Below are 57,671 nucleotides of genomic sequence, written 5' to 3'. Positions count from 1 at the left end.
GGAGGAAGATTCAAATGAAAAAAGCTATATCTACTTCGTTGGTTGCTATTCTACTCGCAACAAGTGTACCTGCTGCTCTGGCGGCTGACCTGGAAGGCAAAGGAAAAGGGAATGGCAAGCCCGAAGTAAAGACGGAAGCAAAAGATAAATCCAAAGAAACTTCTGTCAAAGAATCTGATACCGATACTGATAGCGACGATGAGGACTCAACCGAAGCTAGCACAGAAACCAACATCAAAGACGTAAAATTGAAAAAACAGCTGATCGAGCTTCGCCAAGAGCTCAAGCATACGGCTGAAATCACGGAAGATCAAAAAGCGAAATACGAGCAACTGGTAGCTGAACTGGAAAAAACCACTGACAAACAGGGAGCTTTGGACGTACAGCTTGAGCTTCTTCAGCGCACGTACCAAAAAGGAGATTACACACCATTCAAAAAGCTTGGAGAACTCCTTGAGGATACTGGCTCTACAGAAGTGAAAGCATTCGTAGATGGAAATCAGGTAAAAGCGGATGTGGCACCGTTTGTACAAGGTGGAAGAGCTTTGGTGCCTGTACGTGCTATCAGCTCCGCATTGAAAGCGGAAGTAAACTGGAAGCCAGAGACTCGTACCGTCGAAATTACGCGTGGCGAAAAATCTATCACGCTGTACCTCGATAAAAAAGAAGCAACTGTAGACGGGAAAACCATTTCTTTGGACACGGCGCCTGTACTGAAAAATGGACGTGTATTCCTGCCTCTGCGCTTCATCAGTGAACAACTGAACGCGGAAGTAAAATGGCAAGAAGAAGGCAAAATCGTTATCATTGACGACATTCAAGCCTCTAACGAATCCGCCCAAGATACAGACTCCGACGATACATCTGCAAAGTAATACAGGCTACAAGCCCTCACATAGCTGAGGGCTTTTTACCTTTCGTCTAACTTGGCTCATATAGCATAGAAAAAAAGATAGTGGTTCTCATTAGCTCCTTTTAGCTATGAGATCCGCTATTTTTTTGTTTTTACCATCACTTTTGCCCATGACATTGTGGGAGGATAACTGCTTTCGCCATTTTTCCGCGTCTGAAAACAAGCTTATTTCCCCTATAGTTCGTCCAGTCATGTCCAAGCGGCATTCATAAAATATTGTATGAACACTAAGGAGGTGGATGTATGTCTTGTGGTTGTAAAGATCGAGAAAAAAAACGCGAGATTGAAAAAGATTGTGACACAGACATAGAAAGGGATTTCGATAGAGACGTGGACGAAGATTTTGACAGTGACCATGATCGGTGTGGTTGTGGTCGCCGCCGCCGTCGTCGTCGTCGCTGCCGTTTTTGTTCCTTCTTCCGTCGCCGTCGTCGCCGCTGTCGTTTCTGTTTCCTCCGCTGTCGACGTCACCGCCGTTGATAGTAGTGTCCTTCTAATAATGAAGAAACGTCCGAATCATTTGACTCGGACGTTTTGCTTTTGCTACGCTCCAAACCTCTGGCGGTACCCGCATCTTCTGCATAATTCCTCGACAGCTTCTCTGCGAGAAAATCCATCTATCAGGTTATTCGCCCGCTCGCCATCCACAATATCAGTGAAAGAGGTCTGATTGATATTCCCTAGATTAATAACCCCTTCCCCATCGAGACAGCACGGCACAACTGTTCCATTTTCGAGAATCGCCGCCTGTGTGCGCAGGCCATGGCAAAAGCCTTTTCCATCATCCTCAGGTGCTGTCAGACTCGGCCATTGGAATTCGTAATCTTGGTTCAAATAGACGCGATCATTGATTTTTACCCCACTGCCCGGCACTACTTTTTCTTCAATTCGATAGTCCAGCCCAAATTCTTTCTCAATCACTTCGAGTGTCTGGCGGTTTCTACTCTTTTGAATGTTCGTGGCGTTATCCTGTGTCAAATTCCACAGACGGAAAGAAAAAATCACTTGATGCTCCTGAGCTTCCCGAACAAATGAAAGAATCTCCCGCAAATAACCTTCGCGGTTGGTTGAGCCGATATGTCCATCAAAGCTGTGAAGCGAGAAGTTCATTTGTCGGAGCGCAGGCTTGCCCAGCAATTTATGCCGATTTTTCGCGATCAGCGTACCATTTGTGGTGATATTGACCTTGAAGCCTTTCTCATGACTGATATCGAGCAGCTCATCAATTTTGGGATGGAGAAGCGGTTCCCCTTTGACGTGCAAATAAATGTAATCGGTGTGCGGTTTGATCTCATCCAGCCTTTTCGCAAAGTCTTCTACTTTAATAAAACTTTTACTACGCTCTGTTGGCGGACAAAAAGTACAGGCGAGATTGCAAACGCTGGTGATTTCTATATAGACTTTCTTAAATGTTTTCAAGATGTTTTCCCCATTCCCGATGCCTATGATTGATCATACCCATCATAGTAACATAGGAGGGCTTTTACAGGTAACGGTGTATTCTGGTGGTTTGGACGAAATCTCGCGTCTACTCGATCCTTATCTTACGCCTTGCATAGACATCAAGGTCTGATAGTCCTCTTTCAGCATTCCGTAAATCTCTAGATCCACGATTCCTTTACCCGACCATAGCGTTGCTTGTCTAAGCGTTCCTTCCTTCATGAAGCCATTCTTCAACAATACTTTTTTGGAGGTCTCATTCGGAGGCATCACTTCCGCCTGTATTCTGTTGACGTTGACATCCATGAACAAAAAGTGAAGCAGTATGTTTACCGCTTCCGTCGCAATCCCTTTTCCCCAATGCGCTTCGGACAAGAAGTAGCCAATCGTCACCATGTTTACCTTTTGATGAAAGTCGAAAGCTTCGATAATGCCAAGCAAGTGATCGGGGTTATCATTGGCGAATATCCCCCATTTGATCCTGGATTTTTTCAAATAGTCTCTCTCAAAATGCCCGATCATGTTTTTCACTGTCGCTTTATTATGCTTGGGGATAATCCCGCAGTATGCAAATACATGGTCATTGCTGTAGATTTCGAATACTTCGTCCAAATGCTGCTCTTCGATTTTCTTCAAGGTGACACGATCTGATTTTAAAATGGGAAACTGGTTAAAAAGTACGTCAACGTTCATGATTTCAACTCTCATTCATTTCAAAAATAGTAGGTAGACAGCCATAATCCCTGAATCGGCAAGGATATGACTGACAATCGATCCCATCAGTGATTGGCTCTTGTCTCGCATATATCCCCAAACCATTCCCGCCAAAAATACTGGCAAAACCATACCGATATTATACGGCCAGCTAAACAAAGGAATGATGGAGAGGAAATGATACAGGCTGTAAAACAATGACGTCAGCAAAATAATGGTTCTCTTTGTCAGCTTCCCTTCCAGCTTTTTAGACATATATCCTCTCCAGTAGATTTCCTCAAGAAACGGGTTGATCACTAGCAAAACAAGGATGAGCCAAACGACAAGATTACCTGAGAAATCCCATTGTACCAATAAATTTTGCAGATCATCCTTATCAAACAAAAGGCTGTGAAAGAAATATCCCGCAAGAATAATGGTGATAAAGAAAAGAAGTCCAGTCAAAATGCCGTGATACATATTGGGGCGGTTGATTCCCAATCCCATTTGCCTGAATGTGTCCCGCCATGTATTTCTTTTCAAAACGATCATATCCACAAACGGAACCGCAAACAGCCACCCGTAAAAAAGCAGAAACGTGACTGGCACGCTACTCATGACTTGTAACCCTAAAAAGATCATAATCGTTGGCCCTAAAAATAACAGAACTTGCTTCATCATATCCCCACCAAATCACGGCTTGTTTTTACTAACAAGATTGTAACGAGGAACACCAAAAGCGAGTAGTACTAACTTCGCGTAGTACCTAATAAAAACGAGGGCATGGATCACTCCAGCCCTCGTACTTATTTCTACTTATTCATCTAAATGAGCATCCCCGCAATCGCTGCGCTCAACAGATTTGCCAAGGTTGCCCCAACTACTGCACGCAAGCCCATCTCCGCAAGGTCTGATCTTCTTGACGGAGCAAAGCCGCCCAAGCCACCAATGACCATAGCCAGCGCAGCCAGATTGGCAAAGCCGCAAAGGGCGAAGCTGATGATCACAACGCTTTTTTGCGACAAATTGACAATCTCAGGTGCAAAAGCCGTGTACGCTACAAACTCGTTGAGGACAATCTTTTGCCCGATGAAAGAACCGGCTTTTAGCGCTTCCTCCCATGGAACCCCGATCATAAAGGCAATCGGCGCGAACAGGTAACCTAAAATGTGCTCAAGCGTCAACGCTTCTATTCCCACTAACCCGCCAAGCCAGCCAATAATCGAGTTCAGCAAGAAAATTAACGAGATAAACGCGAGCAACAGCGCACCGACACCAGCAGCCACTTTTAGCCCGTCCGAAGCTCCGCGAGCAGCCGCGTCAATGACGTTTCTGGACTCTGTATCTTTCATGACTTCCACACGTTCCACTCTGTGTGGCTGTTCTGTCTCCGGCATTATAATTTTCGCAAGCAACAAACCACCCGGCGCTCCCATGAATGCTGCCGCCAGCAAATATTCAATCGGAACACCCAGCATCGCATACCCACCGATAACCGAACCCGAAACGCACGCCAGTCCGCCTGTCATTACAGCAAACAGCTCGGACTTGGTCATTTTCTCAATATAAGGCTTTACGACAAGTGGCGCCTCAATCGGACCCAAGAAAATATTTGCAGAGGCTGACATGGATTCGGTTTCGCTCGTTTTGAGTACCCGAGACAAAAATCCACCAATAATTTTCGTAGCCCACTGCATGATTCCGAGATAATACAGGACCGAAATCAAGGAAGAGAAGAAGATAATGATCGGCAATACTTGCAGGGCAAATGTAAAGCCTGCATTCTGTGCACCCAGTATCCCGCCAAACAAGAACTGAATTCCGGCATTCGTCGAATCAATGATGCTTTGTACGATCGACGCCAAGTACTCCAGAAGCTTTTTCCCAAAATCCCATTTCAGTACGACCAAAGCAAAAATAAACTGAATCGCAAACGCACCAATGACCGTTCTCGGATTAATCGCTCTGCGATTTTTCGAAAACGCAATGGCTATTATAAAAATTCCCAGGATGCCGAGAACTCCCCAAATGTATTGCATGAACGTATCCTTTCTGTATCGCCAGCTGTGTCGATATCTCAGATGACTTGCTTTGTTCTAGATCGCTTTTTTCGCTAAATCTGTCATGTAATCAAAGAATGCATCACGATCTACGTCATAAACCACATGTACAGGGCGTCCGTCAGCCGTCTCAACAGTTCGGCCTTGGCTTGCCCCTTCTGTAATGACGATGCTGTTAACCGTTTGCACCTTTACAAGATCACTATTGCCAACAAATGCTGTGGTTAATACATCCCACAGGTAGTAAGTCGAGTTGGTCGAGAAGTGTACGAGTGGCGGCACCATTGCATAGCATTGACCCAAGAAATCTACACCGATATGCTTGCGCTCTTTTGCCCAGCGCTCACGAACATCCAGTGTCAGTGGGACTTGGTTCGTGCTTTCCAGTGCGACCAAATCAATCTCCATTCCACTTTCCCATACGCGAGCAGCTGCTTCCGGGTCCCAGAATACGTTCCACTCTGCTGTTCCATCGTGCTCAGGCTCATGCACGTTTCCTTCTTCACGGAATGTTCCGCCCATCCACACCAGGCGCTCTACTTTTTCTTCGATAGTTGGATCGATATCCAAGGCACGCGCAAGGTCAGTCAAAGGACCAGTAAACAGCAAGGTCGTTTTTCCTTCTGTTGCACGCAGCGTTTCAATAATGTGAAGATGCGCAGGCTTGTCCGCTACTGGCGTAATCACTTCTCCTGATTCATTGAGGAAGGGCAGTGCGTCTACATAAAATGCATGCATGCGCCAGTCCTTTGGAAAAGGATTTTTCCCGCGGGAATTGGACTCTGCTACATCCAAACCGCCGTTACCGAAACGATCAATGATTTTCCGGCTGGCAAACATCGCTGGTTCCAAGTAGCAATCCGCTGGAATGACAGATACCCCTGTCAGATTCACATTGTCCATTTGGAGCAGCAAGAATAAAGAAATTAAATCATCAACGCCGCCATCATGGTTAAAGTAAATGTTTTTCTTCATCATTATTATCTCCAATCTCATACATGAACTTGTAAGAAGTACAAGTAAACCACTATTATTTGGAACCCTTCAAAAAATAATACTAAAGTTTCACTAAAAAATATATAACCATTATGAACAAAACAGCTGAAGGACAAAAAAGAGAGACTATCCTCCAGTAGAAAATCTACTTTGGCGATAGCCTCTCTATCACTTTATTTGTTTAACAGATGGAAAACTTGCTCTACGTCTTTGTCACCCCGTCCTGAAAGGTTAACAATCAGGATTTGCTCCGGTGAAAGAGTAGGAGCCAACTGCAAGGCATACGCAATGGCATGTGCACTTTCCAAGGCGGGAATGATCCCTTCTGTTCTCGATAGTTCTTGAAAAGCCGCCAACACTTCTTCATTCGTCACCGTGTAATATTCCGCTCGTCCACTGACTTTTAGCTGGCTATGCTCTGGGCCAATTCCAGGATAGTCCAACCCAGCAGCAATTGAATACGTTTTTTGAGGTTCTCCATTTTCGTCCAGCAATACGAGGCATTTAAAACCATGAATGACGGCTGGAACCCCTTTGGTCAAGGTAGGTGCCTGATCAGGCTCAACACCAATCAGACGTACGGATGGCTCCTCTATATAGTGGGCAAAAGCACCAATCGCGTTACTGCCACCACCAACAGCAGCGATAACCGCATCCGGCAAGCGACCTTCTTTTTCTAAGATTTGTCGTTTGGATTCTTCACTGATAATCGATTGAAAATACTTTACCATCGTAGGGAACGGATGCGGACCAACCGCAGATCCTAATAGATAGAACGTGTTCTGATAGTTTTCAACCAAATCATTCAGCGCTTCATCGACCGCATCCTTCAATCTTCCTTGCCCTTTGGACACCGCAATCACTTTTGCCCCTAAAAGCTCCATCCGAAACACATTTAAAGCTTGCCTTTTCGTATCCTCCGCACCCATATAGATCACGCAATCCATGCCAAACATCGCGCAAACAGTCGCGGTAGCAACTCCATGCTGTCCTGCACCCGTCTCGGCAATAATACGCTGTGCACCCATTCGCTTTGCCAGAAGGATTTGACCGATGACATTATTGATCTTGTGGGCACCCGTATGGTTTAAATCTTCCCGTTTCAGATAAATTTTGGCACCGCCGAGTTTTGCAGTTAAATGACGAGCAAACGTCAACGGATTTTCCCGGCCTATATATTCTTTCAGATAATACTTGTACTCTTCGATAAATTCCTCATCATCTTTATATCTTTCAAATTGTTCGGCCAAATAATCCAATACTTCCTGTAATTGTGGAGGTACAAAGCTTCCTCCGAACTCACCGAAATATCCCTTTTTTGTCTGTTCTGTCATTGACATGCTCATCTCTCCTCAGCTATAGCTAGTCCTCAATCCTTCCTTGCATTTTATAAGATCAAAAGAGCGTGTGTCAATTTAGTTTTATGATTATTCAGAATCCATTAGTTTCTTGTTAATTTTTACAAAACCATCATTTTAGCTTCATATTTTCCCAATATAAATCGGGTAGTCTAACAAAAGCGGTTCATTACGTCGTTTTTTTATTCGGAGGGATATCATGAAGATTCACTTTCAAAAGAAAAGCTTGCTGATCGCAACAATCACGGCTCTATCCTTGATCGGAACACAAGGAGCAGGTGCAACTCAAAATGTAACGGGAGCACCCGTTGTAGCCGAAATTCATGAATGGAAAAATCCTCCTGCGCTCGCTGAAGGTATTAAAGAAGGCGGCTTCTCCGGTCTGGTGCATCTTCCTAACGATCCTCCTTCTATCTTTTATACATTGGCTGACCGTGGACCAAATGGGCAATACGGCAAGGACGAGCTACGTACGTTCCCTGACCAAAACTACACACCACGCTTGTACAAAATCAAAGTGGAGAATGGAAACATTCACGTTTTGGAAACCATCAAGCTGCGTTTGCCACAGGGCAAGATCAACGCTTTTACAAAAACGAACGATATCAGCGGATTGCCGAATCTCGCTGGCCCTGATGAAGTTCCCTACGATGTAACGGGAACAAAAAAGATTAGTTACGATCCAGACGGTTTGGATTTGGAAGGTATCGCTTACAGCCCGGTCGACGATACATTCTGGTTATCCGACGAATACCGCCCATCCATCATTCAAGTAAAGCGTGACGGCACAATCCTGGGCCGCTATGTACCAAAGGGCACTAAAGAAGCCTTGGTTGCCGCAGGCGCAAAGATGGAGATTTTTGATACGCTGCCAGCCGTCTATTCCAAGCGCATCGCAAACCGTGGCTTCGAAGGTATCACCATCTCGCCAGACGGTAAGTTCTTGTATACTTCTATTCAAAGCCCGATGGCACTCCCTGATAAAAAGACAGGCGAATCTTCCCGTAATCTCCGCATTTTAAAGATGGATCTCGCCACCAAAAAAGTCGTAGGCGAGTACATGTACATCGCAGAGAACGCGAAAGATTTCGTGAAAGTGAAACAGAAAGACGTCGTTATCAGCGACTTGGCGGCACTCAGTCAGGATGTTTTACTGATTGACGAGCGAGACAAAAATGCCGGTGCAGACGTACAGCTTAAGCGTATTTACAGAGCAGATTTTTCGAAAGCAACCAATTTACTAGGTACGTCAACAAGTGAGCATGACTTCGAAAAACTCACCGTTGCCCAAGTGAAAGAGAAGGGAATTGTGCCTGTTTCCAAGGAATTGCTGGTTGATGTAGCCAAGCTGAATTATCCGCATGAAAAGCTGGAAGGATTAGCGATTGTGGATAAAAACACGATTGCCGTTGTGAATGACAATGATTTCGGCGTAGATGGCTATGATGAGAAGGGTAAGATTAAAATCAATAGCAATCCAACGCAGATGTATGTGATTAAAGTAGGTAAGGATTTGAAATAAGAAGGAAAGCCTCGTGGGTGATACATATCCACGAGGCTTTTCCTTAGTTATTCGTCTTTCCATTCATACAGCTTTGATAAAAATTCAGTAAATGTAACGGCGACTGGAGTAATGGCTTCTCTTTGCCATTCTTCTAATGTTTTTTCTTCTAGGTCACCATCATACAGGTCTTCCTCTGTGATCATAAATTCGTGATGTACGAACACAACGATTGGTTCAGCATGCTTTCCATTGCTATAGTCGAAGCAAATGTAATTACCGCTACCATCGTATCCGATAGGAATCACTCCATCAGGTACACAATCCTTAACATTTTCATGGGCTGTTAAAATATAGTACCTTCCTACCTTACTGCTAAGACTATAGAACTTATTAAAGACTTTACCTTTTACATCCCCGTAATCAAAGACCCAAGGAATAGGAGCTCCCTCATTGTTCTCAAGCATACATTCTACGAAATCTTTGGGAAATCGTACGCCCAAGGCAGTTTCTACTTCTTCGATATCTTTGATGTCTATTTTCTCTGTACAGCTTTCAAATGTTACATGATTTGGAAATGTCATGTCATTGCTCCCTGTAAAGAATTTCGCTATCTTTGCACCACTTTACTTATATCGGTAATTCTTACATTTCGTTGAAACCAGAAAAACAAAAAGAAGGGGTATGATCCCCTTCCTTCGCCACTCATTCCATCTCTACTGCTCTTTTTATAACGCCGCCCAGGTGTTTTCGAGCCACTGATCAAAATCAGCACCTTTTTCTCCCTCGTACGTATCATAGATATCGCTTCTCATTTTTTGCAGTTTCTCTTTGAATTCCTCGAACGTATGACCTTTTGGCAAGCTTTTCTTAATTCTTACCAAGGCTTTCGTTGCTCCTTTGATCAAGTCGCCTTTTTTCTGAGAAGGTAATCGAACACCTTCCCCAAATGCTTTCAGTTTTTGGAAAGCAGCCTCTTGCACTTTGTACACCGTATCGCTTTCCATAATTCGCTTCAGTAATTGAATCGTTTGCTCATGCTTCCACTGTCCTAATTCTTCAACAGCCTCTAAGCGCTCTCTCCAATTCGATGTTCGATTAGCAGCTTTCTTTAATTCATCAAAGTTTAGGGGAAACTCGTTTTTCATTTCAGTTTTATTCAATCAAATCTATCTCCTTCTGACTATCATCCTTCTATTATGACACTACATCACACAAATAACACCACCTACTCACATATAAATTCCTCGAAAGACTAGGTCTGTTCCCGTCATCCCATGAATAAAATGAACGGTATTTTGCCAGTTAACCTGTCGTCTATACATCGAGAGGAAAATGGAGGGTTGCCTATTGTTAGCAGTCAGGAAGAAAAAAATATCCCTTTGGGTGATCAGCGTAATGATGCTCTCTGCCATACTGTTGCTCTTTGTACCATCCGTAGAAGGGGCACAGGGCAAGGGATCTGAAGCATCCACAAACACAAATGTTGTAGCCGCAGCCAAAGTCGCACCAAAAGGCTTTTATGCAAAATGGGAAATGGATGTGGGTGGAGCAAGAGGATGCTCCTCGTTGTGCTGGGAGTATTTTTACTTCATTAACGATAAGCAGGTGGCAACAACATTCCCAGAAGGCGGAATAGATGCACTCCATTGCAGTAAGGATACATGTTTGACGTATCAAATCAAAGGAAACAAACTCACGCTCAGTAACGGAAAATCGTATACGTTCAAGGTCAAATCAGCAAACGAACTGGAGATCAACGGTGGAAAATTCATCAAATACGCTCCCTCTACTGGGCTGAAGCTTCAGGGCAAGTACGAGTCTTTCAGCTATTCCTCCAACGTTCTTGGTACTGGCTATGCAAGCTCGATCACCTATGTATTCAATAAAGACGGTTCCTTTGTGGACAGCAGCTTTGTGGGCGTCACCACAGATGGTTCCAGTACAGGAGATAATTCGGGTACTTCTACTAACGTCGGATCAGAGTCTAAAGCATCCGGAACCTATCAGATCGTAAACTATACTCTCTCTCTAATCTATAAGGATGGCAAAACGAAAAAGCTCCTATTTTTCCTACCTGAACAGCCAAGTCCCAAAATGCTGCGTATCGGCGGTCGCGACTTTTTGCTCGCGGATGGTAACGCCGCTAAACCTCAGCCTCCTGAACCACCTTATACTGATTTTCTCACCACCAAAAAAATCGCCAAAAAACAAGTACTCTTTACCTTCAAGCCAAACAAGAGTGATCAGTATGACAACATTAAAATTACACTGCAAGGGTATCAATGGGCAGAGCTGACGATTGAGCCTGCTTACGTTAAGTCTTTTCAAGGGTTCAGCGATAAAGGAATTGTTGCCCTGACAGCCAAATACCGAATCGATAATACCTCGGCGCAAACGGTTAAAGTCAGCAGCTTGCAGGTGACGCTTGATTTACCCGAGTCCAAAGCCACTGTAAAAGCCGCGAACGGATTGACCCCCACAGTCAAGGACGAGTTAAAAGCAGGTGAAAGTGTGGAGAGCATGCTGGTCATTTTGGTTCCAGCGGAGCATTTTGAGAAGAACAAGGATTTCAAGCTGTGGTTCGGTCCGTTGCTCAACCTGAAAGGCCAAGATGTATTGCAAGAGGAATGGCTCAATTTCAATATTTGGAAGAAATTATAGTCAAAAAAGCTTCTTGCCGCTCATGAAGATGAGGCAAGAAGCTTTTCATTTTTAATTAGGCACGAACATCTCCATGATACGTCTTGCAGCTTCTTGGTATCCGCCAGCGTTACGCAAGGAGTCCCCTACCTGCATCGCACGCTCTTTATAGGTGGATTCGTTCAACACTTGCAACAAAGCATCCTTCAAAGCTGTCGGTGTAAGCTCCCTTCTATCTAACATAATCCCCGCCCCTAACTCCTCCACCCGCTTCGCCACAATCGGTTGATCGGAGCTTAATGGAATCATGACGAGTGGTACATGAAAATAAAGAGCCTCACTCGTACTGTTCATGCCAGCATGTGTAATAAAAGCATCGGCTTGCTGGAGTACTTCCAGTTGCGGAACGTACGGCTCAACGATGAAGTTTGGTGGAATATAATCACCCAGCGACTCCAGTTCCGTGTCTCTTCCGCAAGATAGTACGAATTGAGCCGGAATATCTTGAAAGGCTACAAAGCACAGTTTGTACAATTCCACATCTTTGGTCAAAATACTACCCATGGAAATGTATACAACCTTATCGTGTGGAGATCGAAGCTTTTCAAACGGAAACGAAGGAATATCAGGACGCGAAGTAATCGAGGGTCCTGTAAAAATGTAGCTATCGTCCAGTTTGTCAGCATCTGGTTGGAATTCACGGCTGGTAAAGACAATCTTCATGTCCCCATACTGGCGGGTAATATCTTCAATGGCAGGTACGGTTACGTTGCATATACGAGCAATACTCTGTGCAGTCTGCGTCACTCGTTCATAAAGTGCATCCACATCTACAGCATCGCTTGCATCAAACACTTCTACAATCTGGCTGAGCGGTTCAGCAAATGCCAGGTTGGTTACGGAGCAGATCGTCGGGATTCCTAACTTCTCCCCTAAAATCGCCCCTCCCCACCCAAACAAGGAGTCAAAAATCAGGTAATCAAATGATTCGTTTTCTATCTGCGTAAGAATCTCGGGAATGCGGGGTTCAATAATGCCTCGCAGCATAAAATCAGTGAAATGAAGCGGGTGTTTGAATTGTGTTGGGTAAAAACCTAAATCACGAGATACTTGTTCATCCATTTGATAAGCGCGGAATTGCGCCCCAGTCTGGGCAAGCCTATCCCGATATTCTTCTGAGCACATATAGACGACTTCTTCTCCGTTGTCGACTAGCTGCTTCACTAATCCCACTGTAGGATTGACGTGACCATCTGCTGGAATCGTAACATACAGTACGCGTGCCACTACCTCCACCTCCAAAAGAATATTCAATTAGAAAATGTTTCCATTTCATTATAGGCTAGTTAGTTGGCGAAAATGGTTAAAATCCAAATATTTCATAATTTGTTCAATATTTTATATGAAGATGTTTAGTATTGTGCATAAACCCGTATATTCTAAGGATTTCAGGAAAAGGCTCGTACACCCGCGAGCTTTTTCTTGTTTTCATTTTGAAAGAAAACAAAAAAATCCCTCCAGCCATCATTTCTCCATGTGAAGGGATTTCCATCCATTTTATTTAATTTGGAAAGCCCCGAAGACCCGATGCCTACAAGGAGTTTAACTTCTTTACTTTTTTGAGATATTGAAAATATTCCTCTCGAAGCGGGTGCTTTTTACTCAACCACGGTTTACTATCTTCCCCTGTGTAGTGAATAATGGCTGGGTCTATTCGCAGGTTGCTTTTATAAAGATGTTTGGACTGATAATTCCACTTTGTGTCAAGCTGAAGCCAATTATCATGAAGAATCGCATTCATCGGATCTTGACTGGGATAACGTATAATACTTTGGTTCTTTTTCATGTAATCCATAATCTTCTTGGTGATGTTATGCTCTCTCCATTTTTTCAAATTCATGACTAATACTCCCGCATTAAAGTAATCACAGTCATCCGGAATAGCCAGGTCGGCATGTCTTAACTTGTTAAACCCTTGCCAAGAATCCATCACCGCTGCAAGGAAATATTCATCAACTTTTGTGTTCCATAATGGAGTGATGTCCTTTTTAATAACGATATCACTATCCAAATAAATCACTTTTTCAATCTCTTTGTCCACCAGGTCTGGAATAGAAATTCGATGATAAGTTTCCTGAGTAAGATGATCACGGACGAGGAATCCATCATATAGGGTCGGATCAATCGTTACATATTTGATTTGAGCATGGAATCGTTTCACAGTTTTCGTTAAGATGGATTTATTTTCCCTAGAGACTTGACTGTCAATAACGTGAACGATGACTGGGTTTTTAGAAACCTTATTTTCAAAAAGGGAATATAACATGACTGCGAGATGTATAGCAAAACCATCATTAACGGCTGTTACAATATGAATCGTGCCCACTATTCTCCCACCCCATATCCTTATTGAGCTATATATACACACTATTCATGGACAGCGTTGGTTTGTGTGATGAAAATACCTAATTATTTCTAGATGGGAGCACAATTCACAGCTGCAGACTTCCGCTGATGCGGCTTTTTTCTGTAATCGATCAGAAAACCGTTATACGACTAGAGCATGTTCCATCCATCCCCATAAAATATATAAGCACTGTGAGAACGGCTCGAATTCGGCAATGACCTTATCCAACAAGTAGTGGTATGGGGGTAATTTGTCCAAGCTCAAGACAGGGAACAAGAAAGTACCTATTTAAAAGGGTGATGAAATATGATCTCCTTTGTGGTTGGCAGAGGTATGGGCCATCTCGGTAGATGCATTAGCATAACGGAAAAATTGCAGCAACACCATCTTCCCATTCACGTGTTTGCCTTTCGGGAAACACATGACTATTTATCGAAAAACCTGCACAATGACGTCCAATTGAAAGCCTTTAAATCAAAAAAATTCGAGGATGGTAAGCAAACCACACTATTAATAAATGATTGGCGCTCCGATGTGCCTCGATTTCGCAGTGAGGGAAAAGTCGGTGGCAACACAAAGGTCGTGACCCTTTATCACAGTGACTTTATCATCGATAAAAATGATTCAGCTCCGATGCAGGAATATAAAAATCGCATCGTAGAAATCGCCAATCAATCCGATATCTTTCTGCACATGAATCTTATTCCGCCTAAGCAGACCCATCCGCAAATGAACTGCATCTATATCCCTATTCCTTTAATCACCAGGGAAATCAACCAGTCCCCGAAAGAAGTGCGACGCATATTAGGCCTTCAGCAGAACGAGTCGTTTATTCTGGTTCACATGGGTGGCGGACTCGCTAACCGTTATGAACAGATCGTGAAGTGGTATGATCAAATAAACTCGCTTGCCGGCCGCTATCGATTTGTTGTAGCTGGGCAATTGGCAGATGAAGATTACCCATTCGATGAAAGGATCATCAAAGCCCCTCTCATCCCAAATGGCAAAAATCTTGTACAGGCGGCCAGTCTGGTCATTAGCAAACCGGGCATGGGCATTTTAGGAGATTGCATCTCTACAGGAACCCCCTTGCTTTTCCTTCCGCCAGATGATGCGGAACGCGAGCAAAAAATAGATATGCTGCGAGAAATAGCTAACAGTGATACGGTATCGATCCAGGAACCAGAAGAGATTGTATCAAAGATCGAGCATGCGTTAGCAAATAAAGAGGGCATTCAAAAAAGATTTCGTCTCGTCCCTACCAACGGCGCTGAGGTCGCAAGTAAAATTATCGAAATGGCATACCGCATCCCGCTATCGAAACTGCCAAAAAAACAGGAAGATCTCTTGCGCTTGACGCCGTATAGCTCATTTGGAAATAAGGACTGATGACTTTGAAGCAAACAAGGAGGACTGTCTTAGGTAGAAGATCAATTTCTACTTAAGACAGTCCTCTTACTTTTGCTCATTCCCCTTCTATGCGCCGAGTATATTTTCGATTAGAATATATCAGTGCTGTTCTGCTGTCGGCGGAATGTCAAATTCTTTAACAGGTATATCCTGATCTCATTGGAGGCTTTTACTACTATCATGAACAATCAACAACATACCAACGTCAAAATCGTCACAGCCGATCCTAGCGCGATCGGTTTGTTCGGACTGGCTATCGTTACGTTCGTAGCTTCTTCGCAAAAGCTTGGACTGACGGAAGGTCTTGGACTCGTGATCCCTTGGGCAATCTTCCTCGGTGCATTTGCCCAACTTTACGCATCTATCCTCGATGCGAAGCACAACAACACATTCGGGACGACCGCTTTTGGAGCGTATGCGTTCTTCTGGTTCGCGACCGCAAGCAGCTGGCTTGTGAAGCTCGGCGTATTCGGTGAGACACTCGCTGCAAATGCTGACGGCGCACAGCTCGGCTTTGCCTTCGCTGGATATCTCATCTTCTCCATTTTGATGACGATTGGATCGATGGAGACTCATAAAGTATTATTCTTTATCTTCGTACTGATCGACGTCCTGTTCGTGGGTCTGACTTTTGATGCTTTCGGGATTGCTTCTGGCGTATTCAAACCAATGGCTGCTTATGCTGAGATGGGTATCGCTCTTCTCTCCTTCTACGGTGCAGGGGCAGCAGTGCTAAATAATCACTTTGGCAGAGTATTCCTTCCTGTCGGTCGTCCGTTTGGGATTTTTAAAGATCGTTCTTAGTTTGGTAGCCGCTCTTTTCGCTGATCTGCGAGGGGGCGGCTTTTTCTATTCGTTGAAACCAAGCTTGAAGCGTAACATATCCGTTCCGTCTACAATATGATGTGCCTAGAACAATCTAAAGAGGTGAGCCGATGGCAGTCGTAAAAGCCAGGAACAGTGATATTGACATGTTGGCAAGGTTGCTTCGAGCCGAAGCTGTGGGTGAGGGCGAAATGGGGATGCTCCTTGTTGGAAATGTTGGCATTAACCGAATAAGAGCGAATTGCTCCGATTTTAAAGGAATCCGGACCATTCCTCAAATGATCAACCAGCCGCATGCGTTTGAAGCTCTGCAACATGGTATGTACTACCAAAGGTCTAGAGATAGAGAACGCCGTCTGGCACGACGGGCTGTGAATGGGGAGCGGCATTGGCCGGGCAAATTCTCCCTCTGGTATTTTCGTCCGGGAACGGCGCAAAACCCCCTGCCTTGTCCGCCGACCTGGTATAATCAGCCGCACGTAGGACGATACAAGCTTCATTGTTTTTATGAGCCAACCGCGAAAGAATGTGAAAATGTATACAATACTTTTTAATGTTCTAGACGAAAACAGCACAGGAATTACACTGCCCCAAGCGAAAAAAGGGGCAGTTTTTTTTGAAAAGCTGGTGCGGTAATGTGATAAAGCAGTATTCGCTAAGTGTAATATGATTCCAACTTCTGGTTAAATCTAAAGATTATTTCCGAAACTACCGATATAGTTAGTATTCCGGAAAATATTTACTGTGAGCATATCTAATTGAAGTTATGCTTACATCTTAAAGGAGGATACCTTATGAAGATTCGAAATCATACTAGAGTTTTAAAATTAATCGCTGGTTTATCTGTTATTTTCGCTACTGTAAATTATCCAGTTATCTCTTTTGCCGAAACAGATGATTCTAGTTTAGTCAGTGAAACTAGCAACGCTGATGACATTAATACCGGTATAGCAGACTTAGACTATGATAATGACGAAGTTTTAGCAGTTAGTGGTGATGAGATAGATAGTTTTGTTCCAAAAGAAGGAATCAATCCAAAAAGTAAGTTTATAGTCATAGAACGTAAGAAAAAGTCACTTGCAACATCTCCAGTCGATATTTCCATTATTGATTCTATGACTAATCGCACTTACCCAGGAGCATTACAACTTGCAAATCAAGCCTTTACAGAAAATAAACCTAGTGTATTACTGGTACCAAGAAAACCTTTGACTATTAGTATTGATTTACCGGGTTTGAAAAAGGAAAATTCAATTACTGTGGATAATCCAACATACGGTAATGTGTCTGGAGCAGTAGATGAGCTTGTATCTAAATGGAGCGATGAGTATTCATCAACACATACTTTACCTGCGCGATTGCAGTATGCAGAATCAATGGTTTATAGCAAATCTCAAATTGGAAGTGCTCTGAATGTTAACGCTAAATATCTTGATTCTACATTAGGAATTGACTTTAATGCGATTTCTAGTGGAGAGAAAAAAGTGATGGTGGCGGCATATAAACAAATATTTTATACGGTAAGTGCGGAACTGCCTAACGATCCATCAGATCTTTTTGATGATAGTGTTACTTTTAAGGATTTAAAACGCAAAGGGGTAAGTGATCAATCCCCACCTGTTATGGTATCAAATGTAGCTTATGGTAGAACCATTTATGTGAAATTAGAAACAACCTCTAAGAGCAAAGACGTAAAAGCAGCATTTAAAGCCCTGCTTCAGAATACTGCCAATGTAGAAACGAATGCCGAGTACAAGGATATTTATGAAGACAGTTCCTTTACAGCTGTAGTATTAGGCGGAGATTCACAAGAGCATAACAAGGTTGTTACAAAAGACTTTAGTGAAATCCGTAATATCATTAAAGATAATGCGGAATTTAGCCTAAAGAACCCAGCATATCCAATTTCATATACAAGTGTTTTCTTAAAAGATAATGCAATTGCTGCCGTTCATAACAATACAGATTATATTGAGACTACAGCTACAGAATATTCGAAAGGTAAAATATCGCTTGGTCATTATGGCTGGTATGTCGCTCAATTCGATGTATCCTGGGATGAAGTCTCCTATGATAAAAATGGTGAAGAAGTACTCACACATAAAACGTGGGAAGGAAGCAACCAAGACAGAACAGCTCCTTTCAATACAGTCATTCCTCTGCCACCTAATGCAAAAAATATAAGGATTTTTGCGAAAGAATGTACCGGCCTTGCTTGGGAGTGGTGGAGAACCGTTATTGATGAATACAATGTTCCATTATCTAGTGAAATTAAAGTTGAAATTGGAGGAACGACATTAAACCCAACAGGTGATATTACATTTAATTAGTTGTAAAAATAAACGGCTGAAATCCTTTTTATCAAGGACTTCAGCCGTTTCTCTTTTTCTTATTCCTCATTCAAATGAACAGCCGACGACCTGAATCGAATAAGGTCTTCGGTAGAAACTTCCTGACATATTTATTGTCACAATGTACTAAGCCGTAGTTCATAAAAATACTGCACAATTGGATGCTTTAGCTTCATCTTCTCGGCCATGTTTAAAATTCGCTTTTTTCCAACCCGTCTGTCCACCAAAGCTAGAATATTCAACAAGATATCATTGCTCTCTATGCTTTCTTCTATAGAAGTAGATAAAAACGTATTAGCTACAACAATAAAATTTGATTTGCTTAATGAAGCCTGTGCTGACAAAAGCTCCTTTGCATTTTCTGATATTTTTCTATTTCTTGCAATTACTTTTAGACGATCCTCCGGAATGCCCTTGGTATCCTTTCTGACCGCTTCAATTTCTTCATCGCTGATAGGAATTTGGATATCTGCATCATTCTTAATTTCCTGCTCCGTCTGATACCATTTGATTGAGCTAGTTATATCACTCATATTCAGTACGTTCTTTTTATCTACGGCAATATAACAAATTCCTGATTTATCAGGTAAATAACGGTAACCAGGTGCACGGTATTCGACCCTTCCATATAACGCAGGACAGAGAAAGCTCTCCAGTTGTTTCTTCAATTTGCTCCAGGACATGTATCCTCCTATGTTTTCAAGGCCTACTACCAGTATTTGCGGAGTTAGGCCGAAAAATAAGGGAAAACCAACTCCAAAATGTTTCCCCATCTTGTTTCCATTAAGATTACTTTCTCTATTAGAAGCAACAAGGTTTCATATATAGCCTAAGATAAAAAAGAGGGCTTTTCCACCCCTCTTTGCATTTCCGCTAATTATAGTGCGTCTTCAGGATGAATCGGACGACTAATGCATGACTCCCAAAAAGCTGGGACTAAGCTCTCAGCTTTTTTCTGTAAGTTGGAGACGTTTAACAGACAAAAAAGCAGAGGAAGTCCCTCTGCTACGCCAATACGTATCTACTATTTGTTCTTATTCTCTAACAGTGCCACACTCTCCACATGTGTCGAGTATCCAGTGAGAATAAATATGATGTATTCCCCACCCAATCTATAAGTAAGTCACATATCATCTCAATTCACTACTCCTCCTAAAAAGAACTCCCTTGTCCACAAAATAATTCATTATTTCGAAACGAACAGGGAGGGTAACAGTTGCATCATTTCATTCACATGCGCTGATTCTCCAAACATGAGATGCTTGTTCCAATCTTCCGTGCCAAGTTCCCTATCACCCATTTTGATAAAGCACAAACCTCTCCGATAGTAAATATCTTGTTCGTCTGCATCAGAAAACGCTAAAGCCTCTGTATAATCGGAAATGGATAATTGCCACTCCCCCTGTGCTTCATAGACCCATGCACGGTTGTAAAGGACGGTTGCATTTTTCTCTAGTGCAATAGCTTCAGTTAGATCAGCTATGGCCCTGTCATACTCCCCCATCTCATAGTACAGGACAGCCCTATTTGTCCAAGCGGCCATCATTTCCCTATCCTTGTTTAGGGCAGCGGTAAACGTTTTTAGTGCTTGATCATTATTGCCATCCGACATTTCAATTAAACCTAGTGTACACAGGAGCCGCGCATGATCAGGCTCTATTTCTAAACCGAATTCAGCATCTTTTCGGGCCATTTCGAATTTCTCCACTTGATACAATAATGTAGCTCTGTTAAGTAATCCATCAAGATTTTCGGGGTCTATATCAAGCAAGTAGTCATAGTCCGCCATTGCTTTCTCCACATCTCCAAGACGATTGAAGGCAGTAGCTCGATTGAAATAAACCTCTGGAAACGGAGGACTAAGCTTTATCGCTTGGTTATAATCTTCAAGGGCTTCATCCAGTCGCCCCATTCGGCTATAAAGGTTTCCACGATCAAAGTAATATTCTGGATAATTGGAATCAATCTGTATCACTTGGCTAAATGTTTCAGCTGCTTCTTCAAACCTTTTTAAAGCTACGTAAATCAGCCCTTTATTATGAAGCAACACCGAGCGATGCAACATATGTTCATCAGGAGCAAGAACCTCATTTAACCTTTGCCATCCTTCCGTAACCAATCGAAGCGCTTCTTCAGGATTATCCATATGTAACTCTACTAAAGCCAATCCATTTTGGTTAAATACTTGTTGAAATGAACGTTCTTTTTCATCTTCAATCAATTCTGCCAAATCAATGGCTTTTTGTATCCATTCTTTCGCCTTCTCGTGTTCTCGTTCTCGGTGATGCCTTGTATAGTACATCGAAAATCCATATGAAATTTGCATATGAACTCTAAAATCATCAGTGTTTGCGTACACTTCTCCTAAAAGCGTCGGTATATCATCAGTTTCACCCAATGCAGCCAGAGACGTAGCCATTTTCATTGTAAAATACCGGCTATTATCAAATTCGCTGCTCCAATTCGTCAGTTTCCGGCCACGTAGGCTCATATCGATAGTCGCATCGTAAAAACCCATGTTAATGCTATAACTAACTGCTTTAAACAACGCTTCGCTTGCTGATTTCTCAGAAGTACCGCGCTCCAGATGAAACGGAATGGCGCCTAAGTGCAGTGACCACTGCTCTTCTTTTATAAGAGATTCTGCCCTCTCTTCGTGAAGGCTCTGACGAATTTCAATAGGAGTTGCTTCATAGGCGAGCAATTCCTGCTCACAATCTGATGTGCAGTCAGAAAATATGTATCGTTTCGTTAGCTCAAGTCGCTGTTCGTCAGATAGATTTACTATCCCCATATCTTGTTCGATGTCAGAAAGAATAGGAGTAGGCTCCGTATACGTTTGTAACGCCTTTTTCAGGGCTTCATTTTCCGCTATTTCACTTGAACTTACGATCACCTGAATCAGGTCAGACTTCGCACGACGCAGAAGTGTACTTATAAATTCTGCATCAAGTTGATCACAGGCCTGCACATTTTCAAAAACCAGGGTCAATTTTCCCATTCGTTCCCGATTCGCTAATGCCAATAAAAGATCGATCAAACCATTCGACATGCGAAGTGTACGCAATTTCGAATAATAACGTGTTCTCTCTTTCGGAATAGCAAGAGAGGTAAGTGTTTCTACACTAACAGGAATGACTGCTTTCAGTTCTGGTGCTATGGATAAGATCTCGATGCAGTGTGATAAAATCAGGTCTGGCCATTTCGAATAAGCCTCTGGAATAATCTGGCGCAGAAGGTCACCAGTACCTGTATAGGGACCTCTAAGATTGCAATGACAATTGCTGACATAACATGTGGAGTATTGCTCTTCGAAGTACTTCTTTTCTCGGTCGCTGCGTCGAGATCCAATCAGCCATTGGTGTGTAATCGATTGTTTCATTTCGACTCATCCCCTCTGTTCCATTGATAAATTCCGAGTTTCCCTTTTGTTTCTACGCTCTTTTAGGTATAGATAAAATACAATTCCATACTGGACTCCCGTTATAGACAAGAAAACAACGGAATCCCAGAATTTCATGTCTTCTCCTGTAAATATGGAGAGAAAAATATTCGTTAAAAGTTGAATAGCGACCGGAATCATATAGAGTATTATTCCTGTCATCATCATCCAGCCAGTTGCGTAAAAAAAGCTGTACCATCTCGCTACCTGATGATCCCGTTCCGTATACTTGGACATATCGACCATCTTGTTCTTTTTTCCAATTAGTCCATACCATATATTTTTCAAATAGGAACGTGTAGCCTCCTGAAGATTTACACACCCCAACATCGTAATCATTAAATAATAGATATCTGTTTGAAGATGAAAATAAAATTGCCAGAAGAAACGCAAAAGTGTTGTAAATGCTAGTCCCATACAATATGCAGCTATGATTGTCTTCTCACCTGTATTTATCCAAATTGCACCAGCAACGATCACCAATAAGGAATACCACAAAATATCACCGAACATTCCAACTAAAAATGGAAGAATACGCTTTCGTTTTGGAAATCCCCAAATACCTGGCATGGAAGAAGTGAAGACCAAAAAGTACATTCTTCTGCCTATACTTAGTTCTGACGGGATACCCAGTCTTCTTCCGGCAAGCATGTGCATCCATTCATGAAACAAGATCCCTGGAATCTGACCGATCGTCATGCCAAGAAAAATCGCCATGGCGTATTCGGAAAATAAGATGCTTTGTCGACCCGGACGAATCTGTGGATATTGGTATAACAACCACAAGGCACAGGCTATGATGGCACCATAAATCAGCCAACCAAGTGGAGAAAAAGCTAGCTTACCCAACCATTGCCCCGATACTTTCTGCGCTTTCGTTTCCTTTTCCTCAACATCACAAATAAATGTCAGGTCACGTAATGTCTGCAAAAAATCATCCATGTCCACTTCATCGTGATAGGTATCTTGATACCAGGAGTGCGCTTCGGCAACACCCATGCCCTCTTGCAGTTTTCGTACAAGTGCTGCTCCATCCTCAGGAAAAACAGCAAACGTATCCGTCCCAAACCGCCCAATCAGGACTCCTTGCTTATCCTCCAGAAATGTTAACGGGTGCAATTGGATCATGCGATTTTCGTTCATGACTTTCCTCCCGGACGTTGTCATGCTATCTTCATAATTGAAAAAGAGGGGCAAATGCCCCACTTTTCCATGTTACTAAAAAATCTTTATGCTTCCATGCAAGTGCAGTCGTACATTGTGTTAGCTACTGAAGTCAATTTTACAGGCTCGGTTTTTTGCACAGTAATTTTTTTCATAATAATGCCTCCGATAAATTGTTATTTATACCATATTCGCGAATGTATGGTATATACTGGTAATGATAGCTTGATATTTTCTGATTGTCAACAATCTTTTGATTTTTTTGAAAATAAAATATTTTCTGGAAAAACGAAAGAAAACGAAGGTAGCTTTCATCTGCCACGAATTTTTCTATTTTTGCGATTCCATTTATTTTAATGCTTTTCCAATCTCCCACATTACTCCACCCTTTATATCTTAAGAGTCTTATCGCTTCCATTATGAATCAAATTTATTACGAAATAACCCTTCCACATTTAGGAAGGGTCTAGACACCAATGCATCTTGCTTTAATTTTTCCGTACTAACAGTGTACAGCACTCCACATGTGACGAGTAGACAGTAGGGGTGGTAGCCCCGCAGCGTGAATACAGTGTTATGCGCCGTTACTGTCTTCGAAGCATCACCTAAAAACCTTTGATCAAGATTCCAACTCTATTTTTTACTTTGGTATAAAAACTCAACTTCACCATCTAGCAAATATCGATATTCAAATAATTGCATTGTTCTTTCCCTAATTCTCTCCCGTATAACCGTGCCTAGGCTTACCGATCCTTGTGATCCAAGGTAACCATTATTAATAAATGTCTTCTCTACAAATTTTGTTTCCCTTAAGTGATACTGTAACCATTCTTTCTGCGATTCAATTAGTGCTTCTCTTGGTTCTCTATCCAACTTAGAAAGAAGCTTTTTATATATTTGATTCAACTCTTTATCCCAAATCTCTGTATATTTGCTTTCCAAAGCCCCCCATCCCAATGTTGTAACAATCTCTTTGGAATTTTGAAATTCATTAAATTCCACTTCATAATCATGATCTATAGGATTTCGAAGCATTTCATCATAAAATTCTCCAGTCAAATCATAGTTCCCAATGTTCATGGATAACACTTCATTGTTAGAAGGAGCTGATCGACCTTCAGTTATTTCTTTCGATTCTGTTCCATTACCTGTACTCTCTACATCAGGAGGCAGTTCAGAATTCATTATTGATTTAGTTTCGCTGTTCAAAGTAGTCGATTGACTAATATTTTGACAAGATGAAAACATTATCGTAATAAAAAGTAATAAGAGTATCTTACCTTTCATAAATTATCTCCTTAACTATTATCTTTACTATTTACCGGTAATGGCGCATAACGTCTTATTCACGAACTTCGTAAATAATCCCATATGTAGGGTATTCTCGAAAACTTTTGAACTCTCCTGCCCGTAACTTTAAGAAAGGCACCATTGTAGTTGGACTCACAAAATGTCAAAATAAAAAGCACCCTGATTCTTATTTTCATCAAGGTACAAAAGGAACTCATTTCTCTGTAAAAGGATTATGTCATCTACTCAATTTCCGGGGTCAGCCACGTTCTGTTTTACTTCAAATATATGCGGCTTATTACCGTAGGTCACATCCGTAGGCATCAAATTAACACACACAACCAATGACAACGATAATACCATCAAAGCCATTACTTTTTTCATCTGGGGCACACACTCCCTATTTACCAAAATTTCACAATAACCCGAGGAGGGCTTTTTTACGTTATCAGTCAATTTTAGAGTCGCCTGTTCCTTCGCTTCATACAGTACAACGTTCATATTGAATCAAATTCCAGATTATTTTTCCAAATCGTAATCCCACTATCCATTATCATACTTGATTTTGAAAGATAAGGTTTCTCCATCTTCTCTACTGAACACGAAATACCCTTCTTTTAAGGGACAGCCGAGATACGTATAATGACCCTGTTTTTTAATGGTGTGCGCCCAGCAGGATGACCTACACAAAGATGGTAATACAAACGGGAGTAATGGTTGCCAGATAGCAAGTTCACTCTTTTGGAGAATTAGAAATCGAATAAATACTTACAGTTTCAAAATAAAAATTCTTCATCTCATCCTCTTGTATACTTGGTTTAAGTTGTTTAAACCAATCTGCTTCTAAATCTTCATCATTAAGTACGTTTCCTCTCCAAAGGGACAATCCCAATTGCGGAAAGGTATATGAGTAGCTTAATGAAGCATCTTCATTTCTATCGAACGGTGAAATCTTATCTAGTATTTCTACGAGCTTGCTTGCTTTCGTATTAAACACATCAATACCTCTAAACAAACAATAGTAATAGTCTTTCAATGAATTGGAGATATGAATGTGGGACACTTTTCCATCTGCGTCATATTCGCATTGAACATCTTCATAAAAATGCCCTTCAATAGAATCATTCTTACTCAACTGAACATATCTCTCGACATCTTCTTTAGTCATTCCAAGCTTAATTACATCTATTGAGTGTCCTTCCTCAATAATTAAATTTTTCATATTATCCCCCTAGTATCTTGGTAATGGAAAATCTGAACACAACCTTAAACTATTAGAAGAGTAAGGCTGTGTTCAGATTAATGTTACTTTTATGTTACTTTACACCCCAGAATTGCAGTGCCAAGTAGGATGCCGCAACAATATAATCGTTATACTTATCTGCTAAGTTATTATATTTCCCTTCGGGGTCATTTACTCCTTTTAAACCGTTGACTTCAAATTTAAGTAAGCCCATATAATCTTTGTCATTCATATAACTCACTTCTAACTCTCTAAATCTTTGAGAAGAACTGTAATTTCCCCAGTTAGGCGTTTTTACATGGTCATCTGTGAACGCCCATCAAAAAGTTGACCATTTTTGGGGCAAACGCTCATCTCCGAGTTGATCACCTGCGTTAACCCCCCTTGCTACGTAAGTCCTTGACTCTCCTCGGCTCAGTAAAAAAATAGCTAATAGGTGTGAAAATGATGATGTGTGTTCAGCCTGTCAGGTGGGTAACTTTTTGTTGAGCAATGTGGTCAACAATTTAGCGAGCGTTCACAGAGACTGCTGCAAAAATCGTGGTTTTCGAAAAACCAATGATTTTAGGGGGACAAATATATGTCTCCCTAAACGTGAAACGAGCCTTAGAAGCGAATCTAGGCTCGTTTTTCACTGACTGTTTAGGTGTTCTAAAAAAAGTGGACTTTTGCAGGATATTTTAGCATCCCATTGATAGTTAAAAAAGGAAGTATTGAAAAATAACAAACGCATTCACGCCTATATGCGTAAACAAAGCTGTTTGGAATTTTCCTGTCATGCCTTTTTCTTGTCTATAGTCTAAAAATAGAGAGATAGCGGAAAAAGATAGTAGAAGCGCTATCAATGCTACCTCCATTGTATTCACAAATGTGTTATTCCTTATTGCAACCATCAACGCAACTCCTAAGATGCCATGAATAATGAAACGGATAAGTAAGAACATTGTTTTCCTCCCCTTCACTAAATCAATAAATAATCGGATGGCAATATCTTACACACCCATCCGATTATTTTCGATTTTAAAACATTATGCTGGATATATTTTTATAGTATGAAAATTTGATGGGTTAGTTCCATGAAATGCATCAAGGTATATTCCATTACCTTCATTGGTTCTGTTAATCTTTGCCAATGCAAGAACCCCAAAACCGACAATAATACCAGCAGCCCATCCAGGTACACCAAGATATGTTAAAACACCAGCAGTTATCGTTCCACTAGCCCCAACTTCCATCGCACGACGTCTAATATCTTCACATAGTTCGTCAGAGAAGTAGATCCGGTAACCCCACCAAAACAATTCATAATCCCAATATTCACTAGTGTCAATTGCAGCTAAAGATTGTTTTTTTACATCTTCACTTAAAACTAAGGTATTACCTTTTATTTTTAAGTCTTTTCCGTGTTGGTCAACGGTAAAATTTGCTTGTTTGATAAGAGCTTCTGCCTTTCCTAATTCCTCTCTATTCAAATTTTCCTTTGCTTTAGCTGATAGTGAAAATTTCTTCGTTTTGGAGTCGATTTTTACATATTTATCGACCTTTTTGATAAAGGCTTCTTCAACTTCTTGGAAAGACACATTTGCATTTTGCTCAGCTGCAAAACCCGCCACCGGCACTGAAGTCATGATTAATAGCGCACTCATTGAAACACAAATCGATTTAGTTACCTTTTTCATTATACGTCACTTCTTGATAATTTTGGAATTTTTTCCTGAAATTAAATTACCGCTAATCCCATTATTTAACAAATGGTTTTGCATAAATGGTAGTAAATGGAACCTCAATTGAGAATAAGCTGATTGAATTGAAAAATTGCTTGGATTAAAGCACCCAGTGATGGTCAGAAATCATCTCAATGCGTCGCGCGCTGGCTGTCGAGGCTACGAATTTATTAATCAGTGCCAATCTATGAGAAAATCCGCGATCCCGAGGGGAGGGATTTTCTTCATTTCAAATACCTATCCATGTAATCCGAAGTATAAATAAACTGAGTTCCCCCTGCGATCATGTACTTGTTCAGAGAAAATAAAGTATTAGACTACTGTTGTTGATTTGGTGCTATTACTGTCTAAAAAAGCTCTTTACCTAAGAAAAATAGGTATTAGACTATTCAATCCTTCCATTCAAAAAGGCCAGTCAAAACACAAAATAAAGTGTTAGACTGGCCTGGTTTATTGAGCTATCGATACCCGATAGCGCCTTGTTCTAGAGTTAGAGCTGCGCAAGCAGTCTTCGGCATATTTAAATAAATCAACAAAGCTTATGACTGAGACAAAATTCCTTTAACAAACAATGAGACACTGTACTTATAGAACTCTTCCCCGGTGACGAGTTGAGACTGATATTGTCGGTGAATTAGCTCGCTCATCTGAAATCCGTAGCACATCGAGAGAAAAGACATGGCGGCAAGACGTTCATCCTGTTTGGCTATAACTTTTTTCTTCTGTAGGCGCTCAAAATATTCAACCAGCAAAGAGTGCAGCTTCACTGGCGGATCGGCCAGCACTCTGTCCAATTCGGGAAGCATTCCTTTTTCGCGGATGCAAATCAAAATGATATCCTCATTTTTATGGAAAAACAAACGGTACTGCCGGCTTACATTCAGCAGATCGACTTCCGGATTATCGGTTGCGTCCTCTTTTAACAGCTTCTCAAATTGCGGGAAATCCGAGTGGCTTTCAATGATGGCTTCCAGTATGCCTTGCTTGCTTCCAAATTGCCGAAAAATCGTAGATTCATTGACATTAGCTTCCGCTGCAATGGCTCTGGTGCTTACTCCCCGATAGCCCTTCCTTTTGATGAGTCCTGTAGCGGCTTCAATGATTCTGTCTGAAGTATGCATTGTATTTCTCCTTTTGCATATGTTAAACCTATTCTACTACAAGTTTTGCATTTTCAGCAGGATCGGGTTTCATCATTTTCATAAACGTTTATTTAAGGTAAATCGCTTCTTTTTTCCCAGCGGCTTGGTTCCGTAATTTTTACATGATCAGGCACCAATTGCGTGAGTGTACCTAATTTCCCGAATGTAATCTGGATTCGATCAGAGGGCAACAACCATTGTTCAGTCTCGATTGCGCAGCAATCCGGTATCGTCCCCATTCCTATAATCGTGCCCGGGACCGGCGTGAAAACTTTGAGAACCTCCTCCATCACTTTTGCAGGGTGTGCAGAATACTCGGATGTGCTTCCCTTCCAGTGCAGTCTCTCTCCGATGCGTACATCCACATCCAGTCCCAGCGGGTTGTCAATTTCATCCGGCGTAACCAGAAATGGTCCTATTCCTTTGCTACGATCAAAATCTTTGCAGCGCGTCGGTCCGGTTAGTGCTTGGAAATCCGGCCACTGCACATCACGGACTGTATTGTCGTTAAAAATAACATAACCTGCAATGCAATTCCCCTTCCCTGTAACAAAGGCCAGCTCCGGTTCGATATCCAGGTAGGAAGAATACGAAGGCCAATGAATCGTATCCCCATCACCAATTAATGCATTATGGTTACACTTGTAATAACTGAAGATTACTTTATTCGGATCTCCCTGAAATTTTTCGGTAATTTTTTGTTTAAGCTCTTCTCTTTCCGGTCCTGTATATTCTCTTTGCAGCAGATTTACGCCAGCATTTCTCAGATGTCTTGGCGTCAGCCCGAAATCGATAAGCGCAGCCGGATTCGGAACCGGCGGGAGCAGTTTTACCGCTGTAATCGGGCAGATTTCATTTTCACTGAATTGATGCGACTGTTCGATAGCATATTGCATCAATTCCTTAGCGGCATCATAACTTGCTGGCAAATAATGAAGATAGCTTTCCATACTTTCAAGACTGTCAAAGAATGTTCCCTGCTTTTTCATGATTGCATAAAAAGACACAACAAATTCCTCGTTAATTACAAGCCCAAACAAAGGTTCCTGGGATGTCTTCGTTTGAAAGGTTACTAGCTTCATGTTGCAGCGCCTCCATCCATGTAATGTGATGTTGTTCTATCACTATCATAAAGCACTGAGTGAATGCACGCAAGCGCACGCTTGCATTTCTGTTTTCCATTCTCTATAATACAGACATAGTTCGTATGCCTTCCCCCAAAACATAGACGCAAAGGAGAATCTTCATGAAGTATGGACGTATTATCCAAAAACCTCGCGTGAAATTTTTTGAAGTTGCAGATGGCGTCTTCGCCGGTATTTCGCCATATCGCGGCATCAGTTGGGCCAATGCCGGGTTCATCAACAAGGGTGAAGGGCTGGTGTATGACACGTTCTTCGATTTGTTCCATGCGCGGGAAATGCGGGAGGCTTTTACGGAAGTAAGCAACGGTGGCTCTCCCGCATATGTGGTTAACTCGCACTATAACAGCGACCATGCCTGGGGAAACAAAGTGTTTAAAGATTCTTGTATTATTATGCACAAGGAAGCGTCCAGAGAGCGTTTCACCGAAAATATCGCCTGGATGGATAGCGTCATCAGAAGAGGAAAGGATTCACCGGAATCGACTTCGGGCGAGAGGTTTTTTGCAGCGGAATTTGAAGGATTCGACCTGGAAGGCGTAGAATGGGTGCTCCCGAATATTGAGATAAAGGACGATATCAACATCCGTCTTGGCGATACAGAAGTTATGATTTACAACGTAGCTCCGGCCCACTCTGACAGTGACTTGCTGCTGTGGATGCCAAAAGAAAAAGTGCTGTTCGCTGGCGATGTCGTGTTTAACGGTTGTACGGCATACAGCGAAGAGGGAACCCTCAATTGGGTTAAAGTGCTTGATCGCATTATTGATGAAATTAAACCCGAAATCGTTGTTCCAGGACATGGTGCCATCTGCGGCGTGAACTTCGTGAAGGAGCAGAGAGACTACCTCCTGAACCTGATAAGTGAGTTCAACAAGCATTACAATGACGAAATTGATTCCTTGTCCCTGACAAAGCAAATTGATATTTCCCGCTTCCTTCATTGGATTCAGCCAGAACGCTTGTATGTTACAGTGGATATTCTATTGAAAAGCAAACGAGGGTTACCACCCCTTCCACTTTGGAACGAGGTGCCTGCTCAGCTGGAAAACATGAAAGTTTTTTTGGCCGGAAAATATGGCGATCAGATCAAACAATGGGACCCTATGAGTGTTTGGCAAGAATAGCAATTTGAAGCTAGCGTACGAAAAAACAAAAAACGGTCCTGTCGCAAATAATGCGAACAGCGGCCGTTTTTTGAATTGTTCCACGGAATTAAAATCGGCGCCTTAGAACCGACAATGTAGAAAAATGGAAATGAACTTATTAGTAGAACTCTTCTAAAACGATATAACCAAATTTGATGTTTAGTGTATTTCTCTTCTTTATTGTGATTCCAAGACTTTTGGCGGTAGCCACCATCACTAAACTGTCCGTTAGTTGAATAACTGGCGCCAGTCTAACACTTTATTTCTCAGTCTAGTACTTTATTTTTCGGTCTAGTACTTTATTTTACAGTCTACAACTTTATTTGTACGGAACAGTACTGTTTCAGCTTCTCGCGAAACAAGCCAACTCAACAACAAACGCTTGGGTACTCCCTAATGACCGATTCCGTTTCGCTCTTCCATGAAATATCGGATTCCGGAAGTCGAGATTATCCGCAATCTGTATCAAGGTTCCATACATGCCCCGGGAATGAGTCGATGCCACTCGCGGCAGCTCCACGTGCGTTTCCCTCCTGATCTCAATTCAAAATCGCCCGAAAATTAAACATCATTCAGTACACTGCACACTGAGAGACCACTACGCTGTCACGAGAGGATATGTAGCGTTGCATAACGCCATTAACAATGGATGTGACGTCAGCGCGCTTTATCGTCCCATCAAGAGCTGCTCTGACAAGTTTCTGATCGTCTAAGTTTACTATCCGTCCTGTCCCTGTCTCTTCGGCCTGTAGACGTCCACGGCTGACTGAAACTACTTGAGAGTAGCACGCCAAATACTGCCAGCAGCTAAGAGACATATCCTAAACCATTCTTGTTCGAAATCCTCTTCCTTTCGAATAATAGGTCTCCAGAGACGCATACCAATTTGCGGAAATATATACAGTCCCCTCAGTTCCCAGTGATCTCGGTCATATGGGGATATTTTATGAATCTCTTCGACCAATTTTTCTACCTTGATATTAAAAACATCCAACCCTTTAAATGAGCACGTATAACAATTTTCTGTATCAGAGGTAACTTCTATAAAATTTGCTTTTCCCGTTGGCATTGTACTCTATATGAAAGTAGGGGGCAGATTCAATCTGTTTAGAGTAAGATTGAATGAATGCTTCCACATCTTCCTTACAACTATACAACTAGAGAAGTCCCTCTGAAACGCTGATGTATCATGAGTTTCGATATTAAAAATGGGGTGTCTCTCAGTCGGAAAAATCGACTTTTGAAACAGCCCCTTCTTTATTTCCACTTACCAAGTCCAAAACTCTGTTCCTTGTGCAATTATTAATCTTTCTAACCAAGTTTCAAAAGTTATATTTAAGTAATAACCTTCTGAGGTTGAAACATCCTCATGATTAAAACACACTAAATAGTTATTCTGACGGAGTCAATAAAAATGTAATCACCATTGTTAATCGAGACAGGATACCAATGCACAGGCATATAATCGAGATGATTGTCCTTAATTTCATCTAGACTCAGTAACTCATATCCTCCACCATATCTTACACTCTTGAACAGCCATGCTCCATTATGGATTAGAAGAATGGATCGGCTACACTAAGTTAGACAGAAAAAATAAGGGCGAGTAGAATAAAGAGAAACGAAGGAGTGGTTCTACTATGCCAAAACAAAGACGTAGATTTACAGCAGAGTTTAAACAACAAATGGTACGAAGAAAATGAGCTTATCGCCTTACGGAAATGTGACAGTATTCGCTAAGTAATTTACGCAACAGAGGCACCACTTCGTACTTAGAATGAAGATAGGACTCAGACAAGTCAAAATAAAAAGCACCCTGATTATTTTAATCAAGGTACAAAAGGAGTTCACTTTTCTATAGGAATATGGCACCTAATTAATGCCCGGGGTCAGCAACGTTCTGCTTTACTTTAAATATATGTGCCGTATTAGTGTTAGTCACGTCTGTAGGTAGCCAATTGACACACACAGCCATGGACAAAGATAATACTAGCAAAGTCATTACCTTTTTCATCTGGGCACCTCCTTATTTTCCAAAATTACCTGCGGTGGCATCCTTTTCATTTCAGCAAGTATTGTAGATATTTGTGTAGATAAAATGAATAAAAAGCACCTAACCAATAGTTGTCAAAGTGCATCTGTCAACACAAGAGTAAAGCTTCTAACTTTTACCACCCTGGGTCAGTGCCGTAGGAAACTATTATAAAATGGTTTGGAATAGCTTGTACCTCGGTTGCTTGAATAGTTTGAGGCATAGCAACTAAGAACACCGTCATTAATATCTGCAAGAGAAGCTTGTTCATCACTTTCCCCTCCTAAGTTATCTGGATATTATAAGCTCATTATACACTTTTTGGATTTTGTTTATTACGAAATAGTCCATCTCTTTCTTGTTTTTTGTGTAATAATTTAAAATTTGATTTACACATTCATATCCTTTTTCATGAGCGCTAACTTTAGCGTACTCTAAGGTAGCTTTTAAATAACTATCTACCGCATCTCTAATTAGACCGAGACGCATTTTATAGTCTCCTTTTAACCTAAAGTAATAGGCTAATTCTGTTTTCTTGAATGGAGTTCGTATATTTACATTGTTCATCTGACCTTCATACTTTAGAAGATTTTCTATGGAATGAACATCATTGCTTTTTAGGTATAACTCAAATAATTCATTAACAATGTGAATGATATTATTGCCCGTAGCCTCTGAAAGACAAGCTTGTAGCTGAGTGATAGCTAAGTTAAGATTGCCCTTCTTCCCATTAATAGCCCCTTCCATTACTTTTACTGTTTCAGTTACGTGTGGGTATGAATAATGACTAAACAGTTCAAGGTATTTTTCTGACAGTCCATAATCCCCCGAATAATAATACGAGTTGCATATTGCCAATGTTGAATCAGCTTTGATTCTGCTATCCGTCCCATCTTCTTTTAAAACATGTTTACAAAGTTTGATGCAATCATCAAATAATCCGAGATTATAGGCATGGACTCCCAGTTTATAATGCAAAAGTATCCGTTCATCAGGGGATAAAAATTCCGCGTAATGCAAGATTTGCTCCCCAGACTGATACGTTTGAGGTAATTTAGTAAAATCATCTCGTTCAATTAGATATTTCTTAAATAAAGCTTTTGCAATGTATATCGGCTCACCACATTGTCGTGCATAATTTGCGATGACCTTATAGAGAGCTAAGCGTATTTCGTTATTTATTACTATTACAGCAGTCGAATCAGAGAAGTTATACAGTCGCTCCAATGCCTTCTCAATCTTTTCATTAGGAGATTGAAGAAATTTCAATGAAACTCTTTCGACTAGTGAAGTATGATCACATTGAATGACTTCTTGAAGAATTTCAAATAACGTTTCACTCCTAGTCTCTTCCTCAAGGTATCCTTCAATAATTTCTTCATACGGATACGGAAATATAATGGCTAACGACTTCACTGTTTTAAATTCAGGGCGTTTTGTTTCTCCACTCTCTATTTTCTGTAGAACACCCCTGCTTAAACCAGTTCTATTCTCCAACTGAGCAAAAGACAGGCCGCTATTTCTCCGGTATTCAGCCAGCATATCCCCGATCGTTTTCTTTTGCACCATATTCCCCCCAATACAAACACTTCCTTTTTCTTACAACCCAATCGAGCAGGATTATAACAAGGCACCAAACATGAATCAACAAAAATTGATCGACAAAATATCACTTTATTTTGGCGAATAATAGCGAATTACGTCAAATGTATCAAGGTAAATTTTTCCATATCCCTTGTGATATCAATGTTATATTGCAAATGAGGGGTGAGGCTATTGGGGCCAAGTAGCAATGAATGAATGGCATAAAGTAAGTAATGAAGACCTACTCCAGATCATCGTTGTTCTTCAACAGCAACTCAGTGACGTTATAAAGAAAAATGGCAGGTTAACAGACAAAACTGTGGTGGAGGTGAGTCAGGAGCTAGATAACTATATCGTAGAGTGGCAACGTAGAAAGAATATCAATCGAAAAGGGGGATATTGTCGAAGTGAGTAATCTTGGTACTCAGCAGCGTAGTTTTCCTACAAAAAGAAGGACGCTCCTCTGCTTCCAGTCAATGGAACGTCCCATAAATAAGAAGCCTACGCCCCTTATCCGCAAGAGTACCATCGAGTTACGTGAAAGAAAAGACCCAATCATCTTTATTCAAGGAATACTGTGGTAGGGTAAAGACAATCTTTTAAGGTAAGGGAATCCTATGAAAAAGAAATTGGATACCAACTTGAGAGAGCGAAATAAATTAAACGAGAAATTGAACAAAATATTGGTTGAAAGATTATTATTGCAAGAACAAGAAAAAGCGTTGATGTTAGAAACGAAAAAAGTGTTAAACCGAATTAAGGAATTAGACTGTACCTCGTCTGTTAAAAAAGATTTTACGTTCAAGAGTAGGAAAACTCACTCTCACTACGATTATTCAGAGATCGCCCAACGCATTAGAGAAATATTGAGTAAAACTGAGGATCGTATGATTTGGCAGAATGTTTTATGTAATGAACTTCAGAAAAGAGGTATTACGTTTAGTAATGCACATGTTATGTTCAAAAATACGTTGCCTTATTTAAGTGACGTAAAGAAAGAAAAGATCGGCAGGAAGATAAGATATACCCTCCTCACAAAGTAGATCACATAAATACATCAGCTAAAAAAGGCCGGGATGTTAATTCCCGACCTTTTTTTACAAGTTTTATAAATATTACAATGAATAATTAAGATAGTCGACCGATGTACTGTATTATACACTTCTTGATAATATGACATACAGGAAGTAAAAAAATCCCATTGGAGGTAAGTCGATGAAAAAGTTTATACTTTCTCTCCTATGCACAGTCATACTATTTGTCCCCTCTGTCTCTTTTGCAAAGGAATCTCAAGCTCAATCCGCCGCAAAGTATCCTGTTGACGCAAACGCCAAAAACGTAGAAACCATAGTAGATATTACGTGGAAAAATAGCCCTGACATTTTAGAAGATCCAGCTAATAGCATAGTTGTACCAACCAGGGAAGACTGCGGTTGTGATGAAGTTATTAAAAAAAGGACAAACATGATTTACATTGACGACACAATGCCCATAGAGTACACCATCCACAAAGGAAAATTAGTTCTTTTGAAAAGACCTGATCTCCACTATTACACCCAGAACTTCACTCAAACCTGGTGGAATCAGTACAGTGGAAAGTTTGCACAAAAAGCAGCAGAAGGAGCTGGCACTTATGTCAGTTTCAGAATCGGAGGAAAAATGCCATATATGGCAAGATTACTGAAGCTAAAAGACCGCTTTGAAAAACCGTTTCAGTATGGAGACTATGCACTGGGAGCATTAGCATGGATGCAACAAGAAAAAGTACCGCTTTGGGGGGACATTATTTCAGCGTCAGTCCCGAAAAGTGGTACAGAGATTTCCCTGATTTACATTAGCGAAACTGGGAAAAATAATAGCTGGAAGTATCGTGCCCGTTTTGAAGTTGAGAAAGATGGAACAGTAAAAGTTGATCATTGGGTAGTGGATTAGTAGATTTGAAGAATATGAAGGGATGTCTTCTAGGCATCCCTTTCATTTTTGGTATAATTTAGGTAGGTAAGGGAGGGTGGTAAAGGAATATGAATGAAACTGTCTTTAGTTTCATAGAGCTGCTTGAAATTGCTGGAGGCATATTCTTTTTCAGTTTGTTTAGGTATGGATTAAGTAAGCATAATGCTACTTGGAAGTTTATTATTCTTGAATACTTTGCTATTGTTATGAGCATTTGGATTATTAAATCGTTGGTGAATCTTATTTTTGGTTAGGGGAACATGTCTGGTGATAAACCAGATACATACAAGACATGCCGAATAGATGCACCTATTCAGCCACTTTTGTAGCAGCCATGACCCACTCTCTACTTTCAACTGATAGTGTTTCATTTGTAGTAGGTAGCACATTAGCACAAAAAAGAGGGGTTCTATGCCCCACTTTTTCAGTCCGCCAATCCATCTCCGCTTATTTTTCGTGACATGCTTGGTGGAGTCAATCTCTCCTTTTGCATATGGTGGGGATAACAGCTATGATAATTTAATTCCGTTACCAAAAGACTTCCACCGAAAAGAGGTTACTCCTTGGTGGGCTAGTTATGGCAAATATGTACCTTCTGGTGATGACTATTAAAGAATAGTAGGTGATTCTCCTTGAAGAACAATTTATCTGATTTGGTATTGGAAGGGTTAAAAAAAAGACTCGATAATAGTAATCGATTATTAGTGCAAAATAGGAATGGAAAAGTTGATACAGCCCAGTTTACATTTAATCCTCCTGCTACAGCAGGGATGATTGAAGAGTTCTTAAGAGACACTCATTGGTACTTACCAACTGACTATAAGAATTTTCTCCTAATCCATAATGGAGCATGGCTGTTCGAAAGTGTAAGATATGGTGGAGGATATGAGTTACTAAGCCTGAACGAAATTAAGAATAGTCACCTAGATTATATGCCTAAACATTGGTATCCTATCTCGATCAACAATGGCGATTACATTTTTATTGACTATAATCGAGTTAAACACGGTCAAAACAACTATTTAGTGTGTTTTAATCATGATGATGTTTCAACCTCAGAAGGTTATTACTTAAATATGACTTTTGAAACTTGGTTAGAAAGATTAATAATTGCACAAGGAACAGAGTTTTGGACTTGGTAAGTGGAAATAAAGAAGGGGCTGTTTCAAAAGTCGATTTTTTCGACTGAGAGACACCCCATTTTTAATATCGAAACTCTTGATACATCAACGTTACAGAGGGACTCCTCTACAAAACAGAATCTAAATTAAACATTAACAATTGAATCGTCTCTCTAAAGCCCCAAAATTGGATTTTAGTCCTAACCTCTTATCTTGTTAAGCTGGTAACAGAAGACCAGAGGGGAATTTTTTTTTGCAACGAAAACGCTATTCACTCGAATTCAAACAATACATGGATTAAACAAACAAGAAGAAACAGGGAGTTTTGATGAGCGTCGGGGGATCTCTTGCAATTGTAGGAGCAGGGTACGGGCTACTGTCAGATGAACAAGTCCAATCGCTCCAAAAGGCTTTTGAGTTAATCTTAACTGCATTCTAAAAGGCGAAGCCCTCCTTCGGAATAACCCGAGGAGGGCTTTTTTACGTTATGCGTTCAATTTTAGAGTCGCCTTTTCCTTCGCTTCATGTAATACAACGTTCATACTGAATCAAATTCGAGATTATTTTTCCAACTCGTATTCCCACGACCCATTATCATACTTGATTTTAAAAGACAAGGTTTCCCCATCTTTTCTGCTAAATGCGAAATAGCCTTCTTTTAATGCTTCATCCAAAACAATAGTCGGAATGGAATCGCCGGGTTTAGCGTGCGCTTGCATAATTTCATCCTGCACGCTAATAAACGCACCAGCTACATCCTCTTCATATTTTTCTTCCATTGCTTCTATAAGCTTTGTACTTTTTGTAAACTCATTGAAGACCCATTTCTTACCGTTGTCATCGGTTATGGTTTTCATTACTCCCAGATCTTTAGCTTTCGCTTCAATTCCTACTGCTTCCAGTGCCTTTATGTGATTACCTTTTACATACGACTTAGTATCTTCACTCGCATATAGACTGCCACCAGCTAATACAACGCCAGCTAAAACAAGACCAGAAAGAATTACATTTCGTTTTTTCATACTACTCTACCTCCTTCGGGTTATTATTCAGGCCAATAAGCTTCGGAAACTCGTTCAATTTTGTCTCCAAAATTATTGTAAGCGTAGTGGGATGATCTAATTTCAGTGTCAATCAAATTTGTAACCTTCTTTTCGTACTCGACAGAAGCATAAGAAGGATCGTTATCGTAGTCTTTATGCTTTAAATCGCCATTGATATAGAAGTACGAGTAAACTCTTACTTTTGTAAGATCCCTTCCTTCTCCCTCCGTATAGGCTGACAAATTAACAGTATTGCGAGTACCGTCAGCCCATGATCTTTTGCCTGTGATGCTAAAATCGGTACCATCGCCCATGGGTTTAACACTATCTTCTTCCGCTGCAAGACCGATTGAAGCAGATAAAGCGAGAGTACCTAATACTGTTGAAAGAGCGGTAATTCGAACAAATCGTTTTTTCATACTAACCTCCAGAATAATAGATTTCCAGATTGCCCTAATTTTATTGAAATAAGCTAGATTACCCTATAGGCATAATCTACCATTTTTATTAACATTAGGCATACTCAGGTTTGTAGATTCCCTCCTGTAACAAAGAACACCTTATTTTCTACTTTTTTGAATCATTTTTGATTGAATTACCAGAATGTATTGATCCAATTGCTGACTTAATTCCACGACTTCATCATCCAACAAATCATTCTTTTCTAAAAACATTTGCACAAGTTGTTCCCGCAATTGTTCCACAATGTTCTTTAAATGATCTATTTCCTGATAAGTTCCTCCTTCCCGATCTAAGAGTAGCGTGGTACATTTACTTATAGGAGCTTTAACTGCTCCTCCTGCGGGCGTTCCTTTAACCTGGCAATGGGGAGGAACGCCCTTTTTATATGCAATAGCTCCTATGGGTTTCACCTCCTTTTTTTACATTTTTGTACATTAATTTATGTACATTTATAACTATATACCAACATTCAGTAAACCGACCTTTGAAAAATTTTGAATGATAAAAAACACCCTTTCGGGTGTTTTTCTACAGCTTAGCCTCCTGCACCATGGGTATACTTGATAACTACGTGATGACCGTTTCGTACCTCTTGATGATCTGGTATAACCATTCCGTGAGATAATCCGAATAGGACAGTAAGTAGCAGTAACATATTTCGCATTACTTTTTTCTCCCTTCCAAAATGTTTTGAAAATCATTTATCTGCTGATCAGAAGCACTATGTCGATATTTCCAGAACATAGCGACACAGCTTTGGAACTTTTCTTGCTCCTTCATCCTGCTCGCTAAAGCAAGGCAGCGAAGTGTTTCTGCAATACCTTCAGCAATTCGCCCCTTATGAAGCTGATATATCGCTATATGATACCGAAAATGAAGATGACGGGTAAGACTAAAAGGATCTTCATAGTCTTGAAAGCAAGCGATATCCTTAGAAAAACGCTCCAAAACGTCATCTACAGATAGTCCGAATCGATTGGCCGTCTCCATAATGGTAAACATACCCGCCAAAATTTCTGGTGGGTTATTGGCTAGATGATTTACATACTCAGAAAGTAGTTCTGTACGCCCCATTAATAGATTCAACGTGTAGTGATTCGCTTTAGCCCACCCTCGAAACTTTTCAATTTCCATTTCAGCAAGTTCATCACGGAATTTAAACCATCCCAGTTCCGCATATTCTTGAACACAACTGATCGCTTCTTCATATCGCTCTTGTAATTGTAATGCGAGTCCTTTTAGTAAGAATCCTTGTCCATAATAAACAACGAGATGGCGTTCTGTTTCAAGTATTCCGCCCACACCATCAATTTCCCATCTTTGTACTTCCTCATTGTAGATTATAGTTGCTAACTCTCTTAACTCATCTGCATATCGTTCTACCTCCTTCCAATTGTGGAGTGTAAAGCAGACGTTTGCTAACTGTAGCAGCGCGTCTAATTGATGATTTTCTGCAGCCTCTTTCGATAAGGATTAAAACGGATGACTGCTTCCCATTTTTTCTCTGAATCAGTTCCTCCCTGTGCCGCACGAAAAAGCCGATACTGAGACATAACAAAACGATCACCATGGCTGTCTTTTTCAGCTTCAATTACAAGCTGGTAAAACGGGATTGACTCCTCTCGTTCCCAGTTGCAAAAAGCTTCTCTGCCACCGAAAACAGAATGGACAGGTTTTTCTGATTTTCCAAGAGGTTAGGGACAATTAACTCGATGCAATCTTGTCTGCCAATTTCTGCGCATCGAACCAGATAGGGAATAACTCGTGAACGAGACACTCTTCCCTCGACGAAACATTCCGTTACATACAGCTCATACAACCATCCAAGAGCCTGTTTAAAAGCTACCGCAAGCACGTCTAGATGACCAATCGTCATAGCCCGAGAAGGAGTTCGATTCAAGATGTCGCTCAGTACTCCCTGATTAATACCTGTTATCTCGCCAAGTTTAGTCAGTGTGTAACCGCGTTCTTTTAGGTGATGTTCAATTTCCGAACGTAATGATCGTTGAACTATTTTGCCTTCCTGCATATTAAACCTACTCCTCCTTAGCAATAACAAAAGAAACATCAAGCTTCCTATATTTTACAGAAGGAGTGTTTGTATGTAAATATTTGGAAGGTAAAGCTATTGTCCTGATGATTTGTCCATATAGAGTACACCCTGTATCAACAATGGCTGGAAGTCCAAAAAACGATATGCCAGAATGCATTCAAGAAATAGTCAACCCGTCCTATTTTAAGTGAAATTAGGTTCTTGATCGTAGTGCATTGGTTGTGAGCGTCGTGTCTAATCTTTGATGTATTGAGGGCAAGATCATTCAAATAATCGAGGTACGGTGCTTCCGTTTCTTTTTCCACATGTGCAATTTTCGCTTTAAACTGGTTCAAGAGGCCAAAGAAGCAGGGAATGCATCTCAGGTTGCCCGTCGCCATGGTATTGATGTGAAAATACCCTATCGAATGATATGGATCGAATGAAATGAGTAATTTGATTCCTCTTCTCAGATATCCGAACAGCAACTCTTACATCCTGTATCATGATAATGTCACTGACTGGTGGAGAAGTTATCGAAGAAATTAGTGTAAAATTGGACTGTCCTTCAATTGACAGTCCCTACTCTCATTGAAGGATGTGATCTTGTGAGTAATCCTTTTGAAGCCCTCATTAGTAAGATCAGGGGAAGTAAGACAAGTATAGACAGAAACGTGCAGATCAAAAACGAGGAATATCAATTTACATTCTACATCTCGAACGAGTCTATCACAGATACAAAGGAGAAATTAAAATCGTTTGAGTTACCAGAGGATTACGTCAGTTTTTTAAGCCACTACGAAAGTGCAAAACTATTCAAGGGCGCCAAGCATAACTCTGGGGGTTATGATGTGCTAAGTACCGAACTCGTCATTGGGTACTGGAAAGCCTACAGCATCGACCATCCTTACTATCCTATCGTTTGGAGCGATATCTCAAATAGCTGTATATGTGTGGATCAAGACAGAATACATAGTGGAAAAGGTTACCTCACATGGGTTGGATCGATACTACCAGACGATACTATCGACATAGACTTGACGTTCACAGGGTTGTTGGAACAGCTTGTTGAGCATGATGGAGTTGAGTTTTGGGATCGACCCATTGAGGAGAAAGAGTAAAAAAAGGACGCCTTTTATAATGCGTCTTCAGGACGGACGAATAATTGATGGTTCTATTGAAATCAGTTACAACTTCCAAAACCCACTAGGAAAGGGGGCCTAGCCTTAAATCGGCTAGCCTCTTATTTTCATCAATATTACGCACTCCACATGTGTCGAGGTGACAGGGAGTACAAACCTTAACCAAAGGAATAGCATTTGCTAGCATTTGCTCACTTTCGGGGCGGCTGAGACAGCCGTCCTTTTTATTTAATCATGTAGCCCCCTATTTTAGAGATTATTTAATGATTAGCAAAAGAGAGTTTAACTTAAGAATAGACATGATAAAAAAGAAGCTGAGTCTGTAGGTCATGGAAGTCAACCTAAAAACGGAGCCTCTTGATTTTCAGATTATCTAATATCTAAGCGTGCTCTTAGCCATTTTTCATAAATATCCAAATCTTCTTCTGTATGAAAATAATGCTCGGAAGCATTTGAAACAGCAAGATTGCAATTAAACTTTGTGATAAATGTTGATAAGACATCATACTCGCACAGTTCGTCTTTTTTTCCATATAAAATTGAAGTTGGAGAATCCCATTTTATAATTGGATTCTTGATAACATACTGGTAATAATCCCAATATAGGATTTGACCAATAGGTGTAGATATTTCTTTTTCTCTGCACAGATGTTCTTCTGTAATATCAAACCATTTCATCATATTTTGAATCATTCGGCTCATGTCTAAAACAGGAGAAAGAAATAGGCTTCGCTTTAAAACTTCATCTTTATAAGCTAACAAGCTAAAATATGCTCCCATACTATTTGCCCATAGGCTGATAGTATTTGATTTCGTGTGTGCAAATTCTAAAACCTTCTTCAAATCAGAAACGCAGTTTTGCACTTTACAAAGCTTAGAACTATTTTTTCTATCGCCGTGTTCAGGCAAATCAAAACTGAGCACTTGATATCCCAATGGAACAACCTCTTCGGCTAGAATACGAATCGGAATATCTGATTTTGAAGACATATTGCCATGTACAGCAATAAATATTTCCGTGCTGTCGTTTCCCCACAAAATAGCAGGAATATCATCTATTAAAATATTTTCTTTTAACATGCATCCTCCAAATTATTGAGGTGTCACCCTCCATAGGTAGTTGTATATTATTTTTTTACGAACATCATATCCTCAATTTTCAACCCAACTTTTTCTATCACAACTTTATTATAGTCTTAATAATGTCTTGATACAAAAACAGGGGAACGGCTTGATCGCTCTGGGTTTTCCCCTTTATCCATTCCCCGATTTTATCACGTCATTATTCAATTTTTAGCATGGATTTATTATGAATAGCATGGGTTTATTTGGGGCCTACACGTCCCTCACCAGTAAAGCCACAGATTCCACATGCCCCGTATGCGGAAACATATCCACCGGCTGCACTTCCTTCACCTCATACCTCTCCGCAAGCACCTTCAAATCCCTCGCCAACGTAGAAGGATTACAAGACACATAAACCACTCTCTCCGGCTGCATCTCCAAAATCGTCGTCAACAACGCCTCATCACAGCCTTTGCGCGGCGGGTCAACCACAATCACATCCGCCCGTATGCCCTTCTCCTTCCAAGCAGGAATAACAACCTCCGCAGGCCCGGCCTCAAACGTCGCATTCTCCACGCCATTCAACTGCGCATTCCGATTCGCATCCTCAATCGCTTCCGGCACAATCTCCACACCGTACACATGCTTGGACTTCTGCGCCAAAAAGAGCGAAATCGTCCCGATACCGCAGTACGCATCAATCACCGTCTCCGTACCAGTCGCACCCGCGTACTCCAACGTCTTGTTGTACAGCACCTCTGTCTGCACAGGATTGACCTGATAAAACGAACGCGCCGAAATGGCAAACTTAATCGAACCTATATAATCGTAAATTACGTCACTGCCCCAGAGCGTCACGGTCTTTTTGCCAAAAATAACGTTGGTCTTGTCCGGGTTGATGTTCTGCACGATACTCGTCACACCAGCGACCTGAGCACGAATCGCTTCCACCAGCTCATCGCGCTGTGGAATCTGCTCCTCAGTCGTTACGAGCACAACCATGACTTCCCCCGTCTTGACGCCTACCTTCACAACGACATGACGCAACAAGCCTGAATGGCGAACCTCGTCATATGCCGTGATATTCAGCTTGGTCGCCGCCTGCTTCACGGCTGCCACCGCTTCATCATTCACCTGATGCTGGATGAGACATTCGTTCATGTCGATGATCGAGTGGGATTTCTCCGCGTAAAAGCCGCCGACCAACGCCCCGTTTTCCTCGCCGATTGGTACCTGTGCTTTGTTGCGATAGCGCCATGGATCGCTCATGCCGAGTGTCGGATGAACGGTAATAGCCCCTTCCCCTTCGACTTGGAAACCGCCAATGCGCCGCAGGTTGTCCCGCACGATTTGCTGCTTGTGTCGCAGCTGCTCCTCATATACGAGATGCTGCAATGAACAGCCTCCGCAACGGTCGTACAATGGACAGGGTGGTAGGAAGCGATGGGTACTCGCTTCTACTACTTCTGTCAGCTTGGCAAAGCCGAAGTTTTTCTTCACATGATCGACACGCGCATGAACTCGCTCTCCTGCAAGTGCGCCATCCACGAACAGCGTATATCCTTCAATCCGGCCGACTCCTGCTCCTTCGTGGTTCAGTCCGGTTATCTCCACTTCCACGGTTTGTCCGACACGTACAGGAACATCCAGCTCCACTTTGGCTGTCGGGTGCGGACCGCGCCGCTTCTTTGTTGTCTTCGCCACTATCTATTGCTCCTTTTATCTTGCTCTATAGGTTTTCGCTCCAGGAAGCATGCAGGGATGCACAGCGTAAAGCGGCATCCCCACGGCTATTGCTATTCATTTTACTATCTTCTTACGGGACGAACAACTCGATATGCCCCGGCAACGCTTCCACCACGCAAGGCAGCTGTCCGCCCAGCTCACCGTCCAGATTGAGCTGAACCGTCTCTCCGCCCGGTGAAGTGGCTTTGATGTAATCTGCCTGGAAATACAGGATGTTCGGGTCCTTCAGGTGCTCGCCGCGAACTGCCTGTGTCGCCAAGCGAATAAACTCCGCAATGTTTATCTTTTTCACGACGATGACATCCAGCTTGCCGTCCGTTAGGTCTGCATCTGGGGCGAGCCTGTCGAAGCCACCTACAGATCGGCTATTGGCGATGAGGAAAACCATGATTTCTTCATCCAACAGCACCTCTTTGCGGCTCTCTAGACGAACACGGATCGGGTGCAGCGACGGTAGCTTCTCCAAACCCTTGACGTAATACGCCATTTGTCCGATTAGCGTTTTCAGCTTGCTCGGAACCTCATAGGTCAAATTCGTCAGCGAGCCGCCACCCGCAATATTCATAAAATAGCGGTTGTTGATGCGCCCCAGGTCAATGCGTTTCTTCTTGCCCTGGGTGACAATCTCCGTTGCACGCGTGATCGATTTCGGTATACCGACCGCCCGGGCAAAATCATTACTCGTTCCGCAGGGGATTATTCCAAGAGATGGACGTGCTTTATGCTCTGCCATCCCATTGACTACTTCATATATGGTTCCATCTCCACCAGCGGCCAGGATGACGTCAAAACCGCGAGCTACTGCACGAGCAGCTTCTTCTGTCGCATCATCTTCCCCTTTGGTCGCATAGCATGAAGTTTCATATCCGGCCGACTCCATTAAATCGAGGATTTCCGGCAATCGCCGACGCACGATCTCCCGGCCGGAGCTTGGATTGTAGATTAATCTGGCTCGTTTCAAGGCAGATACCTTCTTCCTTCCCTCGCTCACGGGAGTACTCTCTTCCATCATATCCTGTATAGCCATTTTTGGGAATCGCTATGCTCCATATAGCGTGATAAGATAGAAAAAGATGGAAATTAAGGAGATAGGGGAGACGCTTGTGAAGATGATCATCGTGGGAGTAGATGTGGGTGGCACTGCAATCAAGATGGCTTTGATTACGCCAGAAGGCGAGCTGGTTACAAAAATGCAAGCACCGACTCCTGTTGCGGACGGCGAGGATGGCATTTTGCAAAAAATCGTAGACATGTCTCATGATCTTCTTGCACAGCATGACTATTCTCTTTCGCAAGTCTGCGGAATCGGTATAGGAGTACCCGGACCCGTCGATGGCGGGAAGGGAATCGTCTTCCAAGCGGTGAATCTTCACTGGCGCCAACCCGTTTTATTAAAAGAAAAGTTGGAAGCCCTTACAGGTCTGCCAGTCGCGGTCGACAATGATGCCAATGTCGCAGCCCTCGGGGAAATGTGGCAAGGCGCAGGCCAAGGTGCACAAGACCTCGTTCTCATCACACTTGGCACAGGTGTAGGTGGAGGCGTTATTTTGAACGGTAAGGTCATCCATGGCATCAACGGTGTTGGCGGCGAAATCGGTCACATCACCATGACCCCGGATAGCGGTGTCCCTTGCAATTGCGGCAAAACAGGTTGTCTCGAAACATACACGTCTGCGACTGCCATCATTCGTGAAGGGCGATTTGCCGCTACAAACGGTTCAAGCCCAGCGCTTGCCGCTGTACTAGCCACCAAAGGAAATATTGCAGCGAAGGATGTCCTCGAGGCAGCCGTAGCAGGAGACACAGCGGCTCTCGCGATTATCGATCAAGTGGCGCTCTATCTAGGTCTCGCGCTCTCTCATTTGGCGAATGTGCTCAATCCAGCGAAGTTTATGATCGGCGGAGGCGTGGCCGCAGCAGGTGATTTCCTCTTTTCCCGAATCCGCGAATCATTCAAACGCTTCGTTCCATTCACCTACGTCGTCGAGTCCACAGAGATCGTTCCTGCCAAACTCGGCAATGATGCGGGTGTGTATGGCGCGGGCTGGTTAATCCGCTCACAGATGAACGAATCCTGATCGGGCCACATAAAAAGAATGGACGCTCCTGCTCGTGAATCCTCACAGCAAGAGCGTCTTTTAGGTATAGCTTTATGAAGAAGCCTGCCTGGGTGCCAGCTCTGACTCGCCGCCTTTACCCGAAACAATCAGCGCAGCACCGACGAGCACTGCACATCCCCCCAACAACTGTAGCAAGCTAAAAGCTTCGCCAAACAACAACGCCGAAAACCCAAACGTGACAACAGGCTCTAGTGTGCTTAGCACCGACGCTTTGGTTGACCCGATCAGTTGCAAGCCACGGAAGAAAAAACTGATGGCGACCACCGTAGAAAAAACAACGATTCCCAGCAGCGCCCACCACCCTTGTACCGCAAAAGACAGATTGACACCTCCATCTTTTAGCGCAATGAAAAAGGTAGAAATGGTAGCAAACAAGGCGATGTACGCAGACGTTACATAGGACGAAACGCCTTTTACTACTCTATTCCCCACCACAATATAAACGGAATAAAACAACGCCGCAGCAAGAGCCAACAGAACGCCAATCGGCTGAATCCCACCAAATGACAGGCCGAGTACCAGTCCAAGACCGACGAGTGTAATCAGCATGGCGATGACAGTCTTTTTCGTCAACCTCTCCTTCTCGACGAAGTAGCTCAGTATGGCAACAAACACCGGAAATGTGTACAGCAGCAAGGCCGCCATTGAAGTCGGGATATACTGTACCGCAGAGAAAAAGCTTAGGGATTGCAGCGTGTACAAAATCCCGCCAAGACAAAACATCGCGAGCACCTGTCTTTTATCTAATCGAAGCGACTCCTTACGCCAGAGCAACAAACAAAAAAACAGGGCAGTCGCCAATAAAAATCGCAAAAACAACAGCGTCGAAACAGGCACACCCGCTTCGTAGGCGTACACTGCAAAAATAGACATGACGCCAAAGCCAGCAGCCGAACCGAAAATATATAACACACCGACATACAGCGGATTCACAACATTTCACCAGCTTTCTCGAAATGACAGCGACAAAAGAAGCAATAGGGCAGGTTCATCTCCGTATTCAGTGCTTTAACCCCGCTCCTTCTCTGCGGAATATGCGCGACGCGAGAAAAATGGTGAAAACCACATAGATAAGCAAAGAGCCAATCCCCAGGAGCGCATGCATCGGGTCGACCTTGCCATAAAACACTTCCTTGGACAGTGCGACACCGTTGAACACAGGCATCACGTAGTAATGCGCAGGGATGTCGACCGGACTGACTGGCATCAGCATGTACGACGGAACCATCGCCAAAAATATGACCGCACTCATGTACGTCTGGCCCTCTTTAAAAGACTTGGCAATCGTACTCAAAACAAGCTCCAACCCTGCAAAAAGTGCCGCCAACAACAAAATCGTCACGATGAGCACCAACAAAGTGGCTGGTGAGAAGAATGCGAGTGTAAAATGATCTCCTTCCGTCCCCATTGGTCCCAGACGCATGGCCAGTGTGACAGAAATTAGCGACGCTACTGCCCCCATGGTACTCATGGTCATGACAGCCAACAGCTTTGCCGTGAGGATGTGCTGGGCTGCAATCGGCGCCGTCAACAGCGATTCGAGCGTTCCCCGCTCTTTCTCACCAGCGACGAGATCATTCGCTGCGGCCATTCCTGCGGATGCGAGCGAGACTACCAGCATCAATGGAATGATGCCAGCCAGCATCCCTCCCGACTTCCTTTCCTCAGAGGCTGCATTTTGAAAGGTGGAGACAATCGGTTGAATCGTCTGCTCGGACAAGCCCGCTTGGTTCAACCTTTTCGCTACGACGTCTTTGCTGTAAGACTCTACTGTCTGCTCGATCAACGTACGGGCATAGACAGACTTTTGATTGGTGGAGTCATAGGAAACTGATAACTGCGCTGTTTTCCCCGCTGCGATCTCTTCATCGAAGCCAGCCGGAATCGTCAAAATGGCGCGTAGCTGACCTGCTTGCAGTGCTTGCTCCGGATTGGATGGCTCCAGGATTTGAACGGCAGGATTTTTTTGCAAAGCCGTAATCAATGCGGATGATCCTTGAACAGCTAACGGGATGTACTCCCTCGCTTCTTTTTCCACGTTGCTATAGGACGTTCCCAGCAAAAAGAAGACGAACGGAATGACGAGCAATGGCACCAGGAGCGTCCCCATCCATGCCTTTCGATCGCGAAACAAGTCCATCAGTTCTTTTTTGAACACGGTCCAAACGACATGCGAGCCCATCAGCCTTCGCTCCCTTCCACGACAGCCATGAAAATGTCGTCCAGATCCTCTGTCCCAAACTGCTCGCGTAAAGCATCCAATCCCCCAGCGAACCGCAGCTTACCCTTGTGCATGAGCGCAACCCTTTTGCACAGCTTGTTAATCTCACCCATGTTGTGACTGGAAAACAGGATCGTCTTCCCCTCTTCTTGCAGCTTTCTGACCATTCTTCGAAAGATTGTAGCAGCCGTTACATCCAATCCTGTCGTCGGTTCATCCAGCAGAATAACATCCGGATCGTGTACGAGCGTCCGGGCAATTGCTACCTTTTGCTTCATTCCCCGGGAAAAGGCCCCCACTCGCCTGTCTAAAAAAACGTCCATCTCAAGCATCTGGCTCAGACTATGAATCCGCTCCTCAAGCCTCGCTTGCTCCAATCCGTATAGATGACCGAAGTACGCGATATTTTCCCGCGCTGTCAAACGGCTGTAAAGACCCACATCTCCCCCGAACAAAATGCCGATTCTGCGGCGCACTTCAAGTGGTTGCTGCCGAACGGAAAACCCGCTAATCTCGATATCTCCCTCGGTCGGGCTCAAAACCGTCGCCATCATGCGCATCGTCGTTGTCTTACCCGCACCGTTTTCGCCGAGAAGTCCGTAAACCTCGCCTGCCTCAACCCGAAACGATACATGCTGGACCGCTGCGATCTCCTTGAATCGCTTGCTAACATCCTTGACCTCAATCAACAGCAGCCCCTCCTCTCCCGTATATTTACTAGAATCGTACCTTCAGCAAGTACGACGCCCGCTTTTCTCCCGTAAACGTCACCTGTACGACACCCGTCCGCCCGCGCAAGACCCGCGGAATGGCGCCCGTGACATGAAATTCCCGCTGCTTATCATCGACTCGCACGACAGACACGGAGCCTGGGGGCGAAAAGACCTTGTCGCCTTCCAGTGTGTAAAACGAAAGGGTAATTTCTCCGGTTTGCCCGTGGGCCTCTCCCGAAAAACGGATGATCTCCATCATTCCTGACACCGCTGAAACTCCCGTGAGGTCAAAAAGCGGGTGACGCAGGTTCGCAAGCGTCTGCCCTTTTTTCCAGTCCTGCAAAAACTCATCAAACTCCTGTACAGCAACCATCCACGCCGCCGAGGAAGTCGTAGTCGTTGGGACATGCGAAGGTATTGCACCAAACACAAGCGCAGAAGACGTCATCACCAGTGGCAACCAAATAGAAAACATGCTAATTCCCTCCAATAATTGGTTGCCCTTAGCATGCCCTTACAAAAGTTACCTGTATGTGTCTTTGGCGAATCAGAATCTTTTGACTTTGAAAGCTGTAACCCTCGTATCCTACAGAGGATAACGCTCTTTCCACTTTGTCAGGGAAAAGCCTTCAAACAATGCGACGAAATCCTCCGTATCGTTAATGTAATGACGGGTTTCTTTCGCCTCTGGATTCTTTTCTAGAAACAAAGTCGCTACCAAATGGCTGACAGGAACACCTTCTGCCTCTTGGTCATAAATGCCTCGCTCAGCGAGTACTTTTCCAAAAAAACGCACATAGGTGACGGTTATTGTTTTTTCTTGACCGTTTTCTTGCCACGTAGAAATGGAACGATCAAATGTATCAGACGGTGAACCACCTTTTCCAGGTGCCACACTTTCTCCTGCAACAGAAATGAGCTTCATGTACTTCCATCCTCCTTTTTCTTCCTGTACGTTCATTATAGGGGAGAGTGGAAATTGTTACAAATCCCCTTGCGTCATCGAAAACCCGCTGCGTTTATTTCTCTGTTACACTAAACAAAACGGTTAAAAAAACTCCGAAATTTTTTCGTATTCCGTGTCAGATATTCCGTGAACCAGAAGTCTACATAGTAAATCAACAAATCACGAGGAGTTTTTGCGATGGAACACTTGGTTATCAAACCTAAGACTCAAGAGGAACAAGACCTGACAGACGACGAGACTTTGGTTGAGCAGGCAAAAGCCGGAGATCAGGAGGCGTTTAGCGAGCTGGTCAGGCGTCATCGCTCCAAAGTATACGGCTATGCACGGTCGTACACACAAGAAGCCTTTCTTGCCGAAGACATCGTTCAGGATGCTCTCATTCGCGCCTTTTTGCACCTTGGAACGCTAGTGGACAGCCGACGTTTTCTTCCTTGGCTGCATCGGATTGTGCGCAATCAGGCGTACACACGGCTTTCGAAGGGTTCGCAAAAAAGGGAAACCGTCTTCTCGAGTCTGGGCAAACAAACGCATGAGCAGGAACCGACTGACTGGGAGGATCTCGACAGTATTCTGCACAGACTGGGACGGTCTTGGTCACACTCTGCGCAGAACACCAATCCCGAAGAGGTCATGGTGCGGCGTGAACTGTTTGAGACGATCAGGAGCCTGTTGTACTGCCTCAATCCTCGGGAGAGACGCATTGTGGAATCTCATTTTTTTGATCATTTGGCTCCTCATGAGATCGCCCACATGTTCCAGATGTCCCAGGCGAATGTCTACCAAGTGCTTTCCCGTTCTCGCAAAAAACTGATTCAGGAAAAAACTCGTGTCATTGTTGATCAATACATGAAGACGAGAAAGGTTGCGGGGAGTATGAAACAAGCAGTATTGAATAAACCAGAAGCATTCACGATGCCTACTTGGGTTACTTGCGCAGCAGCACTATACGGATTGGTAGAATCGACCGAACGCAAAATGTCTTTGCCGATGATCCTTGGCCTGAGCGGCCATGCCTTTCGCTTGACGATCGTTCCTGAAAATATTCATATTGCGGGCCCGACGATGTTTCACTTTCAACGAGTCTTGCAGCAGGGTTTGAAAAACATGGGCTTTGAATCTCGTGCCGTCACCTCGTATCATCTTTCCTGCGAACCAAGCATTAATGCCAATCAAGTTGCTCCCTCGCTATTGAGCCCGGAGGCACGCGAAAAGCGTCAGCTGTCTGTCCTCTTGCCAGAAGCATTAGAGCTGGTCCACCGCTCCATCGACAAAGGGCATCCTGTGCTTGCTTGGGACCTGTTCATGCCAGAGTTCGGATTGATCTACGGCTATGATGATGAAAAAAGAGTGTTTTTCGCAGGAGATAACTGCCGAAACGACAGCACCATTCCTTATGAAAACTTGGGGCGGGGTATCCTCGAGGAGCTATTTATTCTTGCCATCGACCGTGTGATTCCGATCGATCAACGCACGATGCTCGCAAATGCCCTCACATCTGCACTCATTCATTATCGTGGGGAAGAACCGCAGGACGCGAGCTGCGTCAATGGTCTAGCCGCCTATGCTGCTTGGCAGGAAGCCTATGAAAACGGAACGGTAGAGCCAAATGGCAACGCGTATACAACCGTGGTGAACGGGGATGCACGTCGCTACGCTTCTCTTTTCTGGAGCGAAATCGTTGATGCGTGGACAGATTCTGTGTTTGATGAGGTTCGACCACTGTTGAAAGAAGCGGCTAGCTTGTACGGGGCGATTGCCGATGGCTTTGACACGTTAAGCAAGCTCTTCCCGTTCCCGGCTGGGGGCGAGCCGAACGATGCGGAGCAGGGCAAGCAGGCTATTGCGTTGTTGCAGGCGATTGAGCAAAATGAGCGGGCTGCCGTATCGGTACTGGAACAAATTCAGATGGGACTCATTGCGAACCAAGCTCGCTCATAAAAGGGACAGAAAAAAGAACGCAGTCAGAAAAGCTGCGTTCTTTTTCGTTCGAATTATTCCTCGTATTCGCCCCATTCAAGTGTGCCGTTTACAGCATCTACGTAAGGCCAGCCCTTGCTCTTGTCAACCGTATAGACAAGGGTGAGAAAAGGAGCTTGCTTGCCATTGTAGGTTGGCCAGAAGTAGGACAGCTTTACAGGGAGATCTTTGGCTACGATCTCAGCAGCTTGTTTCTCCGTTACGGATGGCTTCAAGATGGGAAGAGTACCCTCTTTTTCCGGCAAATTCACAATGAAAGTAAATACTTGTCCACTCTCTATATCAACCTTCATCCAATAGTAACGGTCGAACACAGGCAACCCATCGTGCAGTTCATAAAAAATGAAGGTATACGTCCCTGTTCCTGTGTCCTCTTCACCCTCTCCTTCATTCAACTCGATCATCCAATCAGCCAATTTCGGCTGTTTATATGGATCAAATATCTCAACCTGCCATTCAGAGGATTTAGCGACATATGGCTCGATGAAGGAAATTGCTTTTTTCAAGGCTTCTTCTTTCGATAAGGGAACGGGCAAGCTTTTTGTTTCCATAAAAATATCCGCACCAGTGACCGCTCCCGTAGAAGCATCCACCGAAATGGATACGTCTTCAAACCCAAACTCATCGCTCCAGGAATGTATGAACTCACCATCAACTTCTCCTGTATTGTATTCTGTGAACATCACCTTCGTATCTACGCCAAACAGGCTCGCCACGACTTTTTCTCCATCTGCCCTGCTTTTGACAATAAGCGGCTCGCCTTTTGGCGATAGCGTAATATTCTTCAGGTTGTCAGGATTTCTTTTTCCATTCCCGGCTAATTCAGTTCCATGAGTGAAGTCAATCTGCTTTCCTGTCACGGCATCGATGTAAGCGTTATTCATCCATAAGTATTGCATGCCCGGCTTGGCATCTTTCCCTTCCAGCATATAGCCCAACTCAAGACGATCAGGAGTGAAAAACTGCTTTTTGACAGCTTCTGGTGTCAGTGCCGTTTTCGGATCTGGGACCTTGGTCTCTTTCAAATCAAGTAGCTCACTGGATAAACCCAAGATATGACCAGCATAATCCGTCGACACGTATATGCCCATCCCATTCCCCAATATCTCCAGCCCATTTAGTTCAACTGGATAATAAACGGAGCGGTATATTGTTGAGTTATCAGTCAAATCTTCAGGGTCTTCCTTTTTAACAGCTTTGGATAATTGAGGCGAGCCTGCTTGTTTTCTTTCGTCTGCCCCTAATAACTCAAGCACTGCTTTTTCTGCCCGTTGCAAAATAATCTCGTCTCTCGCAATTTCACCTTGCTTCCAAATATGCAAACTGGCGCTGTACATGATCAACTCACCTGTTTTTCTGTCAAAGACAACAATGGCACTCATGTCATTGGATTCGGGACTTTCCAGATTGAGGTTTAACAGATTTTCATCCATCTCACTTTTCACAATCGTTCGTTTCGTCAATGCTTTCAATGCAGGCTCCAGTTTTTCTAAAGCAGCTACGATCTGAGTGGCCCGCTCTGGGAGCTTTTCCTCGCTTTTTGTAACAGATGCAATGTGTCTAGGATGGATTTCAGGACTTGCAGCCAGGGCTGTTCCACTTGTTCCTGGCAACATCATTGCTATTGTCAATGCGATTGCTGTGCGTTTTCCATTTCGTTTCATAAAATCTCCTCCTTCTTTCTTAATCCTCGTACTCTCCCCATTTAAACGATCCGTTTACGGCATCTACAGTTGGCCAGCCTTTGCTGGTATCGAGTTTGTAGGCAAGAATCGGAGCATCATGATCACTGGATGTCGGCCAAATGTAAGTCAGCTTTACCGGTACATGTTTGGCGAAAATTTCAGCAACCTGCTGGTCTGTTACGGATGGTTTGAGCACAGGATATTTGCGATCCTCTGCGGGAACTGAAGCTAGAAACTCTGCGACTTGTCCTTTAATTGGATCAATAACTACTCCATAGGAATACTCCATGACTGGTATACCGTTTTGTTTCTCGAAAAATAAAAAGCCATACTGTTCTGCTGATTCCTTTTTCTCAGTCTCTTTGGCACTATCCCTATTTGAATAAATCTTTAATGCCAATGGATCTTCTGGTCTGACCCGTTCATACATTTCAACTTGCCATTCGGATGTTTTAGCAAAAGGCTCTAAGAAAGCAGTCGCCTTTTGTAACGACTGTTCTTTGGTTAGCGGAGCAGGAAGATTTTCGATATGTGCCCAATTCAGGTAACCGCCAATCTCTCCCGTCAATTGGTCTACCGCTACAGAAGCATAATTGACTTCATTATAGTTCGCCCAATAATGATTGATTTTGCCCTGCTGTTGATCCTTCCTATAAGTCGGATACGTTTTCTTTGTATCGATCCCAAACAAACTCTCCAAAATTTGTGTATCCGTTGCGTTTTTCGCGATGAATGGCTTCGATTGAGGTTTCAAGGAAATGCTCTTGAGATCGGCAGTATTGATCTTTCCCTTTCCTTTCTCTTCTCCCCATTCAACGGCTATCTGCTTGCCTGTCAGCGCATCAAACACCGGTGATGTTTTCAACTTATATTCTAAACCAGGCTTGTCTTCTGTTCCTTCCCATACGTAACCATAGCTAAAGCGTTCAGGTGTAAATATTTGCTTCTGGATGGCTTCTTTTGCTATAACCTTTTTCGGGTCAGCAACCTGTGTTATACCTACGTCTATTGGTGTAAACGATATACCTAATAAATGCCCCCCGTTATCCATGTCCACTTCTATACCAAAACGTATTCCGTCTACCGCTAGACCGTTCAGCAGAATCGGATAATAAACATTTCGGAATTCAATCGAGTATTCTTCACTGATCATGTTCCTTGATAATTGAGGGTCCTCCGTCATACCTCTCTTCTTCGCCCCTAACAACTCCTGAACCGCTTTTTCAGCTTTTTGCAAGCTGACTTCGTCTGTTACTTTTTCTGCCTGGTCCCAAATGATTACGGCAGCTTCCAAACTAATCAATTCGCCACTATTCCGGTCGAATAACATATACGCGTTCTCGTGTACATTGTCTGGATGGCTTATACTCATGGCCACTTGATTTTCATCGTTCTCGGAAACGAAGACTTCCCTAACTGTCAAAGCTTTTAAAGCAGGCTCCAGCTTCTCTAATGCAGAGACAACCTCTAGCGCGCGAGCAGGCAGCTTGATTTCTTCTTCGGATGAGGCTTCTGTGTTCTTCAAGATCATTTCCTTATTTGCAGCAAATACCTGCGCATTTGTCCCCAACAGCATCGTTGTCAACGCAAAAGCAGTTGCCGCACCTTTCCAATTTTTTTCCATGTACATTTCTCCTAATCCATCATGATGATAGCTTCATCAATTCAATATTAACTTTTCTTCCACTATTTAGCATCATTTTTCAGTACCATAAAACAAAAACAGCACCCTCTCCATACAGAAGAAAGTGCTGCTTGTCTATGTTGCCTACAGGCTGTTCAATACTTCCTGAATCAACTTGTTTACCATTCCCGGGTTTGCCTTACCTTTGGTTTGCTTCATGACCTGACCAACGAAGAAAGCAGCTGCTTTTTCGTTTCCGGCCTTGAAGTCTGCCACGGCTTGCGGGTTGGAATTGACCGCATCGACGACGACTTGACGCAGAGCGCCTTCATCGCTGATTTGGACGAGTCCTTTTTCTTCGACGATCTGCTTCGGCTCTTTGCCGGTCTCCACCATCTCTTTGAAGACGGTTTTGGCGATTTTGGAGGAAATGGTTCCGTCTTCGATCAGCTTGATCATCTCACCCAAGCCTTTTGGTGTCATCTTCACATCAGCAAACACCAGGTTGTTGGCGTTGAGGTGTGCCAACAAGTCCACCATCAGCCAGTTCGCTACTGACTTCGGCTCTGCTCCTGTTTTCACAGTCTCATCAAAGAAATCAGCCGTCTCCTTGGAGATCGTAATGACTCCGGCATCATCCTTAGACAAGCCAAACTCGTTCACATAGCGAGCCTGACGAGCATCTGGCAGCTCTGGAATGGTTGCGCGAACCGCTTCAATCCACTCCTCGGAAATCTGCATGCGAACCAGATCCGGATCTGGGAAGTAACGATAGTCGTGCGCTTCCTCTTTGGAACGCATCGTCAACGTCTTCTTGTTCGCTTCATCCCAACGGCGCGTTTCCTGAACGACCTTGCCACCGGAAGAAACTACCTCCGTCTGACGCAGTACCTCGTACTCCAAACCCATTTGTACGTTGCGGAAGGAGTTCATGTTTTTCAGTTCAGCCTTGGTTCCGAATTCTTCTTGACCATACGGGCGGATGGAAACGTTAGCGTCGCAACGCAGGGAGCCTTGTTCCATGCGAACGTCAGATACTTCCGTGTACTGAATGATCGCTTTCAGCTTTTCCAGATACGCACGTGCTTCTTCCGGTGTGCGGATGTCTGGCTCAGAAACGATCTCCACGAGTGGTACCCCGACGCGGTTGAAGTCTACGAGAGACTCTCCGCCAAAATCGCTGTGCGTCAGCTTACCCGCATCCTCTTCTAGATGCAGACGAGTGATCCCAATGCGCTTCGTCTCACCGTTTACCTCAATGTCGATCCAGCCATTGTAGCCGATCGGCTGGG

Annotated in this window: 53 protein-coding genes and 1 pseudogene; 15 read left to right on the top strand and 39 right to left on the bottom strand. The window is 43.0% G+C overall.

Going from position 1 to position 57,671, the window contains the following annotated elements:
• The first annotated feature begins 14 nt into the window (after window positions 1–14).
• On the top strand, window positions 15–875 hold the full coding sequence (locus PMI05_RS06065) for a copper amine oxidase N-terminal domain-containing protein (protein ID WP_007718645.1): 861 nt from the start codon (window positions 15–17) through the stop codon (window positions 873–875).
• A 581-nt stretch (window positions 876–1,456) separates the two neighbouring features.
• On the opposite strand, the gene PMI05_RS06055 is transcribed toward PMI05_RS06065, so the two are convergent.
• From PMI05_RS06055 to trpB, 6 genes are all read right to left on the bottom strand, one after another.
• Window positions 1,457–2,332 (bottom strand): radical SAM/SPASM domain-containing protein, encoded by an 876-nt coding sequence (locus PMI05_RS06055; protein ID WP_007718639.1) that lies wholly within the window; start codon window positions 2,330–2,332, stop codon window positions 1,457–1,459.
• A gap of 120 nt (window positions 2,333–2,452) precedes the next feature.
• On the bottom strand, window positions 2,453–3,046 hold the full coding sequence (locus PMI05_RS06050) for a GNAT family N-acetyltransferase (RefSeq protein WP_007718637.1): 594 nt from the start codon (window positions 3,044–3,046) through the stop codon (window positions 2,453–2,455).
• A gap of 15 nt (window positions 3,047–3,061) precedes the next feature.
• On the bottom strand, window positions 3,062–3,727 hold the full coding sequence (locus tag PMI05_RS06045) for a CPBP family intramembrane glutamic endopeptidase (protein ID WP_238543257.1): 666 nt from the start codon (window positions 3,725–3,727) through the stop codon (window positions 3,062–3,064).
• 143 nt (window positions 3,728–3,870) lie between these two features.
• Window positions 3,871–5,085 (bottom strand): NupC/NupG family nucleoside CNT transporter, encoded by a 1,215-nt coding sequence (locus tag PMI05_RS06040; protein WP_007718632.1) that lies wholly within the window; start codon window positions 5,083–5,085, stop codon window positions 3,871–3,873.
• Window positions 5,086–5,142: 57 nt separating this feature from the next.
• Window positions 5,143–6,081, bottom strand: a complete 939-nt coding sequence (locus tag PMI05_RS06035) for a nucleoside hydrolase (RefSeq protein ID WP_039960331.1) — start codon at window positions 6,079–6,081, stop codon at window positions 5,143–5,145.
• A gap of 194 nt (window positions 6,082–6,275) precedes the next feature.
• A complete protein-coding gene (gene trpB / locus PMI05_RS06030; RefSeq protein WP_007718628.1) occupies window positions 6,276–7,442 on the bottom strand; it encodes a tryptophan synthase subunit beta in 1,167 nt (388 codons plus the stop codon).
• Window positions 7,443–7,659: 217 nt separating this feature from the next.
• Here trpB and PMI05_RS06025 point away from each other — a divergent pair, with 217 nt between their 5' ends.
• A complete protein-coding gene (locus PMI05_RS06025) occupies window positions 7,660–8,982 on the top strand; it encodes an esterase-like activity of phytase family protein (RefSeq protein ID WP_007718624.1) in 1,323 nt (440 codons plus the stop codon).
• A gap of 47 nt (window positions 8,983–9,029) precedes the next feature.
• On the opposite strand, the gene PMI05_RS06020 is transcribed toward PMI05_RS06025, so the two are convergent.
• The gene (locus PMI05_RS06020; RefSeq protein WP_007718622.1) at window positions 9,030–9,545 is read right to left on the bottom strand and encodes an SMI1/KNR4 family protein; all 516 of its coding nucleotides are present in this window, start codon (window positions 9,543–9,545) and stop codon (window positions 9,030–9,032) included.
• Window positions 9,546–9,689: 144 nt separating this feature from the next.
• Window positions 9,690–10,124: a HEAT repeat domain-containing protein gene (locus PMI05_RS06015; protein ID WP_007718620.1), complete on the bottom strand. Its 435-nt coding sequence runs from the start codon at window positions 10,122–10,124 to the stop codon at window positions 9,690–9,692.
• A 187-nt stretch (window positions 10,125–10,311) separates the two neighbouring features.
• On the opposite strand from PMI05_RS06015, the gene PMI05_RS06010 reads away from it, so the two are divergent.
• Window positions 10,312–11,625 carry a hypothetical protein gene (locus PMI05_RS06010; RefSeq protein WP_007718616.1) on the top strand — a complete coding sequence of 438 codons (1,314 nt, stop codon included), beginning with the start codon at window positions 10,312–10,314 and terminating at the stop codon, window positions 11,623–11,625.
• Window positions 11,626–11,676: 51 nt separating this feature from the next.
• On the opposite strand, the gene PMI05_RS06005 is transcribed toward PMI05_RS06010, so the two are convergent.
• Both PMI05_RS06005 and PMI05_RS06000 read right to left on the bottom strand, forming a co-directional pair.
• A complete protein-coding gene (locus PMI05_RS06005) occupies window positions 11,677–12,891 on the bottom strand; it encodes a macrolide family glycosyltransferase (RefSeq protein ID WP_007718614.1) in 1,215 nt (404 codons plus the stop codon).
• A gap of 304 nt (window positions 12,892–13,195) precedes the next feature.
• Entirely contained in the window at window positions 13,196–13,990 is a 795-nt protein-coding gene (locus PMI05_RS06000; protein WP_007718613.1) for a glycosyltransferase family 8 protein, read from the bottom strand.
• A gap of 327 nt (window positions 13,991–14,317) precedes the next feature.
• On the opposite strand from PMI05_RS06000, the gene PMI05_RS05995 reads away from it, so the two are divergent.
• From PMI05_RS05995 to PMI05_RS05980, 4 genes are all read left to right on the top strand, one after another.
• Entirely contained in the window at window positions 14,318–15,400 is a 1,083-nt protein-coding gene (locus PMI05_RS05995; RefSeq protein WP_007718612.1) for a hypothetical protein, read from the top strand.
• A gap of 201 nt (window positions 15,401–15,601) precedes the next feature.
• Window positions 15,602–16,225, top strand: a complete 624-nt coding sequence (locus PMI05_RS05990) for an acetate uptake transporter family protein (RefSeq protein WP_007718610.1) — start codon at window positions 15,602–15,604, stop codon at window positions 16,223–16,225.
• Between the two features lie 131 nt (window positions 16,226–16,356).
• A complete protein-coding gene (locus tag PMI05_RS05985; protein WP_007718606.1) occupies window positions 16,357–16,800 on the top strand; it encodes a cell wall hydrolase in 444 nt (147 codons plus the stop codon).
• A gap of 240 nt (window positions 16,801–17,040) precedes the next feature.
• Window positions 17,041–18,576 carry a thiol-activated cytolysin family protein gene (locus PMI05_RS05980; protein ID WP_007718603.1) on the top strand — a complete coding sequence of 512 codons (1,536 nt, stop codon included), beginning with the start codon at window positions 17,041–17,043 and terminating at the stop codon, window positions 18,574–18,576.
• Between the two features lie 137 nt (window positions 18,577–18,713).
• Here the strand turns inward: PMI05_RS05980 and PMI05_RS05975 are convergent, their stop codons facing one another.
• The 10 genes from PMI05_RS05975 to PMI05_RS05925 form a co-directional block, all read right to left on the bottom strand.
• Complete coding sequence (locus tag PMI05_RS05975) at window positions 18,714–19,280, bottom strand: hypothetical protein (RefSeq protein WP_007718601.1); 567 nt, start codon at window positions 19,278–19,280, stop codon at window positions 18,714–18,716.
• A gap of 503 nt (window positions 19,281–19,783) precedes the next feature.
• The gene (locus tag PMI05_RS05970; protein ID WP_007718599.1) at window positions 19,784–21,979 is read right to left on the bottom strand and encodes a tetratricopeptide repeat protein; all 2,196 of its coding nucleotides are present in this window, start codon (window positions 21,977–21,979) and stop codon (window positions 19,784–19,786) included.
• A gap of 6 nt (window positions 21,980–21,985) precedes the next feature.
• A complete protein-coding gene (locus tag PMI05_RS05965; RefSeq protein WP_238543256.1) occupies window positions 21,986–23,038 on the bottom strand; it encodes a hypothetical protein in 1,053 nt (350 codons plus the stop codon).
• 798 nt (window positions 23,039–23,836) lie between these two features.
• The gene (locus PMI05_RS05955) at window positions 23,837–24,490 is read right to left on the bottom strand and encodes a lysozyme inhibitor LprI family protein (protein WP_007718594.1); all 654 of its coding nucleotides are present in this window, start codon (window positions 24,488–24,490) and stop codon (window positions 23,837–23,839) included.
• Window positions 24,491–25,226: 736 nt separating this feature from the next.
• A complete protein-coding gene (locus tag PMI05_RS05945; RefSeq protein ID WP_007718592.1) occupies window positions 25,227–25,715 on the bottom strand; it encodes a hypothetical protein in 489 nt (162 codons plus the stop codon).
• A 94-nt stretch (window positions 25,716–25,809) separates the two neighbouring features.
• On the bottom strand, window positions 25,810–25,968 hold the full coding sequence (locus tag PMI05_RS30655; protein ID WP_157230858.1) for a hypothetical protein: 159 nt from the start codon (window positions 25,966–25,968) through the stop codon (window positions 25,810–25,812).
• Window positions 25,969–26,434: 466 nt separating this feature from the next.
• Complete coding sequence (locus tag PMI05_RS05940; RefSeq protein WP_007718590.1) at window positions 26,435–26,680, bottom strand: hypothetical protein; 246 nt, start codon at window positions 26,678–26,680, stop codon at window positions 26,435–26,437.
• An 84-nt stretch (window positions 26,681–26,764) separates the two neighbouring features.
• On the bottom strand, window positions 26,765–27,415 hold the full coding sequence (locus PMI05_RS05935) for a hypothetical protein (protein WP_007718589.1): 651 nt from the start codon (window positions 27,413–27,415) through the stop codon (window positions 26,765–26,767).
• A 584-nt stretch (window positions 27,416–27,999) separates the two neighbouring features.
• Window positions 28,000–28,581 (bottom strand): TetR/AcrR family transcriptional regulator, encoded by a 582-nt coding sequence (locus PMI05_RS05930; RefSeq protein WP_007718588.1) that lies wholly within the window; start codon window positions 28,579–28,581, stop codon window positions 28,000–28,002.
• A 92-nt stretch (window positions 28,582–28,673) separates the two neighbouring features.
• Complete coding sequence (locus PMI05_RS05925; RefSeq protein ID WP_007718587.1) at window positions 28,674–29,684, bottom strand: fumarylacetoacetate hydrolase family protein; 1,011 nt, start codon at window positions 29,682–29,684, stop codon at window positions 28,674–28,676.
• Between the two features lie 164 nt (window positions 29,685–29,848).
• Here PMI05_RS05925 and PMI05_RS05920 point away from each other — a divergent pair, with 164 nt between their 5' ends.
• The gene (locus PMI05_RS05920; protein WP_007718586.1) at window positions 29,849–30,871 is read left to right on the top strand and encodes an MBL fold metallo-hydrolase; all 1,023 of its coding nucleotides are present in this window, start codon (window positions 29,849–29,851) and stop codon (window positions 30,869–30,871) included.
• 1,404 nt (window positions 30,872–32,275) lie between these two features.
• Here the strand turns inward: PMI05_RS05920 and PMI05_RS31760 are convergent.
• From PMI05_RS31760 to PMI05_RS05910, 3 genes are all read right to left on the bottom strand, one after another.
• Entirely contained in the window at window positions 32,276–32,431 is a 156-nt protein-coding gene (locus tag PMI05_RS31760) for a hypothetical protein (protein ID WP_369751197.1), read from the bottom strand.
• A 629-nt stretch (window positions 32,432–33,060) separates the two neighbouring features.
• A complete protein-coding gene (locus PMI05_RS31595; RefSeq protein ID WP_007718584.1) occupies window positions 33,061–33,195 on the bottom strand; it encodes a hypothetical protein in 135 nt (44 codons plus the stop codon).
• Window positions 33,196–33,212: 17 nt separating this feature from the next.
• Complete coding sequence (locus PMI05_RS05910; RefSeq protein ID WP_039960329.1) at window positions 33,213–34,493, bottom strand: helix-turn-helix domain-containing protein; 1,281 nt, start codon at window positions 34,491–34,493, stop codon at window positions 33,213–33,215.
• 223 nt (window positions 34,494–34,716) lie between these two features.
• On the opposite strand from PMI05_RS05910, the gene PMI05_RS05905 reads away from it, so the two are divergent.
• The 4 genes from PMI05_RS05905 to PMI05_RS05885 all read left to right on the top strand — a co-directional run bounded on the left by PMI05_RS05905 (window position 34,717) and on the right by PMI05_RS05885 (window position 37,603).
• Entirely contained in the window at window positions 34,717–34,923 is a 207-nt protein-coding gene (locus PMI05_RS05905) for an aspartyl-phosphate phosphatase Spo0E family protein (RefSeq protein ID WP_039960328.1), read from the top strand.
• Window positions 34,924–35,125: 202 nt separating this feature from the next.
• A complete protein-coding gene (locus PMI05_RS05900) occupies window positions 35,126–35,551 on the top strand; it encodes a hypothetical protein (RefSeq protein WP_007718582.1) in 426 nt (141 codons plus the stop codon).
• Window positions 35,552–35,723: 172 nt separating this feature from the next.
• Window positions 35,724–36,440 carry a hypothetical protein gene (locus PMI05_RS05895; RefSeq protein WP_007718581.1) on the top strand — a complete coding sequence of 239 codons (717 nt, stop codon included), beginning with the start codon at window positions 35,724–35,726 and terminating at the stop codon, window positions 36,438–36,440.
• Between the two features lie 653 nt (window positions 36,441–37,093).
• Window positions 37,094–37,603: an SMI1/KNR4 family protein gene (locus PMI05_RS05885; RefSeq protein WP_007718578.1), complete on the top strand. Its 510-nt coding sequence runs from the start codon at window positions 37,094–37,096 to the stop codon at window positions 37,601–37,603.
• 539 nt (window positions 37,604–38,142) lie between these two features.
• On the opposite strand, the gene PMI05_RS05880 is transcribed toward PMI05_RS05885, so the two are convergent.
• From PMI05_RS05880 to PMI05_RS05865, 5 genes and pseudogenes are all read right to left on the bottom strand, one after another.
• Window positions 38,143–38,604, bottom strand: a complete 462-nt coding sequence (locus PMI05_RS05880; protein ID WP_007718576.1) for a hypothetical protein — start codon at window positions 38,602–38,604, stop codon at window positions 38,143–38,145.
• A gap of 23 nt (window positions 38,605–38,627) precedes the next feature.
• On the bottom strand, window positions 38,628–39,044 hold the full coding sequence (locus PMI05_RS05875; protein WP_007718575.1) for a hypothetical protein: 417 nt from the start codon (window positions 39,042–39,044) through the stop codon (window positions 38,628–38,630).
• 141 nt (window positions 39,045–39,185) lie between these two features.
• A complete protein-coding gene (locus PMI05_RS05870; protein WP_007718574.1) occupies window positions 39,186–39,497 on the bottom strand; it encodes an aspartyl-phosphate phosphatase Spo0E family protein in 312 nt (103 codons plus the stop codon).
• Between the two features lie 125 nt (window positions 39,498–39,622).
• Complete coding sequence (locus PMI05_RS31590; RefSeq protein WP_007718573.1) at window positions 39,623–39,751, bottom strand: hypothetical protein; 129 nt, start codon at window positions 39,749–39,751, stop codon at window positions 39,623–39,625.
• Window positions 39,751–41,116 (bottom strand): annotated as a pseudogene (locus tag PMI05_RS05865) (helix-turn-helix domain-containing protein). Before PMI05_RS05865 ends, PMI05_RS31590 begins: the two are co-directional and overlap by 1 nt.
• Window positions 41,117–41,727: 611 nt before the next feature.
• Here PMI05_RS05865 and PMI05_RS05855 point away from each other — a divergent pair.
• Entirely contained in the window at window positions 41,728–42,240 is a 513-nt protein-coding gene (locus PMI05_RS05855) for an SMI1/KNR4 family protein (RefSeq protein WP_052006409.1), read from the top strand.
• A 390-nt stretch (window positions 42,241–42,630) separates the two neighbouring features.
• Here the strand turns inward: PMI05_RS05855 and PMI05_RS05850 are convergent, their stop codons facing one another.
• From PMI05_RS05850 to PMI05_RS05840, 3 genes are all read right to left on the bottom strand, one after another.
• Window positions 42,631–43,341 carry a carboxylesterase gene (locus PMI05_RS05850; protein WP_007718569.1) on the bottom strand — a complete coding sequence of 237 codons (711 nt, stop codon included), beginning with the start codon at window positions 43,339–43,341 and terminating at the stop codon, window positions 42,631–42,633.
• Window positions 43,342–43,596: 255 nt separating this feature from the next.
• Complete coding sequence (gene rlmD, locus PMI05_RS05845; protein WP_007718568.1) at window positions 43,597–45,030, bottom strand: 23S rRNA (uracil(1939)-C(5))-methyltransferase RlmD; 1,434 nt, start codon at window positions 45,028–45,030, stop codon at window positions 43,597–43,599.
• Window positions 45,031–45,142: 112 nt separating this feature from the next.
• On the bottom strand, window positions 45,143–46,033 hold the full coding sequence (locus tag PMI05_RS05840; RefSeq protein WP_039960333.1) for a diacylglycerol kinase: 891 nt from the start codon (window positions 46,031–46,033) through the stop codon (window positions 45,143–45,145).
• A gap of 142 nt (window positions 46,034–46,175) precedes the next feature.
• Here PMI05_RS05840 and PMI05_RS05835 point away from each other — a divergent pair, with 142 nt between their 5' ends.
• Window positions 46,176–47,150 (top strand): ROK family glucokinase, encoded by a 975-nt coding sequence (locus PMI05_RS05835; protein WP_085972477.1) that lies wholly within the window; start codon window positions 46,176–46,178, stop codon window positions 47,148–47,150.
• A 72-nt stretch (window positions 47,151–47,222) separates the two neighbouring features.
• Here the strand turns inward: PMI05_RS05835 and PMI05_RS05830 are convergent, their stop codons facing one another.
• The 5 genes from PMI05_RS05830 to PMI05_RS05810 form a co-directional block, all read right to left on the bottom strand.
• Complete coding sequence (locus PMI05_RS05830) at window positions 47,223–48,125, bottom strand: DMT family transporter (RefSeq protein WP_007718565.1); 903 nt, start codon at window positions 48,123–48,125, stop codon at window positions 47,223–47,225.
• Window positions 48,126–48,192: 67 nt separating this feature from the next.
• Window positions 48,193–49,374, bottom strand: coding sequence for an ABC transporter permease (locus tag PMI05_RS05825; RefSeq protein WP_007718564.1), 1,182 nt, complete (start codon window positions 49,372–49,374; stop codon window positions 48,193–48,195).
• Window positions 49,374–50,102 (bottom strand): ATP-binding cassette domain-containing protein, encoded by a 729-nt coding sequence (locus PMI05_RS05820; protein ID WP_007718561.1) that lies wholly within the window; start codon window positions 50,100–50,102, stop codon window positions 49,374–49,376. The genes PMI05_RS05825 and PMI05_RS05820 overlap by 1 nt, the downstream gene beginning before the upstream one ends.
• A gap of 28 nt (window positions 50,103–50,130) precedes the next feature.
• Entirely contained in the window at window positions 50,131–50,601 is a 471-nt protein-coding gene (locus PMI05_RS05815; protein ID WP_007718555.1) for a hypothetical protein, read from the bottom strand.
• Window positions 50,602–50,712: 111 nt separating this feature from the next.
• Window positions 50,713–51,051: a hypothetical protein gene (locus tag PMI05_RS05810; protein WP_007718554.1), complete on the bottom strand. Its 339-nt coding sequence runs from the start codon at window positions 51,049–51,051 to the stop codon at window positions 50,713–50,715.
• Between the two features lie 219 nt (window positions 51,052–51,270).
• Between PMI05_RS05810 and PMI05_RS05805 the strand changes: the two genes are divergently transcribed.
• A complete protein-coding gene (locus tag PMI05_RS05805; RefSeq protein WP_007718553.1) occupies window positions 51,271–53,031 on the top strand; it encodes an RNA polymerase sigma factor in 1,761 nt (586 codons plus the stop codon).
• A gap of 53 nt (window positions 53,032–53,084) precedes the next feature.
• Here the strand turns inward: PMI05_RS05805 and PMI05_RS05800 are convergent, their stop codons facing one another.
• The 3 genes from PMI05_RS05800 to gatB form a co-directional block, all read right to left on the bottom strand.
• The gene (locus tag PMI05_RS05800) at window positions 53,085–54,734 is read right to left on the bottom strand and encodes a YcdB/YcdC domain-containing protein (protein WP_007718552.1); all 1,650 of its coding nucleotides are present in this window, start codon (window positions 54,732–54,734) and stop codon (window positions 53,085–53,087) included.
• Window positions 54,735–54,753: 19 nt separating this feature from the next.
• The gene (locus tag PMI05_RS05795; protein ID WP_007718551.1) at window positions 54,754–56,379 is read right to left on the bottom strand and encodes a YcdB/YcdC domain-containing protein; all 1,626 of its coding nucleotides are present in this window, start codon (window positions 56,377–56,379) and stop codon (window positions 54,754–54,756) included.
• Window positions 56,380–56,523: 144 nt separating this feature from the next.
• On the bottom strand, window positions 56,524–57,671 hold a 1,148-nt coding region (gene gatB, locus PMI05_RS05790), incomplete at its 5' end, for an Asp-tRNA(Asn)/Glu-tRNA(Gln) amidotransferase subunit GatB (protein WP_007718550.1).

The sequence above is a fragment of the Brevibacillus sp. BC25 genome, from assembly GCF_000282075.1.
In the GTDB taxonomy this organism is placed as follows: domain Bacteria; phylum Bacillota; class Bacilli; order Brevibacillales; family Brevibacillaceae; genus Brevibacillus.
This window is presented reverse-complemented; position numbering and strand designations above follow the sequence as displayed.

Bases quoted from the DNA above. Each gene is read 5' to 3' on its own strand.
- PMI05_RS06065 (WP_007718645.1), top strand. From the start codon at position 15: ATGAAAAAAGCTATATCTACTTCGTTGGTTGCTATTCTACTCGCAACA.
- PMI05_RS06050 (WP_007718637.1), bottom strand. From the start codon at position 3,046: ATGAACGTTGACGTACTTTTTAACCAGTTTCCCATTTTAAAATCAGAT.
- PMI05_RS06045 (WP_238543257.1), bottom strand. From the start codon at position 3,727: ATGATGAAGCAAGTTCTGTTATTTTTAGGGCCAACGATTATGATCTTT.
- PMI05_RS06040 (WP_007718632.1), bottom strand. From the start codon at position 5,085: ATGCAATACATTTGGGGAGTTCTCGGCATCCTGGGAATTTTTATAATA.
- PMI05_RS06035 (WP_039960331.1), bottom strand. From the start codon at position 6,081: ATGAAGAAAAACATTTACTTTAACCATGATGGCGGCGTTGATGATTTA.
- trpB (WP_007718628.1), bottom strand. From the start codon at position 7,442: ATGTCAATGACAGAACAGACAAAAAAGGGATATTTCGGTGAGTTCGGA.
- PMI05_RS06025 (WP_007718624.1), top strand. From the start codon at position 7,660: ATGAAGATTCACTTTCAAAAGAAAAGCTTGCTGATCGCAACAATCACG.
- PMI05_RS06020 (WP_007718622.1), bottom strand. From the start codon at position 9,545: ATGACATTTCCAAATCATGTAACATTTGAAAGCTGTACAGAGAAAATA.
- PMI05_RS05995 (WP_007718612.1), top strand. From the start codon at position 14,318: ATGATCTCCTTTGTGGTTGGCAGAGGTATGGGCCATCTCGGTAGATGC.
- PMI05_RS05990 (WP_007718610.1), top strand. From the start codon at position 15,602: ATGAACAATCAACAACATACCAACGTCAAAATCGTCACAGCCGATCCT.
- PMI05_RS05985 (WP_007718606.1), top strand. From the start codon at position 16,357: ATGGCAGTCGTAAAAGCCAGGAACAGTGATATTGACATGTTGGCAAGG.
- PMI05_RS05980 (WP_007718603.1), top strand. From the start codon at position 17,041: ATGAAGATTCGAAATCATACTAGAGTTTTAAAATTAATCGCTGGTTTA.
- PMI05_RS05975 (WP_007718601.1), bottom strand. From the start codon at position 19,280: ATGTCCTGGAGCAAATTGAAGAAACAACTGGAGAGCTTTCTCTGTCCT.
- PMI05_RS05970 (WP_007718599.1), bottom strand. From the start codon at position 21,979: ATGAAACAATCGATTACACACCAATGGCTGATTGGATCTCGACGCAGC.
- PMI05_RS05965 (WP_238543256.1), bottom strand. From the start codon at position 23,038: ATGGGTGTTGCCGAAGCGCACTCCTGGTATCAAGATACCTATCACGAT.
- PMI05_RS05955 (WP_007718594.1), bottom strand. From the start codon at position 24,490: ATGAAAGGTAAGATACTCTTATTACTTTTTATTACGATAATGTTTTCA.
- PMI05_RS05945 (WP_007718592.1), bottom strand. From the start codon at position 25,715: ATGAAAAATTTAATTATTGAGGAAGGACACTCAATAGATGTAATTAAG.
- PMI05_RS30655 (WP_157230858.1), bottom strand. From the start codon at position 25,968: ATGAATGACAAAGATTATATGGGCTTACTTAAATTTGAAGTCAACGGT.
- PMI05_RS05940 (WP_007718590.1), bottom strand. From the start codon at position 26,680: ATGTTCTTACTTATCCGTTTCATTATTCATGGCATCTTAGGAGTTGCG.
- PMI05_RS05935 (WP_007718589.1), bottom strand. From the start codon at position 27,415: ATGAAAAAGGTAACTAAATCGATTTGTGTTTCAATGAGTGCGCTATTA.
- PMI05_RS05930 (WP_007718588.1), bottom strand. From the start codon at position 28,581: ATGCATACTTCAGACAGAATCATTGAAGCCGCTACAGGACTCATCAAA.
- PMI05_RS05925 (WP_007718587.1), bottom strand. From the start codon at position 29,684: ATGAAGCTAGTAACCTTTCAAACGAAGACATCCCAGGAACCTTTGTTT.
- PMI05_RS05920 (WP_007718586.1), top strand. From the start codon at position 29,849: ATGAAGTATGGACGTATTATCCAAAAACCTCGCGTGAAATTTTTTGAA.
- PMI05_RS31595 (WP_007718584.1), bottom strand. From the start codon at position 33,195: ATGAACAAGCTTCTCTTGCAGATATTAATGACGGTGTTCTTAGTTGCT.
- PMI05_RS05910 (WP_039960329.1), bottom strand. From the start codon at position 34,493: ATGGTGCAAAAGAAAACGATCGGGGATATGCTGGCTGAATACCGGAGA.
- PMI05_RS05905 (WP_039960328.1), top strand. From the start codon at position 34,717: ATGAATGAATGGCATAAAGTAAGTAATGAAGACCTACTCCAGATCATC.
- PMI05_RS05900 (WP_007718582.1), top strand. From the start codon at position 35,126: ATGAAAAAGAAATTGGATACCAACTTGAGAGAGCGAAATAAATTAAAC.
- PMI05_RS05895 (WP_007718581.1), top strand. From the start codon at position 35,724: ATGAAAAAGTTTATACTTTCTCTCCTATGCACAGTCATACTATTTGTC.
- PMI05_RS05880 (WP_007718576.1), bottom strand. From the start codon at position 38,604: ATGAAAAAACGAAATGTAATTCTTTCTGGTCTTGTTTTAGCTGGCGTT.
- PMI05_RS05875 (WP_007718575.1), bottom strand. From the start codon at position 39,044: ATGAAAAAACGATTTGTTCGAATTACCGCTCTTTCAACAGTATTAGGT.
- PMI05_RS31590 (WP_007718573.1), bottom strand. From the start codon at position 39,751: ATGCGAAATATGTTACTGCTACTTACTGTCCTATTCGGATTATCTCAC.
- PMI05_RS05850 (WP_007718569.1), bottom strand. From the start codon at position 43,341: ATGTTAAAAGAAAATATTTTAATAGATGATATTCCTGCTATTTTGTGG.
- PMI05_RS05825 (WP_007718564.1), bottom strand. From the start codon at position 49,374: ATGGGCTCGCATGTCGTTTGGACCGTGTTCAAAAAAGAACTGATGGAC.
- PMI05_RS05815 (WP_007718555.1), bottom strand. From the start codon at position 50,601: ATGTTTTCTATTTGGTTGCCACTGGTGATGACGTCTTCTGCGCTTGTG.
- PMI05_RS05810 (WP_007718554.1), bottom strand. From the start codon at position 51,051: ATGAAGCTCATTTCTGTTGCAGGAGAAAGTGTGGCACCTGGAAAAGGT.
- PMI05_RS05805 (WP_007718553.1), top strand. From the start codon at position 51,271: ATGGAACACTTGGTTATCAAACCTAAGACTCAAGAGGAACAAGACCTG.
- PMI05_RS05800 (WP_007718552.1), bottom strand. From the start codon at position 54,734: ATGAAACGAAATGGAAAACGCACAGCAATCGCATTGACAATAGCAATG.
- PMI05_RS05795 (WP_007718551.1), bottom strand. From the start codon at position 56,379: ATGGAAAAAAATTGGAAAGGTGCGGCAACTGCTTTTGCGTTGACAACG.